The following is a 57,671-nucleotide window of genomic DNA, read 5'->3' on the forward strand; positions in this document are numbered from 1 at the left end:
TTTCCGTTCCGATTTCCTCGGTGCTTTCCAGTTCCAGCACCACTTTCGCGGCGCTTTTCCTTTCCGGCGGTTCCGACTCTATCAGACCCTTTCGGTGTCTGATTCCCAGTCAGCGGGAGTTGTCTTCCGGGCTGTTGGGCCCTTCCGACGTCTCAAACCTTAGCGGATCTTTCCCGTGGTTCCCAATCGGGTCCTATTCGGAGCCGACGGAGAGACCGCGAGCCCACGGAATTGAATTCCGGGCGCGCCGAAAATAATCCCGCAGGGAGTGATCTTGCTGTGGTGTGAGTGCCGCTGAGAGCGGCGGACGGCTGCCGGGGAACCGTGACGGCTCGGCGGCAACTCGAAGAACCTTACGGACCGCAGAGGGCCGTGTCAAGCATCGCTGGAGAGGCGAACGAGCGAGGCCGCTTCACGCAGCCGGCCGCGCGCTCAGTCCAGGTCGGTGAGGCGGCCGCCGGCGTCCGGCTGCGCGTGCTCGACGCGGATCAGCAGGCGGGTCAGGAGTTCGCCGAGGGTGTGCCGCTCGTCCGAGTTGAGGTCCTGGAGGAGGTCCTCCTCGAAGACGCTCGCCAGGCGCATGGCGTCGAGCCACTTCTCGCGGCCCACCGGCGTCAGCTCGACGATGACCCGGACGCGGTTGGACTCGTCGCGCTCCCGGGTCACCAGGCCCTCGGCGGTCATGCGGTCGATCCGGTGGGTCATCGCGGCCGGCGTCAGGCCGAGTCGCTTGGCCAGGTCGCCCGGGCCCATCCGGTACGGGGCGCCCGAGAGGACCAGGGCCTTGAGGACCTCCCAGTCCGCGTTGCTGATGCCGAGGTCCGCGGTCTGGCGGCTGTAGGCGACGTTCATGCGGCGGTTGAGCCGGGAGAGCGCGGAGACGACCTTCTCCACCTGGGGGTCGAGGTCCTGGAACTCGCGCTGGTAGGCCGCGATCTGCTCCTCGAGCGTCGGCTCGCCGAGCGCCGGTGCGTTCGTGTCGGAGGACTTGTCGGCCATGTGTGGAGTATCGCATGCACAGGCTTCGCACCTGAAGACCTTGAGTGTGTAGTCTTTAGCTTCGAACTTTAGGTTCGAAGTGTTCAGAGCTAACGACTCGTAGCGAGGCAGGTGACAGTGAGCAAGGCGATGCGGCGGATCCAGGTGGGCAGCGCACTCAGCGCGTTCGGTCTGGGATTCACCGTTCCGTATCTGTACGTCTATGTGGCACAGGTGCGGGGGCTCGGCTCCGTGACCGCGGGGCTGGTCCTCGCGGTGTTCGCGGTGGCCGCCCTCATCGTGCTCCCGTTCGCCGGGCGGGCCATCGTGTCGCGCGGCGCGCTCCCCGTGCTGATCGTTTCGCTGCTGGCGGCCGCGGGCGGCTCACTGGCGCTGGGGCTCGCGGCCGGTACGACCACGGTGCTCCTGTCGGCGGCGCTGCTCGGCGCCGGTCAGGCCGTGATGCAGCCGGCGCTCGCCACACTGGTCGTCGACTGCTCCTCCACCGCCTCCCGCACCCGCGCGTTCGCCACGCAGTTCTTCCTGCAGAACCTCGGTCTGGGCGTCGGTGGTCTGATCGGCGGCCACCTGGTGGACCCGACGCGGCCGGGGTCCTTCACCCTGCTCTTCTCCATCCAGGCGGCGATGTTCGTCCTGCTGACCGTGCTGATGGCGACGACCCGGCTGCCGAAGGCGGCGCTGCCCGAGAACGGCGGTCCCGAGCAGGTGCCGGCGGTCAAGGCCGACTGGCGCGGGCTGATGCGGAACCGGGCCATGCTGTGGCTGTGCGTCCTCGGGTTCGTGCTGTTCTTCGCCTGCTACGGGCAGTTCGAGTCGGGCCTGAGCGCCTACGGCGTGGAGGCCGCGGGCATCTCGACGTCGACGCTGGGGACGGCGCTGGCCGCCAACACGGCGATGATCGTGCTGGCCCAGTTCCTGGTGCTGCGGTTCGTCGAGCGGCGGCGTCGTTCGCGGGTGATCGCGGCCGTGGGCCTGCTGTGGGCGTTCGCCTGGGCGGTCGCCGGGTTCTCGGGTCTGGCCGATGTCAGCCAGGCCGTCGCGACGGTCTCGTTCATCTCGGTGTACGCGCTGTTCGGACTCGGTGAGGCGATGCTGTCGCCGACGCTGGCGCCGCTGGTCGCCGACCTGGCGCCGACCGGGCTGGCGGGTCAGTACAACTCCGCGTTCGCCCTGGTCAAGCAGCTCGCGCTGGCGATCGGCCCGGCCGTGGGCGGGCCGATGGGCGCCGCGCTGCACGGGCCGTACATCGTGCTGATGCTGATCTTCTGCCTCGGCATGGCCTGGCTCGCGATGATGCTGGAGCGGCGTCTGACCGCCGAGCAGAACCACCCGCACGCCGCGCGCACCCGCATCGTGGCGCGGAGCGCGCCCGCCGCGCCGCCCGCCTCCCCGGTGGGGGCGGACGCCTAGGACCTGGCCGGTCCGGAGGGCGACGGCGGGGCCGGGAGGGCGAACTCGCACCAGACCGCCTTGCCGCCGCCCAGTGTGCGGCGGCAGCCCCAGCTGGAGCTGATGGTCGCCACGATGGCGATGCCCCGCCCCGACTCGTCCCCCGGTTCGGCGCGGCGGCGGCGCGGGAGGTGGTCGTCCGCGTCGGTGACCTCCACGATCAGGCGGCGGTCGGTGCGGCGCAGGCGCAGCCGCATCGGGGGAATGCCGTGCTGGAGGGAGTTGGCGACCAGCTCGCTGGCCGCCAGGACCCCCAGGTCGCACAGGTCCGCGGGGAAGCGCCAGCTCGCCAGGACGCCCGAGGTGAAGGCGCGGGCGTGCGGGGCCGCCTCGGCGCCGCCGAGGAGCTCCAGCTCGGCGTTGCGGAAGAGGTCCACCTCCGCGCCGACGCGCTCCGGGTGCTGGAGCACCAGCACGGCCACGTCGTCGTCGTGGTCGGCGGTGACCCCCGCGGAGCGCATCAGCCGGTCGCAGATCACCTGGGGGCTGCCGCCCGCGCCGGCCAGCGCGCGTTCCAGGGCGGTGATGCCCTCGTCGAGGTCCTTGTCGCGCCGCTCGACCAGGCCGTCGGTGTAGAGGACGGCCGTGGAACCGGGGGCGAGCGGGACCGAGGCGGAGCCGTGCACCCAGCCGCCGGCGCCGAGCGGAGGCCCGGTGGGTTCCTCCGTGCGGACGACCTCGCCGCTCGCGTCCCGGACCAAGATCGGCAGGTGGCCCGCCGAGGCGTAGACCAGGCGGCCCTCGTTGGGGTCGTGCACCGCGTAGACGCAGGTGGCGATCTGGTTGGCATCGATCTCGGAGGCCAGGCCGTCCAGCAGCTGCAGCACCTCGTGCGGCGGGAGGTCGAGCCGGGCGTAGGCGCGGACGGCGGTGCGCAGCTGGCCCATCACGGCGGCGGCGCGCACCCCGCGGCCCATGACGTCACCGATGACCAGGGCCGTGCGGCCGCCGCCCAGGGTGATCACGTCGTACCAGTCGCCGCCGACCGCGGCCTCGGTGCCGCCGGGGTGGTAGGTGGCGGCGATGCGCAGGTCGTCGGGCTGTTCGAGTTCCTGCGGGAGCAGGGAGCGCTGGAGGGTCACCGCGGTCTCGCGCTGCCGGCGCTCGCTCGCCCGCAGCCGTTCGGCCGCCTCGGCGTGGTCGGTGACGTCCGCGGCGAAGATCAGGACGCCGCCGTGGCGTTCGCCCTCGACGGCCACGGGGGTGCAGGTGAAGGTGTAGCAGCGGCCGTCGGAGGCCGTGCGGGACTTCAGGGTGCGGGGCCGGGCGCTGCGCAGGACCTGGTCGAGAAGCGGGAGCAGGCCCGTCTCGGCCAGTTCGGGGAGCTCCTCGCGGGCCGGTTCGCCCGGGGTGCGGTCGCCGAAGGCGGTGGCGTAGGCGGCGTTGACGTAGGCGACCCGGTGGTCGGCGCCGTGCACCAGGGCGACCAGGGCGGGAACGCGGTCCAGGACCTCGTGGACGGCGAGGTCGCCGACGGCCGGGGCGCCGGGGTGGTGGCGTCCGCCGGGCTGTTCGGCCCGGGCGGCGGGGACGGAGCCGTCGACCCTCCGGTCCTGGGCGGCGCCGTCGGGTGAGAGACCTGTACCCGCCCGCGCTGCGGCGCGGCGCTGCGTTCCGGGGAGCCGGGCGCTCCAGCGCGTGAAGTTCACGAATCCTTGCCTCGGGTTGTCGTCTCCGGCCTGCTCCGGATTGCTGCCGGGTCGGGCGCGGCCGCCGCGGACGGTGGACCAGTGTGGCAGCCCCGGACCACTCCGGGGCGGTTTGCACCGACATCCGTTGGACGCCTGGCGCGTTTTCGGAGTTCCTGCGTCCGCTCAGGAGGACCCGTTCGGGTCCGTGGAGGGGTCGTCGGGATGCTTCCCACCGGCAGCCCGTTCGAATTCCGCTCGCGGGTGCTCCAGTGAGCCGAGCGAGACGATCTCGCGGGCGAAAAGGCCGGCGAGCGTCCACTCGGCGAGCACCCGCGCCTTGCGGTCGAGGGTCGGCAGGCGGCCCAGGTGGTAGGCGCGGTGCAGCAGCCAGGCGGCGCGTCCGGTGAGCCGCCGGCCGCGGAGCTGGGCGACGCCTTTGCGCAGGCCGAGGGAGGCGACGGCGCCGAGGTGGGCGTGCGCGTAGCTCTCCTGCGGCTCTCCGCGCAGGGCACGGACGAGGTTGTCGGCGAGCACCCGGGCCTGCCGGACCGCGTGCTGGGCGTTGGGGGCCACCGTCGCTCCCGGCGTGGTGGCGGTGAGGTCGGGGACGGCGGCCGCGTCGCCGGCGGCCCAGGCGTGCGGGACCCCCTCGACGGCGAGGTGTTCGGTGCACCGCAGCCGCCCGCGGTCGTCCAGCGGCAGGCCGGTCCCGGCGAGCATCGGGGAGGGGCGCACACCGGTGGTCCACACGAGGGTGCGCGCGGGAAGCCGCGCGCCGTCGTCGAGCACCGCGACCCGGTCGGTGCAGGAACGCAACCGGGTGGACAACCGGACGTCCACGTTGCGGTGGCGCAGCTGGGTGAGGGCGTACCGGGCGAGGCGCTCGTCGACCTCGGGGAGGATCCGGTCGGAGGCCTCCACCAGCACCCAGCGCAGGTCCTCGGGGGCGATGGTGTTGTAGTGGCGGACGGCGTACCGGGCCATGTCCTCCAGTTCGGCGAGCGCCTCCACGCCGGCGTACCCGGCGCCGACGAAGACGAAGGTCAGGGCCGCCTCGCGGACCGCCGGGTCGCGGGTGGAGGCGGCGATGTCGAGCTGCTCCAGGACGTGGTTGCGCAGCCCGATGGCCTCCTCGACGGTCCGGAAGCCGATGCCGTGGTCCGCCAGTCCGGGCACCGGGAGGGTGCGGGAGACCGAGCCGGGCGCGAGGACGATCTCGTCGTAGCCGATCGACTCGCCGCAGGGGGAGGACGGGTTGCGGACGGCGCGTTCCTCGGAGGCGGCCGTGGTGTAGCGGGCGAGGCGGCGCCCGTGCTCGACGCCGGTGACCTCCCCCACGATCACCCGGCAGCCGTCGAGGACCCGGCGCAGCGGCACCACGACATGGCGGGGCGAGATCGATCCGGCGGCCGCCTCGGGGAGGAACGGCTGGTACGTCATGTACGGGTCGGCCGTGATCATGACGATCTCCACGGCGCCGGCCCGGAGCTCGGCGCGCAGGCGGCGCTGCAGCCGCAGGGCCGTGTTCATCCCGACGCAGCCGCCGCCCACCACCAGCACCCGGGTGCGCTCCTTCACCATCACCCTCCCATGACGCACGCCGGTCCGGACTTTGTCCACAGCCTTGGCGATTGATGTGACCGGCGGCGGATTCCGGGGGCGCCCGGGGCGTATCGGGGCGTACGGCCGGAACGCGCAGGTGGGAGGGCACGTGCGGGCCCGTCCGGGGGACGTGTGGGGGGACGGTGCTCCGTGTACTCCGTTCGAGGGTGCCCCCGACCCGGAACGGGGCCCTTCTGAATTGACGTCCGCTCAACTATGTTCGTCTTGCGTCGGGGTGTGGGGGGATGCGCGGTTCGGAACCGCGTCGGGCGGGTTTCACACAGCCGCCCCTTCCCGTGACCCGGCCGTCCACAGGTGGGGAGTCTCCGGGGGGAGACGCATGAACCGGGGGGATCGGACAATGCAGACGCAGGAATCTCACTGGCCTTCCGCTTCCGTCGCGCGGGCGGCTTCGGCGCCCGTCGCCGCGACGGTGGGCGGGACCGGCGGCGGCCTGGCCCACGCGGCCGGCCGAGGGATGCGTACGACGCCGCTGCGCGTGGACGCGCAGCGGAATCTGGAGCACGTGCTGCGGGCCGCCCGCGAGGTGTTCGGGGAGCTCGGTTACGGGGCGCCGATGGAGGATGTCGCCCGGCGTGCCCGGGTGGGCGTCGGCACGGTCTACCGGCGCTTCCCGAGCAAGGACGTGCTGGTGCGGCGGATAGCCGAGGAGGAGACGGCCCGGCTGACCGAGCAGGCGCGGGCCGCGCTGGGGCAGGAGGACGAGCCGTGGTCGGCGCTCTCCCGGTTCCTGCGGACCTCGGTGGCCTCGGGCGCCGGGCGGCTGCTGCCGCCGCAGGTGCTGCGGGTCGGGGTGGCCGACGACGCGCGGGTGCCGCAGCAGCGGTCGGTGCCGGCCGACTCCGGCGAGTCGGGTCTGCCGGACGACGACGCGGGGGCCGCGACGCTGCTCGACGTGGTCGGCCGTCTGGTCGACCGGGCGCGGGCGGCGGGCGAGCTGCGGGCGGACGTGTCGGTGGCGGACGTGCTGCTGGTCATCGCGACCGCCGCGCCGTCCCTGCCGGATCCGGCGCAGCAGGCGGCCGCGTCCTCGCGGCTGCTGGACATCCTGCTGGAGGGACTGCGGTCGCGGTCGTCCTGACGCGGACGCCCGACGCGCGCACGGGTGTGTCGTCCGGGGCCGTTTCCGGAGGGTGAGCCCTGCCGGGAGCGGCCCCGGATTATGCATCGCCGGGTGGCGAGCGGGCCGTTCCGGAGGGGCGAAACCCCACGGAAGAGTGGTCGTTCCGCCGGTCCGCGCCGCAGCGCGTTCCCCCGTGACACGCTGGCCGGACGATGACGGACCGGCGTGCGGGGGCCAGCCGAGATATGGGCGGGAACGAGCGGAACGACCAAGGGGTCGGGGCCGGCGACGGGAGCGGGACCGGTCCTGTCGATGGGGTCGGGCCTGGTCCGGGCAGCGGCCCGGGTCCCGGTCCTGGCAGCGGCCCGGGTCCCGGTCCGGGTAACGGTCCCGGGCAGGCCAGTCGCCCCGGGCAGGCGGGCGGTCCGGGGCGGATTCCCGAGCAGGCGGGGCCCGGCTCCGCCGTGTCGCGCGGTGCCGAGGCGGCCGCCGCGCCGGGACCGGAGTCCTGGCCGATGCCGGCCCAGCGGGCCGGGGGCAGCGCCCGGGAGACGGGCGGGTCCGTCGCCCCCGGGTCCGACGCGGAACTGATCGTGCGGATGCGGGCCGGGGACGACTCCGCGTACGAGGCCCTCTACCGGCGCCACGCCGACGCGGTGCGCCGGTACGCGCGCACCTGCTGCCGGGACGCGCACACCGCCGACGACCTCACCGCCGAGGTCTTCGCCGGCGTGCTCCAGGCGGTGCGCGGCGGCGCGGGTCCGCGACACGCCGTCCGCGCCTACCTGCTGACCGCCGTCCGCCGCACGGCGGCCGGGTGGATCAGGTCGTCGCGACGGGAGCACCTGGTCGACGACTTCGCGGTGTTCGTCGAGCAGTCGACGCGGGAGACCGGCCGGGCGGACGGCGACACCCTGGAACTCGGCGCCGACGTACGGGCGATGCACGAGGCGGAGCGGTCGCTGGCGATGCGGGCGTTCCGCTCGCTGCCGGAGCGGTGGCAGGCGGTGCTCTGGCACACCGAGGTCGAGGACGAGTCCCCCGGCGAGGTGGCCACGCTGTTCGGGCTGGATGCCAACGGCACACGGGTGCTGGCCAGCCGCGCCCGTGAGGGGCTCAAGCAGGCCTACCTCCAGGCGCACGTCAGCGACACGCTCACCACCGACGCCGAGTGCGCCCGGTACGCGGACCGGCTGGGCGCGTACGCCCGCGGCGGGCTGCGCATCCGGGCCGAACGGGGGCTGCGCAAGCACCTGGAGGAGTGCGCGCGCTGCCGGACGGCCGCGGGGCAGATCCAGGACGTGGCGCAGGGCATCCCGGCGGTCGTGCCGGTGGCCGTCATCGGGTGGTTCGCCGCGTCCGGGTACGCCAAGGTGGCCGGGTTCGTCGCGGGCGGCGCCGGGGCCGGTGCGGCGGCCGGCGGGGCAGCGGTGGCGGGCGGCGGTCTCGGCGGGGGCGGCTCCGCGGTGGCGGGCGGCACGGGAGGCGCGGTAGCGGGCGGCGCGGCGGGGGCCGGCGCGGGTGCCGAAGCCGGGGCCGGGGCCGGGGCGGGAGCAGGTACAGGTGCCGGAGCCGGGGCGGGCGCGGGCGCCGCCGGGGGCTCGGGTGGCGGTGCGGGTGGCGCGGTGGGCGAGGGGCTCGGCGCCCCGGCCAAGGCGGGCATCGCGGCGGGTGTGGTGGCGGTGGCCGCCGCGGTGCTGGTCCTGGCGCTGGTGGGCGACGACGGCCCGGCGCCCGGGCGCCCGCCGGTGGCCGGACCGCCGCCGGTCTCCGCGCCGGCCGCGGCTCCCGAGGACGCCCCGCCGCCGAAGGCCCCGGCCCCGCGGCCCGCCGAGCCGGTGAGGCCGGTGGAGGCGGAGCCCGCGCCGAAGCCCTCCGCGGCGGAGTCCCCCGCGCGGCGGCCGGAGCCCTCGCCGACGCCCGAGCCGGAACCCGCACCCGAGCCGGAGCCCTCCGCCGAGGAACCGCCGCCGCTGCCGGACCCGGTGGTGCCGGCCGAGTACCGCTGGAGCGGGTTGCCCTACGGGATCACCGGGGACGGCACCGGGCCGGAGATGCGGCTCGCCGGGAGCACCTGGGTGTGGCAGCGGCGCTCCCTGTCCGTCGGGGGCGTGACGTACGCGGACGGCGTGACGGTCAACGGGCTGTCCTCGGTGGTGATCGACCTCAACCGGTCGTGCACCTCGTACCGGGCGATGGCCGGGATCGACGACATGGCGGCGGGCCTGGGCAGCGCGGTGTTCTCCGTGTACGCGGACGGCGTGCGGCTGTGGCGGTCCGGTGTGCTGCGGGGCGGCGATCCCGCGGTGCCGGTCTCCGTCGACCTGTCGGGCCGCCGCACGGTCCGCCTCGTCGTCGAACCCAGCGACGCCGGTCTCCTCACCCCGGCCGACTGGGCCGACTCCCGTTTCCACTGCGCCTGAACGCCCCGCCGTCGAAGGCCAAGCCCCGTAGGCCGTGCGCCCCGGCACCGAAGGCCAAGCCCCGTAGGCCGTGCGCCCCGGCGCCGAAGGCCAAGCCCCGGGGCCGTGCGCCCTGGGGCCGTGGGCCGTGCGCCGGGGCCGACGGGTCGCGCGTCAGCGGGTCGCGGGACCGAGGGCCCGCTGGCGGGCCGGGGTGAGGCCCGCGGGGGCGGCGCGGCGGCGGGCCGTGCCGGTCCAGCAGGTACCGCGACGGGCGAGGAGACGGCGGAGCCAGAGCTCCAGGGAGACGATGTCCGCGAGCCCCGCCAGGGCCGACGGGTCGCCCTCCACGCCCTCCCGCAACGCGCCCCGCACCACCCTCGCCTCGACCAGCCCCGCCTCCGCCAGGAACGGCGAGGCGAACAGCTCCCCGAGGACGCCGGTGGCCACCCGCAGCCCCGCCCGGTCCGCGGCCGCCGCCGTGGCGTGACTGGGCGCGCCCCAGCCGGGCGGCAGCTTGCCGACGCCCGCGCTCTCCAGCACCGTACGGAGGATCGCCGCCCGCGCCCCGGGCCGCACCCGCAGCGTCTCCGGCAGGGCGCGACCCGCCCGCACCACCTGGTTGTCGAGGAACGGCGCGTGCAGCCGCTGCGCCCGGATCTCGGACGCCTGCTCCAGCACCCGGACGTCCGCCGCGTACCGGGCCAGCGCGGCCCGGGCCCGGAAGTCACCGGGCCGCTGCCCCGGACCGGCGCCCGCGGCGCGCAGCGTCGCCGCCTGGAGACGCCCGGAGACGTCCGCCAGCGCCTCACCGGTGAGCCACCGGGCGGCCGGCCCGGGCGTGGCCCACACCAGGGCGGCCAGGGATGCCTCGACCGCCCCGCCGACGGTGGCCGCGTCGTCGAACCTGCGGTGCCGCAGGCGTTCCGCCAAATCGTTCATGCCGGCGACGTACGAGGTGCGGGCCAGCTTGCGGGCGGCGCCGTAGACCCGGGCCGGGACCAGGACGGAGCCGTCCGCCTTGGCGAGCGCCATGGTCGGCCGGACGAGGTGACGGCGCTTGCGGTCCATCAGCAGGTCGGCCAGCCGGGCCGGATGGGCGTCCATGACCTGGCGCGCGCCGTGCCCGATGAAGTGGTCGGCGCTGCCCGCCGCGAACCGCGCGCGGTGCCGTCCGGCCGTGACCAGGGAAGGGCCGGGTTCGTCGGTGAGCGGGCCGTCGAGGTCGGCGTAGGGCAGGACCTCCTCGCCGCCCGCCACCACCACGTGCCGCAGCCGCGGGTCGGCGGCCAGGGTGCCGGCCCGCTCCAGTTCGGCCTCGCGGCCGCGGACCGCGAGGTCGTTGAAGGTGACCGCGAGCAGCCGCTCGCCGGCGCCCGCGCCGTGGCCCAGCACGGTGCCGGGCCGGCCGGGGAGCCCGGCGGCGAGCAGGGCGAGGGTCGCGGAGCCGGGGCCGCCGGACAGGTCGGCGCCGATGCCCGGCACCGGCATCCGGTCCGCGCGGCGGTCGGCGGGGCCCATGCCGGGCACCGGCCCGGGGTCTATGCCGTCGCCCGGCATGTGCCGGGGCGCCGCCAGCCGGGTGCGGACCGCCTCCACCAGCGCCTCGCGCAGCGCGTCCACGGCGCTGTGCGGGTCGACGGAGGGCGCGGCCACGGCGAGCGAGGCGACCGGCTCGTACCCGGCGACCTCCCGTGCGCCGGCCCGCAGGATCAGCGCGTGACCCGGCGGGATGCGCCGTACCCCTTCGTACGGTGTGGAGTCCTGCAGCGCGGCCGGGACCTCCGGGGCGGCGAGCAGCGCGGCCAGGTGCCCGAAGTCGAGGTTGGCGCCCACCAGGTCGGCGAGCGGCAGCGCGGCGGTGGCGTAGGCGGTGCCGCCGCGCCAGGGGGTGTGGAAGACGGGCCGGGCGCCGGCCAGGTCGCCGCAGACCGTGGTGCGCCGGTCGACCTGCACGACGACGGTGTAACTGCCGGGCCAGGCGGTCAGGTGGCGCAGCGCCCCGCCGCGGGCGGCGAAGAGCCCGGCGAGCAGCTGGTCGTCGGTGGCTCCGCAGAGGCCCACCACGGCGATCCGGGTGCGGGCGTCGGCGATCAGGACGCGTGTCTCGTCGGGCCGCCAGTCACCCACCGCCCAGAGGGGGTCGAGGCCGCCCCACAGCTGCTGCGCGCCCACCGGCTCGGGGAGCTCGTCCTCGTACGCGTCGGCGACCCGGCCGGGCCGGCCGTCGAGGCCCGGATCGCCGTAATCACCGAACAGGTCGTAGCCGGGCGGCCGTTGGCCTGCGGCGGCACTGCTCCATCCCACCAACCACCGCATCGACGCCTCCACAGGCTGTGGACAACCAGTGCACGAGCGAACCTGTGCACCATGCTGCCACGAAGGGAGTGTCACGGAGGCATGCCGACGCGCCCTCCGTACGCACGACGCCGGCCACCCGGTCGGAGGGCGCCTGACCGGGGCGACTTGAATGCGCCCCCTGACGCGCCCCCGCGGGCCACCCGATGCGCCGCCAAATCCCTGGCGGGAGGCCGGGAAACCCCCCTCCACAGGGGGCATATTTTCAGCCAATTACGCCGCTCGTGCGTGGATTGCAAAGGCCCGTGCACACTCTCCGTACATACGGAGGGGTGACGCACGGTCCGGGAGGCGGGCTGCGCCTCCCGGACCGGTCCGCCGCCCGCGGGGATGTGGCGGCGGTGTCCCCCAGCCCGCTGGATCCAGTACAGCGGGCCGACCCACGCACCACCCATGGAACCCCTCCCCGGGCCGGCGATGCAGAGCGCACGGCCGGGCGCACGGCCACACACCGGGAGCACGTGGACACGGTCCGTACTCCCGCACGGGCAGCAATCTCGCCATAGGGAACTATGCCCCTTAACGCATGGGATTCGGAGAACTACGCTGGGTTTACGAATGCCGCGGGTTTATGCCAACCGCGGCAGCCGTCTCTGCCGAGGGGTGACCATGTCCAGGGAGCAACGCGGGCCGAACGAGAAGCTCGGCGCCGTTCTCGCCCTCGCGGGAATCAGCAACGCGGGGCTGGCACGGCGGGTCAACGACCTGGGGGCGCAGCGCGGCCTGACACTCCGCTACGACAAGACGTCCGTGGCGCGCTGGGTCTCCAAGGGAATGGTGCCGCAGGGCGCGGCGCCCCATCTGATCGCCGCGGCGATCGGCCAGAAGCTGGGCCGGCCGGTCCCGTTGCACGAGATCGGGCTGGCGGACGCAGATCCCACGCCCGAGGTGGGACTGGCCTTCCCGCGCGACGTGGGGCAGGCCGTCAAGTCCGCCACCGAGCTCTACCGTCTCGACCTGGCCGGCCGCCGGGCGGGCTCGGGCGGCATCTGGCAGTCCCTGGCGGGCTCCTTCGCGGTGTCCGCGTACGCCACGCCCGCCTCGCGGTGGCTCATATCCCCGGCCGACACCTCGGTGGCGCGCGAGGCCGCGGCCGTGGAGGGCTCCGGCGCGCCGCTGAAGGTCGGCCACAGCGACGTCCGCAAGCTGCGGGAGGCGGCGGAGGACGCGCGGCGGTGGGACTCCAAGTACGGCGGCGGGGACTGGCGGTCCTCCATGGTCCCCGAGTGCCTGCGGGTCGAGGCGGCGCCGCTGCTGCTGGGCTCGTACTCCGACGACGTGGGGCGGGCCCTCTTCGGCGCCAGCGCGGAGCTGACCCGGCTGGCCGGCTGGATGGCCTTCGACACCGGGCAGCAGGAGGCCGCCCAGCGCTACTACATCCAGGCGCTGCGGCTGGCGCGGGCGGCGGCGGACGTGCCGCTGGGCGGGTACGTGCTGGCGTCCATGTCCCTCCAGGCCACCTACCGGGGCTTCGGCGACGAGGGCGTCGACCTGGCCCAGGCGGCCGTGGAGCGCAACCGGGGGCTGGCCACGGCCCGCACGATGAGCTTCTTCCGCCTGGTCGAGGCGCGGGCCCACGCCAGGGCGGGCGACGCGGCGGCGGCGGGGACGGCGCTGAAGGCCTCCGAGAGCTGGCTGGAGCGGTCCCGCGAGGGGGACAACGACCCGAGCTGGCTCGGCTTCTACGGCTACGACCGGTTCTGCGCCGACGCAGCGGAGTGCTACCGGGACCTCAAGGCGCCGGGGCAGGTACGGCGGTTCACCGAGCAGGCGCTGTCCCAGCCGACGGAGGAGTACGTGCGGTCGCACGGGCTGCGGCTGGTGGTGTCGGCGGTGGCCGAGCTGGAGTCGGGGAACCTGGACGCCGCGTGCGAGCAGGGGGTGCGGGCGGTGGAGGTCGCCGGGCGGATCTCGTCCGCGCGGACGACGGAGTACGTGCGGGATCTGCTCACGCGGCTCGAGCCGTACGGGGACGAGCCGCGGGTCGTCGAGTTACGCGAACGGGCCCGCCCCCTCCTCGGCACCCCGGCCTGACGTCACGCCCTCCGCGGGCAAGGCGCGCCCGCGCGACGGCGGGGTGGGCTCGCGCGGCGAACCGCGCGGGACGGCGGAGGCGGCAGGCCCGCGCGGTGGGTCGTCGGTGAGGGTGGTGTCGTCGGCGAGGGTGGTGTCGTCGGCGAGGGTGGTGCGGGGTGCCGGGGGTGGGCGGCCCGTAAACTCGGGGCATTGTGTCTGACGACCTGAACTCCCACCGTCGCCCCCCGCGAACCCCCCGGTTCCCGGACGGACCGCAGCCCGACCCGGCCGGCTCCCACTTCGAGCGGCGCATCCGCAGCTTCCAGCCCCGCCGCAGCCGTGTCACCACCGGCCAGGCCGACGCCATCGACCGCCTCTGGCCCCTGTGGGGCCTGGACATCGACGGCCGCCGCACCCTCGACCTCACCGACCTGTTCGGCAACGGCCACCCCGTCGTGCTGGAGATCGGCTTCGGCATGGGCGAGGCGACCGCCCAGATGGCCGCCGACGACCCGTCGACCAACATCCTCGCGGTGGACGTCCACACCCCGGGCCAGGGCAACCTGCTCGGCCTCGCCGAGAAGGGCGGACTGACCAACGTCCGCGTGGCCAACGGCGACGCGATCATCCTGCTCCGCGAGATGCTCACGCCCGACGCGCTGTCCGGGCTCCGCGTCTACTTCCCGGACCCCTGGCCCAAGAAGCGGCACCACAAGCGGCGGCTGGTCCAGCCCGAGTTCCTGGACCTCGCCGCCACCCGGATGCGCCCGGGCGCCGTGCTGCACTGCGCCACGGACTGGGAGCCGTACGCCGAGCAGATGCTCGAGGTGCTGACCGCGCACCCCCGCTTCGCGAACACCCGGCCCGACGGCGGATTCGCCCCCCGCCCGGAGTTCCGCCCGCTCACCCGGTTCGAGGGGCAGGGGCTGGACAAGGGGCACGTCGTCCGCGACCTGCTGTTCCGCCGCGTCTGACGCGGCGACCGCCGGAGCCGGGGCGACCGCCGGAGCCGGGGCGACCGCCGACGCCGGGACAACCGCCGGCGCCGCGGCAACAGAGCGGGCCCCGGCAACAGCGCGGGCCGCGGCCACCGCGGCGCCGGGTCAGGCGGAGGCCTCGTCCAGGCGCGCCAGTTCCGCCTCGCTGAGCCGGAGGTTCGCCACCGCCGTGAGGTCCGGCAGCTGCTGCGCCGTGCGCGCGGAGGCGATCGGCGCCACCACCGTCGGCCGGGAGGCCAGCCAGGCCAGCGCGACCGTGGCCACCGCAGCGCCGTGCGCCCCGGCGATCGCGTCGAGCGCGTCCAGCACCCGTCGGCCCCGCTCGCTCTCCAGGTGCTTGCCCGCACCCGCCGCACGCGGGCTGTCCACCGCGGCCCCGGGGCGGTACTTGCCGGTCAGGAACCCGGACGCCAGCGCGTAGTAGGGGACGGCGGCCAGCCCCGCCCGCTCGGCGACGTCCCGCAGCGGACCTTCGTAGGTGTCCCGGGAGACCAGGTTGTAGTGCGGCTGGAGCGCCACGTAGCGGGCGTAGCCCTCGCGCTCGGAGAAGTCCAGCGACTCCTGGAGCCGCTCGGCGCTGATGTTGGACGCGGCGATCGCCCGCACCTTGCCCTCGCGGACGAGCTGGTCGAGGGCGAGCAGGATCTCCTCGACCGGCGTGTCGGGCTGGTCGTAGTGCGTGTAGTAGAGGTCGATGTGGTCGGTGCCCAGTCGCCGCAGCGAGGCCTCCGCAGCCGCCTTGATGGTGGCGGCCGACAGGCCGCGGTACTGCGGGTGCTGGCTGACCTTGGTGGCGACGACCACCTCGGAGCGGTTGCCCCGGGCCTTCAGCCACCGGCCGATGACGGTCTCCGACTCGCCGCCCTCGTTGCCGTCGGCCCAGGCGGAGTAGGAGTCGGCGGTGTCGACGAAGTTGCCGCCGGCCTCGGTGTACGCGTCGAGGACGGCGAAGGACTCCCGTTCGTCGGCGGTCCAGCCGAAGACGTTGCCGCCGAGGGCGAGCGGGAAGACCTCGAGTCCGGACGTGCCCAGCTTGCGCAGTTCAGTCATGTCCGTGGACAACGCGCCCGCCCGGCGGGTCATTCCGGCCCTCCGACACTCCGTCAGAACACCGTCGTGACACCGCCGGGCGGGCGGGGAAGGTCAGAGGTTGACGCCCCGGTCGGCCAGCCAGGCCCTCGGGTCCACGCCGTCCCCGCCACCGGGGTGCACCTCGAGGTGCAGGTGCGGGCCGGTGACGTTGCCGGTCGCGCCCACGCGGCCGATGACGTCACCGGTGGTGACCTTCTGGCCGACGCTCACGTTGATCGAGGACTGGTGGCAGTACCAGATCTCGGTGCCGTCCTCGAGGGTGAGGACGGTCCGGTAGCCGTACGAGCCGGACCAGCCGGCCTCGGTGACGGTGCCCGAGTGGACGGCCTTCAGCAGGGTGCCGGTGGGGGCCGCCAGGTCGAGACCGGTGTGGTAGCCGGACGACCACATGGAGCCGGCCTGCATGTAGGTGGAGGTGACCGTGTAGGACGCGGCGGGCGCGACGTACTGGGTGGCCAGCTTGGCGAGACGCTCGGCCTCGGCCTTGGCCTTGGCCTCCTGCTCGGCCTTCTCGGCGGCGGCCTCGCGGGCCTCGGCCTCGGCCTTCTCCTTGGCGGCCTTCTCGGCGGCGGCCCGGGTGGCGGCCTCCTGGGCCTCCTGCTCGGCCTGCGCGTCGGCCTCCTCCTGCTGCTGGGCGGCCTGGGCCATGATGCGGGCGCGCAGGGCCTCGCCGGCGTCGCCGGAGGACGCGGTCTCGGCGGGGGCGACGCCCATCTCACCAAGGACGCTGGGCGCGTCGTCGGCCACGGTTTCGCCCTCGGACCCGCCGGGAAGCAGGGAGGTGACCGGGTCGAGCGACGGCATGTTCGGCATGGTGATCTGCACGGGAGCCTTGCCGGGGGCGGCGGTGGCCATGCCCCCCGCGCCGACGGCGGCGATCACGCCCACGCCGAGGACGGTCGAACTCCGCGCGAGACCGCGCTGCTTGGTTACCCGGTGGCGGCCTCTCTGGACGGATCCCTCGCTGGGGTTCCACTCCTCGTGGGAAGCCTGGTCGGCGAAGGCGGTGGCGGGGCCGTACGCGTCGACAGCTTCACGCCGGCTCGGCACGAAAGCCAGATCAGGGGCAGGGCGGTTGGACGCCACGGGGGCGTTCTCCTTTCCTTCCGTTCGCCTACCGGGTTAGCTGACGGGTTCGGAGCGGGAAGGTCTCCTACGCGCGTATACAGCGATACGCCCGATTCACCCCAAAAATGGTTCCCCGGTTCCCTTGCGGGATTCGGCAGAGCGCACGGAGCCGTCGCTTGTGACGGCTGGGACAGCCGCGCGCTGCGTTATCGAACGTTAATAGAAGCGGTGGCTCAATTCCAAGCCGTTCCTTCACATCACCCGACGCTTTGGCCCGAACCTATGGATACCGAACAGGGCGAAACGGACATGGCTTCGATCACACGTCACCGACCGGATTGGCTTGATCACCACGCACCCCGCAGGCCCCACCCGACCCGCCCGTAACCCGTTCCAGCCCGTCCCGGCCCGCTCCGGCGCGCCCACGGCCCCGTCCCTCCGGGTCAGCCGCAGCGCACGGCGAGCAGCGCCATGTCGTCCTCCACGTCGCCCCCCGCGTGCAGGGCCACGTCCTCGGTCAGGAAGCCCAGCAACTCCTCCGGTTCGCGGAACACCCTGCCGTTCAGCCGCTCGACCGGGTCGTAGAACACGCCGTCGGCGTCCCGGGCCTCGGTCAGGCCGTCCGTGTAGAAGAGGACGATGCTGCCCGGGCGCACCTCCACCGGGGACCCCGACCGGGCCGGGCCGACCAGCTCGCCGAGGGCGAGCGGCCCGCCGTGCTCCCCCACCTCGAGGTACCGCGGCTCGGTCCCGGCTTCCAGCAGCAGCGGCGGCGGGTGGCCGTGGTTGACCACCTGCACCGTCCGGCCGTCGCGGGTGAACTGGGCGAAGACCGCCGTGACGAAGCCCTCGGCCTTCTCCAGCTCCACCCCCCGGCGCTCCCGCTCCCGCATCACCGCCTGGTCCATCCGGTGGCCGCACTCCTCGATGGTGGGGGCCCGCTCCGCCACCTCGCGGAAGACGCCGACCACCACCGCCACGGCCGCGACGGCGGTCATCCCCTTGCCCCGCACGTCGCCCAGCATCAGCCGCACGCCGTAGGGGGTGTCCTGCACGGCGTAGAGATCCCCGCCGAGGTTCGCCTCCTGCTGGGCGGCCTCGTACCGGGAGGCGACGTGCAGCGCGCCGAACCGCGTCTGCGGCTGCGGCATCACCGCCCGCTGCGCGGTCTCGGCCATCTCCCGGGCGGAGGCGAGCCGTACGTCCCCCCGGCGGACGACGGTGTTCACCACGCCGGCCAGGGCGGACACGATGACGACGGTGAGCAGCTCGGTGGCGAACTGGGCCGCCGAGAGCGCGTCGCGCAACAGCAGCACCGTCACCGTGCAGACCACCGACAGCAGCCCGATCACCAGGGTGGCGCGCAGCGTGTAGAGGGGGGCGGCGATCAGCGGCGCGGCGGCGAAGAACGGCACCGGGGTCACGTCCGGCGGGGTGACCCGGTCGTAGGCCAGGCCGAACAGCAGCGTGAGGAACGGCAGCACGCGCAGGAACATCCGCGCGTGGTGCACCCACCGCCGGTGGCGTCCGACGGCGGGGGGTTCGACCGCCGGGTCCACCGGTCCGCCTCGCCGCAGCATGCCCTCCATGGTTCCGCTCCCGGCCGGAACCGGCGACCGCTGGGCCTCCGCCCGGCTGAAGCGGCGCCCAGCGGACGGGCAGACGTGCGGACGTGCAGACGCAAACACTCAGGGCCGGAATCCTGAAAGGATTCCGGCCCTGAGCCTTCAGTAGCGGGGACAGGATTTGAACCTGCGACCTCTGGGTTATGAGCCCAGCGAGCTACCGAGCTGCTCCACCCCGCGTCGTTGTGTCTTTACTGTACGACATACCTGCGGGGAAAAGCGAATCGGTTCACGCCGACCCGCCGAGCAGGTGCCGGTTGGGCGCCTTCGCGCGCTCCGCGAGCTCGGGGTAAGCGGTCAGCAGCACCACCTCGGCCCCGCCCGCGGCCAGCACCCCGCTGCCGTCCGCACCGGGGACGAAGGTGTCGGGCTCGCGCCAGGCGGTGACCACGCGGCGCACCCCGGCGTCCAGGATCAGCCGGGCGCACGGCGCCGGGCGGGAGGCCCGGCGGGCACAGGGCTCCAGGCTGCTGTAGACGGTGGCCGCGGGAAGCCGCGGGTCGGCGGGGTCGATCTTGGCCAGCGCGGCCTCCTCCGCGTGCACCACCGGGTCGCCGCCCTCCCGGGAGTGGCCCCGGGCCAGCTCGGTCCCGTCCTCGGCCACCACCACGGCCCCGACGCTGAACGCGGTCGTGGACGGCGGGCACTCCTCGGCCAGGTCGCAGGCGACGGCGAGCCAGTGGCGGTCGGCGGCCGAGGCGAGCGGGCCGGCGCCCGGGGCCACGGGCCGGTAGCGGGCCAGCACCATGTCACCCACCGGCCGGGTCTCCTCCAGCCGCAGCCGGCCGGGCGGGTAGGCGCCGGGCCCGAACAGCCGGGGCGCGGCGGGGTCCCCGACCAGCAGCGGGGCGACGGCGAGCTGGAGCTCGTCGGCGAGGCCCTGCCGCAGCAGCTGGGTGTGGACGCTGCCGCCGCCCTCCACCATCAGCCGCCGCACCCCGTACGCGGCGTGGAGGTGCTCCAGGACGGCCCGCCAGTCGAGTTCCGGCCCCACCGGCACCACATCCACCAGGTCCACCACGTCCGCGCCGTCCGCTCCGTCCGCGTCGTCGATCCGGCCACGCAGCGCCTCCTGCGCCCGCGGTGCGCCCCTCCCGGTGGTGTAGACGGCCTTGCGGCCACCGGTCCGCCAGAAGTGGGCCGTGGGGTCGAGTTCACCCGATCCGGTCACCAGGACCTTCAGCGGAAACTCCGGCCGCCCGGCGGCGACGCGCGCGGCACGGCGCTCCGGCGAGCGGATCACCAGCCGGGGGTCGTCGGCCCGCAGGGTGCCGGCGCCGATCAGGATGGCGTCGCTCGCCGCCCGGACCTCGTCCACCCGGTCGAAGTCCTCGGGGCCGGACAGCAGGAGCCGTTCCGGCCCGGCGTCGTCGAGGTGGCCGTCGAGCGAGACGGCGGCGGAGAGCAGGACGTAGGGGTGCGGCATGGGGCGGCTCCGGGACGCACGGCGGCGCATGGTCCGGCCGGGTTCGGCCGGGCGCATGCGCCGCGTCAGGAGTAGGCCCTGTGGGACTCGAACCCACAACCAATGGATTAAAAGTCCACTGCTCTGCCAATTGAGCTAAGGGCCCAGGGTGATGTTGCTCCCCCGAGCATAGCGGGAGGGCGCCTCCGGTCCGAGCGGGTATCCGCGGCCGACGGCGCGCGGGAAGCGCGGAGGGCCCGCACGACCGGGGTCGTGCGGGCCCTCACAGGCGGTGTGCGCGGGCGCGTCAGCCGTTGCGCTTCCAGCGCGGCTTGTCGTCCCGGCGGCCGAAGGAGCCACCGCGGTGGTCGTCACGACGGTCGTCGCGGCGGCCGAAGGGACGGTCCGAGGCGCCACCGGAGCGGAAGCCCGGGCGGTCGTCGCGGCGGTCGCGGTTGAACGGACGGTCGTTGCCGCGGAAGCCACCGCGGTCGTCACGGCGCTCGACGGGACGGCCGCCACGGTCGTCACGGTTGAACGGACGGTCACCCCGGTCGTTGCCACGGAAGCCACCGCGGTCACCGCGGTCGTCGCGACGCTCGAAGGAACGGCCGCCACGGTCGTCACGGTTGAACGGACGGTCACCCCGGTCGTTGCCACGGAACCCGCCACGGTCACCCCGGTCGTCCCGGCGGAAGCCGCCACGGTCGCCGCGGTCATCCCGGCGCTCGAAGGAACGGCCACCACGGTCACCCCGGTCGTCCCGGCGGAAGCCGCCACGGTCGCCGCGGTCGTCGCGACGCTCGAAGGAACGGCCGCCACGGTCGTCACGGTTGAACGGACGGTCACCCCGGTCGTTGCCACGGAAGCCACCACGGTCACCACGGTCACCACGGTCGTCGCGACGCTCGAAGGAACGGCCACCACGGTCGTCACGGTTGAACGGACGGTCACCCCGGTCGTTGCCGCGGAACCCGCCACGGTCGCCACGGTCACCGCGGTCGTCGCGACGCTCGCCGCGCTCCTCGCGGCGCTGCGGCCGCTCCTCGCGCTCGGTGCGGTCGACGTGCTGGGCCGTGGGCTGCTCCGGCACGGAGACGGCGGCGGCCTCGGCGGCCTCCGCGGCCTCACGGACGACGGCGGCCTCGGCCAGCGCGGCCTCCGGGTCGTCGCCCCGCTCACGGGCGGCGCGGGCGGTGAGGCGGTCGGCCTCGTCGCGCAGCTCGGCGGCGCGGCGCTGCAGGCGCTCCAGCTCCTTGGTGAGCTGGGCGACCTCGCGCTCGGCCTGGACGGCGGCACCGGCCGCCGACTCCGCCTGCAGTTCGGTCATCGACCGGGCGCCGGTGATCTCGGCGACCTCGGGCTCGAAGGCCGTGCCGCTCTGGATGATGTGACGCCCGGCGTCGATGCCCGCGTCCTCCATCAGGCGGAAGATCTGGCGACGCTGGTGCGGCAGCGACAGCGAGACCACGGTGCCGGTGCGGCCGGCCCGGGCGGTGCGGCCCGCGCGGTGCAGGTAGTCCTTGTGGTCGCCGGCCGGGTCCACGTTGAGGACCAGGTCGATGCCGTCGACGTGGATGCCGCGGGCGGCGACGTCGGTGGCGACCAGGACGTTGACGTACCCGTCCTTGAAGTCGGCGAGGGTGCGGGTGCGCGCGCCCTGGGTCATGCCGCCGTGCAGGGCGTCCGCCTTCACACCGGCGTCGCGCAGCTGCTCGGCGATGCGGTCGGCGCCCAGCTGGGTGCGGACGAAGATGATCGTGCGGCCCTTGCGGGAGGCGATGGCCGCGGTGACCGGAGCCTTGTCCTTCGGCTTCACGATCAGGATGTGGTGCGACATCGTGGTGACGGCGCCCTGGGCGGCGTCGACCTCGTGGCTGACCGGGTTCTCCAGGTAGCGGTCGACCAGGGTCTTGATCTCGTTCTCCATGGTGGCGGAGAAGAGCATCCGCTGGCCGCCGGCCGGGATCTGGTCGAGCAGCTCGGTGACCTCGGGCATGAAGCCCAGGTCGGACATCTGGTCGGCCTCGTCGAGGACCGCGACCTCGACGTCGCCCAGCGAGCAGGCGCCGCGGCCGATGATGTCGCGCAGCCGGCCCGGGGTGGCGACGAGGATGTCGACGCCGCGCTCGAGGGCGTAGATCTGGTTGCCCATCGAGGTGCCGCCGCAGACGACCTTCATCTTGAGGCCGAGCACGTCGCCGTAGGGCTGCAGGGCGTCGGCCACCTGCATGGCCAGCTCACGGGTCGGCGTGAGGATGACGGCGCGGGGGCGCTTCTTCTCCGTGCGGCCGCCGGCCAGGCGGGCCAGGGTCGGCAGACCGAAGGAGAGGGTCTTGCCGGAGCCGGTGCGGCCACGGCCGAGGATGTCCTTGCCGGCCAGGGCGTCCGGGATGGTCGCGGCCTGGATCGGGAAGGGCCGGGTGACGCCGTTCTGCGCCAGCTTGCGCACGACGCCCTCGGGCAGACCCAGGTCGGCGAAGGACGGGCCGGTCTCCTCGACGGCCTGCCCCTGCGCGGCCTCGGCGGCCTCGGCGGTGTCCTGGTCGAGGTTCTCGGCGAGGTTGTCGTCGACGTTCTCGCCGAGCTCGGCGGCCGTCTCGTTCTCGGAGACGACGAACTGATCAGTACTGGAAATGGACATGCGTAAGCGAAACCTTCCGGAGTCTCGTCGGCACGCGCCCGTCAACTCCGTGTTTCGCGAGAAACCGCCTCGATGCGGTCAGCCACGGCAAGGGAGAGAACGCGCCACACGGCGCGCTCTTCGTCGCTGCGCCGGGCAAATGGGATCAAACGATCTCCCACCATACGCACCTCGTGCCCCCCGGCGCAAACGAGAAGGAGGGAAGCGACGCACGCCACATCCCTGGGCCGCTACACGGCCACTCCGGTCGCGGGCGCCTCGGGCGCCGTGGCCGGCGACGGGGGCAGCGCGGAGGAGGGCTGGACCTGCGACGGGTCCGGCGAGGGCGGCGGCGGGGACGGCTGCGGGGGTGCCACGGTGGGCTCCTGGCTGGGCGGCTCCGGGGCGGGTTCGCCCGGCTCGGCCGGACCCGGCTCCTCCGGCTCGTCGACCCCGCCGGGGTCGGTGGCGCCGGGTTCCTCGCTCTCCCCGGGGTGCTCGTCGTCCTTCCGGTCCCCCGGCCGCCGCGGCTTCCCGGACCGGCCGGGGGACCGGTCGTCGCCCGGTTCGGGCCGCGCTCCCTCGTTGGTGACCCGGGGGTCGAAGCCGGAGCCTCCGGTTGTCCCCGCTCCGCCGGCGCTGCTCTCCTCGCCGGCGGTCCCGGAGGTCCGTGCCGGCCGGGACCGTCCGGAATCCTCCCCCGGCAGGTCCACACAACCGGTCACCACGACGGAGACGGCGGCGACCGCGGCGGCGAGACGAACGGGTACGTACACACGGCGCACGGAAGCCACCTCCGAGGGCGGGGGAGAGTCACCCTGCCCAACTGCCGCCGGGCGCAAGAGGACACGCCCGTGCGCCCCCGCGATCCGTCCGGACCGGTCACCCGTAGCCGAGGTCGTGGAGCCGCTCGTCGTCGATGCCGAAGTGGTGGGCGATCTCGTGAACGACCGTCACCTCGGTCTCCGCGACCACGTCCTCCCTGGTGTCGCAGATCCGCAGGGTCGGGTTGCGGTAGATGGTGATCCGGTCCGGCAGCACCCCCGCGTACCACTCCCCCCGCTCGGTCAGCGGTGTCCCCTCGTAGAGCCCGAGCAGGTCGGGATCGTCGGCGGGCGGCTCGTCCTCGACGAACACGGCGACGTTGTCCATCAACCGCGTCAGCTCCGGCGGGATCCGGTCGAGGGCCTCCGCCACCGTTTCCTCGAACTCCTCGCGCGTCATCTCCAGCACACCGCCATTCTGTGCCACAACGCCCCGTCACACACCCGTCCGAAGCCCGCCGCACCACTTCCCGCGCACCGCGTATCCGCTCGGGGACCTGGGCATACGGACCCAATGGCCCGCATCAGCGTCCGACTCCCCGACGTGCCGCGCCGGATACGCGCCCTGCTGGAACGGAGGTCCGCCACCGGCGCCCGGCCCGAGCTCGGCCGTCGCGCGCACCCCGTGGCCAGGGCCGCGGGGCTGGTCGCGGTGGTCCTCGCCGGCGCCTGGCTCGGCCTGCTGACCGTCGGCGCGGTCCGTGCCCCCGTCGGCCCGGTGAACACCACCATGGCCCTGCAGCCGTCGCTCGACGGCAGGACCGAGATCCGGATCCCGCCGCTGGGCGCGCTCACCCTGGACAGCCACACCGCTCCCTTCCGGCTCCAGGTCGACGTCGACCAGCTGGACCCCGAGCGCTCCCGCGACCTGGTCGACCACCCCGAGCGCATCTCCGGCCTCCAGGAAGCCATCACCGAGGACGTCGGCAGCGGCATCCTCACCCTGGCCCTCCGGTCCGGCGTGGCGGTGGTCGTCGGCGCCACGGCGCTGGGGCTGATCGTCTACCGGCGTCCGCGCCGCGCCTTGGCCACCGGCGGCCTGGCACTGGCCCTGCTGGGCGTCTCCGGAGGCACCGCCTGGGCCACCTGGAACCCCAACTCGGTACTGGAGCCCCGCTTCTCCGGCCTGCTCTCCTCGGCCCCCTCGGTCGTCGGCAACGCGCGCAGCATCGTCTCCGACTTCGACGTCTACCAGCAGGAGCTGGCCCGCCTGGTCACCAACGTCACCAAGCTCTACGACGCCACCAGCACCCTGCCGGCCTACCAGCCCGACCCCACCACCATCCGGGTCCTGCACGTCTCCGACATCCACCTGAACCCGGCGAGCTGGGAGATCATCTCCTCGCTGGTCGAGCAGTACGAGATCGACGTGATCGTGGACTCCGGCGACACCATGGACCACGGCACCAAGGCCGAGAACCGCTTCCTGGACCCCATCCCGGACCTGGGCGCCCCCTACATATGGGTCCGCGGCAACCACGACTCCCGCGACACCCAGGCCTACCTCTCCGGCCTGGAGGACGTGCACGTCCTGGACGAGGGCCGGGCCGTGGACGTCGCCGGGCTGCGGTTCGCGGGCATCGGCGACCCGCAGTTCACGCCGGACCGCAGCAAGCCGCAGGGCGGCAAGGCCGCGGCGGAGCGGGCCGGGGTGCAGCTCGCCGCGGAGATCCGCGACCACCGGCGGGCGGGCGAGCCGGTGGACGTCGCCGTGGTCCACGACCCGCAGGCCGCCCGGAAGGTGGACGGGGTGGTGCCGCTGGTGCTCTCCGGCCACATCCACCAGCAGAAGACCAAGCTGCTGAAGCTGGGCACCCGGCTGCGGATCGAGGGTTCGACCGGAGGCGGCGGCCTGCGGGCGCTGGAGGGCGAGGAGCCCGATCCCATCGAGGCGTCCGTCCTCTACCTGGACCGGGACAGCCGCCGGCTGCAGGCCTGGGACGAGATACGGCTGGGCGGCCTCGGCCTCACCACGGCCGAGGTCAGCCGCCACCTGGTGGAGGAGAACCAGCCGGGCGGCGGCTCTCCCTCGCCGTCCGGATCGCCGACCGGATCGCCGTCCGGTTCGCCGTCCGGTTCGCCGTCGGGTTCGCCGTCGGGTTCGCCCTCCGGAAGCCCCGGCGGCGTGCCGTCCGCGCAGCCCTCGCCACGTCGGTCGGAGGGCGGGTCGTAAACGTTTTGGCGATACCCCTCGGCATCACCTATGCTTCTCACGTCCCCGACGCGCTGAGAAGCGCCCAGGCGGGCCGTATAGCCCTCATCGTCTAGCGGCCTAGGACGCCGCCCTTTCAAGGCGGTAGCACGGGTTCGAATCCCGTTGGGGGCACGCAAGATCGTGTGCGACACTGTTAACGCAAGACGCGCACAACGCTTGGTCCTGTGGAGCAGTTTGGAGTGCTCGCCACCCTGTCAAGGTGGAGGCCGCGGGTTCAAATCCCGTCAGGACCGCTGAGGTTTCACGTGAAACCTCGTGGCTGGGTAGCTCAGCTGGTACGAGCGTCCGCCTGAAAAGCGGAAGGTCCCCGGTTCGACCCCGGGCCCAGCCACCAGCAGAAAGACCCCCTTCGGTTTCCGGAGGGGGTCTTTCGCGTCCGGTCTCCACCCCGCCCACGGGCCGTCCGCCGCGTAATGCGCTCGCCACCCCGTTCGGGAAGGTGCGATCCTGGAACGCGTATGTCTACGCAGCCTGCCTCCGCCACCGCCGCGCCCGCCTTCGGCGACATCGCCAACCGCCTGGCCCAGCTCTCCCTGCGGGAGGCGAACCGGCTGGGGCGGCGACTCGAAGGCGCCCGGAAGATCCGCAAGCCCGAGGCCCGGGCCGCCGTGCTGGCCGAGATCGCAGCCGAGGTCGACAAGGCCGAGGCCCGGATGGCCGAGCGCGCCTCCCGGGTGCCGGCCGTCACCTATCCGCCGAACCTTCCGGTCAGCCAGAAGAAGGACGCCATCGCCGAGGCGATCCGCGACCACCAGGTCGTGATCGTCGCCGGTGAGACCGGCTCCGGCAAGACGACCCAGATCCCCAAGATCTGCCTCGAGCTCGGCCGCGGCGTGCGCGGGATGATCGGCCACACGCAGCCCCGCCGGATCGCGGCCCGCACGGTCGCCGAGCGCGTGGCGGAGGAGCTGGACACCCCGCTGGGCGAGGCCGTCGGCTGGAAGGTGCGGTTCACCGACCAGGTGGGCCAGGACACCTTCGTCAAGCTGATGACGGACGGCATCCTGCTGGCCGAGATCCAGACCGACCGGGACCTCCGCGCCTACGACACGATCATCATCGACGAGGCGCACGAGCGGTCCCTCAACATCGACTTCCTGCTGGGTTACCTGGCCCAGCTGCTGCCCCGCCGCCCGGACCTCAAGGTCGTCATCACCTCGGCGACGATCGACCCGGAACGCTTCTCACGGCACTTCGGCGACGCCCCGATCATCGAGGTCAGCGGACGGACGTACCCGGTCGAGGTGCGCTACCGGCCGCTGCTGGAAGAGGACTCCGAGGACGCGGACCGGGACCAGATCACCGCGATCACGGACGCCTGCGAGGAGCTGATGGCGGAGGGGCCGGGCGACATCCTGGTCTTCCTCTCCGGCGAGCGGGAGATCCGCGACACGGCGGACGCACTCTCCAAGAAGCAGTACCGGTCGACCGAGATCCTGCCGCTCTACGCCCGCCTCTCCCACGCGGAGCAGCACCGCGTCTTCCAGCAGCACTCCGGCCGCCGGATCGTGCTCGCCACCAACGTGGCCGAGACCTCGCTGACCGTGCCGGGCATCAAGTACGTGATCGACCCGGGCTTCGCCCGGATCTCGCGCTACAGCCACCGCACGAAGGTGCAGCGGCTGCCCATCGAGCCGGTCTCCCAGGCCAGCGCCAACCAGCGCAAGGGCCGCTGCGGCCGGACCAGCGACGGCATCTGCATCCGGCTGTACTCCGAGGACGACTTCGCGTCCCGCCCGGAGTTCACCGACGCGGAGATCCTGCGCACCAACCTGGCCTCGGTCATCCTCCAGATGACGGCGGCGGGCCTCGGCGACATCGAGAAGTTCCCCTTCATCGACCCGCCGGACCACCGCAACATCCGTGACGGCGTCCAGCTCCTCCAGGAGCTCCACGCGCTCGACCCGACGGAGAAGGACCCGCGCAAGCGCCTCACCCAGCTGGGCCGCAAGCTGGCGCAGCTCCCGGTGGACCCCCGGCTCGCCCGGATGGTGCTGGAGGCGGACCGGAACGGCTGCGTGCGCGAGGTGATGGTGATCGCCTCCGCGCTCTCGATCCAGGACCCGCGCGAACGGCCCTCCGAGAAGCAGGCGCAGGCCGACCAGATGCACGCCCGGTTCAAGGACGAGTCCAGCGACTTCCTGACCTTCCTCAACCTGTGGCGGTACGTCCGGGAGCAGCAGAAGGAGCGCGGCTCCTCGGCGTTCCGCCGCATGTGCAAGCAGGAGTACCTGAACTTCCTGCGGATCCGCGAGTGGCAGGACATCTACAGCCAGCTCCGGTCGGTGGCCCAGCAGATGGGCATACGCCTCAACGAGCAGGACGCGTCCGAGCAGTCCGTCCACGTCTCGCTGCTGGCCGGCCTGCTGAGCCACGTCGGCATGAAGGACGTCAAGGACGCCGCGAAGAGCACGGGCAAGGAGAGCGGCAAGGGCTCCCCCAGGAACGAGTACCTGGGCGCCCGCAACGCCAAGTTCGCGATCTTCCCCGGCTCGGCGCTCTTCAAGAAGCCGCCGCGGTTCGTGATGTCCGCCGAGCTGGTGGAGACCTCCCGGCTCTGGGCGCGGGTCAACGCCCGGATCGAGCCCGAGTGGGTGGAGCCGCTGGCCGAGCACCTGCTGAAGCGCACCTACAGCGAGCCGCACTGGGAGAAGGACCAGGCCGCGGTGATGGCGTACGAGAAGGTGACGCTCTACGGCGTCCCGATCGTCGCCCAGCGGAAGGTGAACTACGGGCGGATCGATCCGGAGGCCTCCCGCGAGCTGTTCATCCGCCACGCGCTGGTGGAGGGCGACTGGCGCACCCACCACAAGTTCTACGCGGACAACCGCAAGCTGCTCACCGAGGTCGAGGAGCTCGAGCACCGGGCCCGTCGCCGGGACATCCTGGTCGACGACGAGACCCTCTTCGACTTCTACGACCAGCGGATCCCCGAGCACGTCGTCTCGGGCGCCCACTTCGACTCGTGGTGGAAGCACAAGCGCCACGAGGAGCCGGACCTGCTCGACTTCGAGCGGTCCATGCTCATCAACGAGAAGGCCGGGACGGTCACCAAGGACGACTACCCGGACTCCTGGCGGCAGGGTGCGCTGAAGTTCCGCGTCACCTACCAGTTCGAGCCCGGCGCGGACGCGGACGGCGTGACCGTGCACATCCCGCTGCAGGTCCTCAACCAGGTCACCGACGAGGGCTTCGACTGGCAGATCCCCGGTCTGCGCGAGGAACTGGTCACCGAGCTGATCCGTTCGCTGCCCAAGCCGATCCGGCGCAACTACGTGCCCGCGCCCAACTTCGCGCAGCGTTTCCTCGGCGTGGCGACGCCCGGCCCGGAGCCGCTGGACGTGGCGATGGCACGGGAGCTGAACCGGATGGTGGGCGTCCGGCTGGAACCCGGGGACTTCGACTGGTCGAAGGTGCCGGACCACCTCACGATCACGTTCCGGATCGTCGACGAGCGGCGGCGGAAACTCGCCGAGGACAAGGACCTCGAGGCGCTGAAGCTGAAGCTGCGCCCGAAGGCCCGGCAGGCCATCTCCAAGGCCGCCGCGGCCACCGCGGAGCGTTCGGGCGGCCCCTCGCTCGAACGGTCGGGGCTGACCGACTGGACGATCGGCACGCTCGTCCGGGTCTTCGAGACCAAGCGGGCCGGCCAGCCGGTGAAGGCCTATCCGGCGCTGGTGGACGACGGCGACACCGTCTCGGTGCGGCTGTTCGACAGCGAAGCGGAACAGGCCGAGGCGATGTGGCGGGGCACCCGGCGGCTCATCGTGCGCAACATCCCGGTCAACCCGGCGAAGTTCGCCCTGGACCGGCTGACCAACGCGCAGAAGCTGGCGCTCTCGGCCAACCCGCACGGCTCGGTGCAGGCGCTCTTCGACGACTGCGCGCTCGCCGCGGCGGACAAGCTGATCGCCGACTTCGGAGGCCCCGTCTGGGACGAGGAGTCGTACCGCAAGCTCTACGACAAGGTGCGGGCCGAGATCGTGGACACCACGGTGCGCGCGGTGGGCCAGGTGCAGCAGGTACTGGCCGCCTGGCAGGCCTGCGAGCGGCGCCTGAAGTCGGTGAAGAGCCCGGCGCTGCTGCCCAACCTCACCGACGTCCGCGCCCAGCTGGACCGCCTGGTGAAGCCGGGCTTCGTGACGGAGGCCGGACTGGCGCGGCTGCCGCACCTGATGCGGTACCTGGTGGCGGCGGACCGCCGGCTCCAGCAGATGGCGGCCAACGTCCAGCGGGACACCACCCGCATGGAGAAGGTCCACGAGATGCAGGACGAGTACGCCTGGCTGCTGGAGCAGATGCCCAAGGGCCGGCCGGTCCCGGCGGAGGTGCGGGAGGTCCGCTGGATGATCGAGGAGCTGCGGGTCAGCTACTTCGCGCACGCCCTGGGGACGGCCTACCCGGTGTCGGACAAGCGGATCGTGAAGACCGTGGACCAGCTCGCACCGTGACGCGAACGGGGCCGCGATTCACGTGACGGCCCCCTCACTCACGGTGAGTTCGACCAGGGGGGCCGCACTCCTGTACAGTCCTTCTCGCAGCGCAACGCAGGAACCCGAAGCGGGAACCTCCGGTGTGAAGCACCTGGTCCTGTGGAGCAGTTTGGAGTGCTCGCCACCCTGTCAAGGTGGAGGCCGCGGGTTCAAATCCCGTCAGGACCGCAGTGTGGAAGGCCCGTCGCCCTTGAGGCGGCGGGCCTTCGTCGTGCCCGTCATCGCCCCCGTCGTGCCCGTCACCCCGTCATCGCCGCCGGAACGTCGGTTCACAGGCCCGCACCCCTCGGTGCGGGCTTCGTCGTGTGCGGGGGCCGGGCCGGGGCATGCGGTGCTCGGCCGGCCGGCATCCGAAAGACCGTCAGAAACCGCCGCAGGGCCTCAGGAGGGCCCGCACCCCACCCGCACCCCGTACGCGCCTCCACGGGCCCCACAAGGCGCCCAGGAGCCGCCCTCGTCCGCCCGGTCGCGCCGTCACCGGCGGCATGGCATCGGCACACCACATATGCCGCAACCGCTCATAGCGCATGGGCCACAGGGACAACAACCCACAGTCGGTGTGAAAGGTGTCACCGAATCAGTTTTTCGATCGGGGGCACTTAACCGCCGTTCACATCATGTCAATTTTATATGTGCAATTGCACTACCCCGAGGGCTCGTTGCGGGCGCTTCGAGGGTCCGGACCGCCGCCCTGGTCTGCGCGGACGGCCGGGGGGTGGAGATCCGCCGAAGGTCCCGCGAAGGGGCCTCGCAGGAGCGTTCAGCCCCTGTCCCGGGGCAAAAAAGATCGCGCTGGACCCGGCGGAGTCCAGCGCGATCGACGACGCGTCAACGTGCAAGGGGAGTCCTGCGGACCCTGCGGTCCGGGACAAGGTCCTGTTGGGGCAGGACCTGCGTCGTGTGGAGCTGTGTGACGGACGCCTCGGGCGGCTGGGGGACCGCCTGACCCGTCCGGCTATTCAGTTGTGGGCACCGATCTGGTCACGGGCCTTCAAATCAAAGGCTGTCAGGCCTCGCTGCGCTGCTGGGGGATGCCCGCCAGCAGGGCGCGGACCTCGGCCTCGCGGTAGCGCCGGTGCCCGCCGAGCGTGCGGATCGACGTGAGCTTGCCGGCCTTCGCCCACCGCGTCACCGTCTTGGGGTCGACGCGGAACATGGTGGCGACCTCAGCCGGGGTCAGCAGCGGCTCGGCATCAGGGGTGCGAGCGGTCATGAGCGGCCTCCTCGGGAGAACCGACGTTCTCGGTTCTTTCCTCTAAATTCTGCACCTTGACCCGCGTTGCCCGAAATGGCGGACGCGAGTCGAGTCGGTTATAGGACGAACGGCTTGTCCTCGGCACTACAACTACACCATCTGTCCAGCCGCGTCGGCCAAACCGATGGAATTGCCCTCCCAGGTGTTCATCAGCGACGGAAGCCGATGGACCGTGCCATAGCGGACAGTCACTCCTCTGTGACGATCAGTCACAGACTCCACAGAGGCCATCAGACCCCCCAAAGGTTCAGCGCCGATGCCCGCCCGAACGGACAGCGGGAGCCCTCCCCGGACTCCTTGTCCTATTTTGGCATGAGGGGTGGCAAGATACGCAAGGGCCGGGTACGTGCACTCCGTCACGCTTAGGGCCGACTGTCCGTTTCGCGTCAGGCGCGAAAGCCGCGGAACGCGCTCCGGCTCCGCACCACCGTACGCGCCGGTGTCAGCTCGCGAGCCCCCGTTGCCGGACCGCCCGCCACCGGACCACCAGGCGTTCGTACGCCTCGCCGGCCGTCTCGCCGTCGCCCTCGCGCAGCGCCTCCAGCGCCTCGGCCGCGTCCGCCGCCGAGTGATCGCCGGCCAGGTCGTCCGCGGGCAGGGCGTGGACCAACCCGCCGTAGTCCAGCTCGACCAGCGAGCGCGGGTGGAACTCCTCCAGCCAGCGGCCCACCCCGACCAGCGCCTCGGTCAGCGCCCCCTCGCCCACGGACTCGCGGACCGTGCGCAGCCCGCGGGCCAGCCGCCGCCGCGCGTCGACCATCCGCGTCCGGTAGCGGAGCACCGGCGCCTCGTCCTCCGTCCCGGCCCGCCACTCGCGCTCCTCGTCGGCCACCAGGACGAACCAGTGGCCGGGAACGTGCCAGGTCGCGCTGCGGATCCAGGGCCGGGCGTCCGGGTTGCGGGTCAGCCAGTGCTCGTAGTCCCGGGCCGCCTCCTCCCGCACGACGGGCGGAAGGACGGCGTCGAGCACGATTGGCGGAAAATCGCCCCCGAAGTCCCGCAGCGCCTGCCATCCCCGCAGCCGGGTGCGCCACGGACACACGCAGACGGCACCGTCCACCTCCGCGACGAACGCGTCCCCGCTCTCGTGCACCGGGACGGGCGTCGGCGGAGTGGCGAGCAGGTCGGTCAGCGCACGCCGCACCTCGTCCTGACAGGTGGTGGGCCGGTCGGTGCGGCGGGCGTACCGCTCCCAGTGGGCGCGCTCCTCACGGGGGAAGGCGGCCAGAGGCTCGTAGACCCGCAGATAGGCGGGGTAGGGCACGATCACCGAGGTCACCTTGGGCACCCCTCCACCCTCCCCGGCGGATTCCGTCCGAAACCCGTCCCACTCGTATCCGAAGCGGGCGGAAAGCAGGGGAAAACGGGCCGGCCCGGACCCCCGGTTACTCCTCGCGAGGATGATCCTGTGTGGGGGCGGCCAGGGTGGCCTTCCAGGCTCTACCCTCGTGCCACGGTTCCCGCCACCCGTACGGGAAACCGCCGTAACCGCCGCTACTCATCCAGGAGTCACCACCGTGACCGAAGTGACCGACGGCGTCCTGCACACCCTGTTCCAGTCGGAGCAAGGGGGGCATGAGCAGGTCGTGCTCTGCCAGGACCGCGCCAGCGGACTGAAGGCCGTGATCGCCATCCACTCCACCGCCCTGGGCCCCGCCCTCGGCGGGACGCGCTTCCACCCCTACGCCACGGAGGCCGAGGCCGTCGCCGACGCCCTCAACCTGGCCCGCGGGATGTCGTACAAGAACGCCATGGCCGGCCTCGAGCACGGGGGCGGCAAGGCCGTGATCATAGGCGACCCGGGCCGGCTCAGGACCGAGGAACTGCTGCTCGCCTACGGCCGGTTCGTGGCCTCGCTGGGCGGCCGGTACGTGACCGCCTGCGACGTCGGCACCTACGTCGCCGACATGGACGTGGTGGCCCGCGAGTGCCCGTGGACCACCGGTCGGTCCCCGGAGAACGGCGGTGCCGGCGACTCCTCGGTCCTCACCTCCTTCGGCGTCTTCCAGGGCATGCGGGCCTCCGCCCAGCACCTGTGGGGCGACCCCACCCTGCGCGGCCGCACGGTCGGCATCGCCGGCGTGGGCAAGGTCGGGCGCCACCTGGTGGAGCACCTGCTGGAGGACGGCGCCGAGGTGATCGTCACGGACGTGCGCGAGGAGGCCGTGCGGGCGCTGCTCGCCGAGCATCCGTCGGTGCGGGTCGCGGCCGACGCCGGCGAACTGGTCCGCACGCCGGGCCTGGACGTCTACGCCCCGTGCGCCCTGGGCGGCGCGCTCGACGACGCCACGGTGGCGGCGCTCACGGCGACGGTGGTGTGCGGCGCGGCCAACAACCAGCTCGCCCACCCCGGCATCGAGAAGGACCTGGCGGACCGGGGCATCCTCTACGCGCCCGACTACGTGGTGAACGCCGGCGGCGTGATCCAGGTGGCCGACGAGCTCCTGGGCTTCGACTTCGACCGGGCCAAGGCCAAGGCGACGAAGATCTTCGACACCACCCTGGAGCTCTTCGCGCGGGCGAAGGCGGACGGCATCCCGCCGGCCGCGGCGGCCGACCGGATCGCCGAGCAGAGGATGGCCGAATCCGGTCGTTCCCGTGCGGTGACCACCGCCGCCTGACGCGGCACCTCTCGCGACACCTGACGCGGCACCTCTCGCGGCAGCGCGCGCGACAGAGGGCCGGCGCGTCAACGTCCCGCCCGATCGTTCCCCCGTCAGAGGGAAGAAACGTGTCGGTGACGGGACGGCGACGCGCCGGTTCCGGGTGAGTGATCGCCTCGGGGTGTCGCTGTTCCGGGGGTTGAAAGGCCAGGACAGGGCGAGACAACTGTCACTTCTTCGGGCGGGTCTTCCGGGCAGATGTGGTTAAAATCGGCATTGACCAGCGGGGACGGGGCACCTCGCGGGTGCTGGGCACACACGCTTGGTGCGGGCGACGTACCGTATGGGCGCGGGCTCAGGTACCGTGGAAGCCCTACGGACCGGTCTCTCTGTGGAGAGTCCGTTCTGGATCATGAACGCGTCAAGACTCTGGGGCCGTCGCGCCCCGTCGTTGAGGGGGTCGAGCCATGGGGCGCGGCCGGGCCAAGGCCAAGCAGACGAAGGTCGCCCGCCAGCTGAAGTACAACAGCGGCGGGACGGATCTCTCGCGCCTGGCCGAGGAGCTGGGCGCATCGACGTCGAATCCGACGCCTAACGGCGAGCGGTTCGAGGACGATGAGCAGGACGACGACCTGTATTCGCGGTACGCCGAGCTCTACGGTGCCGACGACGAGGACGAGGACGAGGAGTCCTCGCACCGTCGCGGTGCCTGACAGCGTTCACCGCTCATACTGATCCGGACCCGGTTCGGGGCTGAGGCCTCGAACCGGGTTCAGTATTGCCCTGGATCGATTGCCTGGTCCTGGGCTGCTTTCGCGTGCTCCCTGACCGGCATCCCCGGCATCGCGGCCCCGGTCGGCCCGGGTCCCCGGCGGGCGCGCCGCCCGCCGGGGTCCGTGGGTCAGTTCGCGTAGTCGCCGACCAGTTCCGCGCCCGTGGCGTGGTCGCCGCGGGCGACGATCTCGCCGGCCACCCAGGAGTCGACACCGCGGTCGGCCAGCGTGGCCAGGGCCACCTCGACCGACTCCTGCGGGACGACGGCCATCATGCCGACGCCCATGTTGAGCGTCTTCTCCAGTTCCAGCCGCTCGACCGAGCCGGTGCGGCCGACCAGGGAGAAGATCGGGTCGGGGGTCCAGGTGGACCGGTCGACCACCGCGTGCAGCTCGTCCGGGACGACCCGGGCCAGGTTGGCGGCGAGCCCGCCGCCGGTGATGTGGCTGAAGGCGTGCACCTCGCAGGTGCGGGTCAGCGCGAGGCAGTCCAGCGAGTAGATCTTGGTCGGCTCCAGCAGCTCCTCGCCGAGGGTCCGGCCCAGTTCCTCCACGTGCGCGTCCAGGGCCATGCCCGCCCGGTCCAGCAGCACGTGGCGGACCAGCGAGTACCCGTTGGAGTGCAGACCGGAGGAGGCCATCGCGATCACCGCGTCGCCCTCCCGGATCAGGTGCGGGCCGAGCAGCGCGTCGGCCTCCACCACGCCGGTGCCGGCACCGGCCACGTCGAAGTCGTCGGCCCCGAGCAGGCCCGGGTGCTCGGCCGTCTCACCGCCGACGAGCGCGCAGCCAGCCAGCACGCAGCCCTCGGCGATGCCCTTGACGATGGCGGCGACCCGCTCCGGGTGGACCTTGCCCACGCAGATGTAGTCGGTCATGAACAGCGGCTCGGCGCCGCACACGACGATGTCGTCCATGACCATCGCGACCAGGTCGTGGCCGATGGTGTCGTAGACGCCCATCTGCCGGGCGATGTCGACCTTGGTACCGACGCCGTCGGTGGCGGAGGCGAGCAGCGGACGCTCGTAGCGCTTGAGGGCCGAGGCGTCGAAGAGGCCGGCGAAGCCGCCGAGCCCGCCGAGCACCTCGGGACGCTGGGTCTTCCTGACCCATTCCTTCATCAGCTCGACTGCGCGGTCGCCCGCCTCGATGTCGACGCCGGCAGCCGCGTAGCTGGCACCTGTCTCAGTGGACATGACTGGGAGCTTTCTGTCGGGTACAGCTGGAGCGCTGCGAGGGATCTTCGAGGGGCGACGGGCCGCCGGGTCCTCGGGGCCCACGGGGGGCGGGAGGACCCGGCGTCGCGCGTCGTCGGACTACGGGCGCCGGATGGCGGCGCTGGCGGCGGTCTCCACCGGCGCGGCCAGCTCCGTCTCGAGCAGCTGCTTGCCGAGCAGCTCGGGGTCGGGCAGGTCCATCGGGTACTCGCCGTCGAAGCAGGCGCGGCAGAGGTTCGGCTTGGCGATGGTGGTCGCCTCGATCATGCCGTCGATGGAGATGTAGGCCAGGGAGTCGGCGCCCAGCGAGGTGCCGATCTCCTCGATGGTCATGCCGTTGGCGATCAGCTCCGCGCGGGTGGCGAAGTCGATGCCGAAGAAGCAGGGCCACTTCACCGGGGGCGAGGAGATCCGGATGTGGACCTCGGCGGCGCCGGCCTCGCGGAGCATCCGGACCAGGGCGCGCTGGGTGTTGCCGCGGACGATCGAGTCGTCCACCACGACCAGGCGCTTGCCCTTGATGACTTCCTTGAGCGGGTTCAGCTTGAGGCGGATGCCGAGCTGACGGATGGTCTGCGAGGGCTGGATGAAGGTCCGGCCGACGTAGGCGTTCTTGACCAGGCCGGCGCCGAACGGGATGCCCGACTCCTCGGCGTAGCCGATCGCCGCGGGCGTGCCGGACTCCGGCGTCGCTATCACCAGGTCGGCCTCGGCGGGCGCCTCCTTGGCGAGGCGGCGGCCCATCTCCACGCGGGAGAGGTACACGTTCCGGCCGGCAATGTCGGTGTCCGGGCGGGCCAGGTACACGTACTCGAAGACGCAGCCCTTGGGCCGGGCGTCGGCGAACCGGGAGGAGCGCAGGCCGTTCTCGTCTATCGCGACGAACTCGCCCGGCTCGATCTCGCGCACGTAGCTGGCGCCGCAGATGTCGAGTGCGGCGGACTCCGAGGCGACCACCCAGCCGCGCTCCAGGCGGCCCAGGACCAGCGGGCGGATGCCCTGCGGGTCACGGGCGGCGTAGAGCGTGTGCTCGTCCATGAAGACGAGGGAGAAGGCGCCGCGGACCTGGGGCAGGATGCGCGCGGCGGCCGCCTCGATGGAGAGCGGCTTGCCGTCGTCGTCCGTCTGGCCGGCCAGGAGGGCCGTGACCAGGTCGGTGTCGTTGGTGGCGGCGGGCGCCGAGCCGTTGTTCCGCTCCGGCATGCGGGCGACGAGCTCGGCGAGCTCGGCGGTGTTCACCAGGTTGCCGTTGTGACCGAGGGCGATGGAGCCCTGTGCGGTCGCCCGGAACGTCGGCTGGGCGTTCTCCCAGACGGAGGCGCCGGTGGTCGAGTAGCGGGCGTGTCCGACCGCGATGTGACCCTGGAGGGAGCTGAGGGAGGTCTCGTCGAAGACCTGGGACACGAGGCCCATGTCCTTGAAGACGAGGATCTGGGAGCCGTTGCTGACCGCGATACCCGCGGATTCCTGGCCCCGATGCTGGAGGGCGTAGAGCCCGAAGTACGTGAGCTTTGCGACCTCTTCACCCGGAGCCCAGACACCGAAGACGCCGCAAGCGTCCTGGGGGCCCTTCTCACCGGGAAGCAGGTCGTGATTGAGTCGACCGTCACCACGTGGCACGTCTCCGAGTGTAGGGGAGAGCCGCCGTTGCGCCGAATGGGGCGATGCGGGGACGGCTTACGTCGACGGCGCGCGCGGCCGTGTGGTGGTGTTGCCGTTTTCGCAGGTCAGCGGGGTTGTACGCCAGGCGGGCGGGGGGCCTGGCGGGGCGCTCGCGGCGTCCGGCGGGGCTTTTCGCGGGACGGCGCGAGTGAGGCGTCGCACACCCGGCGGTCCCACGGACCGGACAGCGGGTCCACGGTCGGTGACGCGGGGTGGCCCCGGCGGGTGTCGCGGTGGGGTCGCGGTGGGCGTCGCAGTAGGTGGCACGGCGGCCGGTCAGCTCAGCACGGGGAGCCACGGGGAGAGGTCCGCGCGTTCGCCGCTCGCGGTGACCGAGGCGGTCTCCCGCGCCTGCGGCCAGGTGAGCCGGCCGGTGGCCAGCCGGAGCCAGGTCAGCGGGTCGGTCTCCACCACGTTGGGCGGCGTCCCCCGGGTGTGCCGCGGGCCCTCGACGCACTGCACCACGGCGAACGGCGGGACGCGGAGCTCGGTGGAGCCGCCCGGGGCGACGTGGGCGAGGGAGTCCGCGAGGACACGGGTGGCCGCGGCGAGGGCCTGGCGGTCCTGCGGCGTCTGCGGGCCGTCCACGGCGGCCAGGGCGGCGTTCAGGTCGTCGGTGTGGACGGCGAGTTCGACGCAGCGGGTGACCAGGTAGTCGGTGAGCGAGAGGGCGCCGGTGCGGGCCGCGACGATGCGGCGCCCGGGGTGATCAGCCAGGTCCTCGGCGAGACGGTCCGCGGTCTCGGCGTAGAGGGCGTTCAGGTCGGGGTGGGCCTCGGCGAGCTCCCGGGCGGACGCGGCGACGCTCCCGGCGTGCTGTGCCGCGGTGCCGGTCCAGGTGGCGGGGATCAGTTCGGCCTTCGGCGGCTCGGGGAGGCCGAGCAGGTGGCTGGTGCTGCCGACGGCGAAGGCGATGTGGGCGGCGAGGTCACGGACCGTCCAGTCGCCCAGGCGCGTGGGCGCGGCGAGCTGTTCCGGCGTCAGGTCGGCCACCGTCCGCCGGACGTTCCCGAACTGGGCCAGGACCGCGGTGCGGGTGCGGAGGGGGTCGTAACTGCGCGCACGCTTCCGTTCCGTAGGCATGCACCGAGCCTATGCCGCCCCCGACCGGCCGACGGCACGGAGCCCCGACCGCCCGTGGCGCGGGCGGGGCCACGACGGGGCGGCACCAGGGAGCGCCGCAGGCCGACGGCGCCGTGCCCCGCGGCAGAGCTGCCGCCCGGAGGTGGACCGGACACTGCGGGACGGACGCCGACGTGCGCCCGCGAGAGACCTGCCGGCCGACCCCGCCGCACAGGCGCGGACCGGGCCGCGGAGGTCGGCAACAGAGGGCCACCACCGGTCGGCGTCGGCGTCGGGGAAGCGCCGCAGGCCGACGACCTCGTGACTCCGCAGAAAACGCCCGTCCCCCACCGCCCCGGACACGTCCGCCGCAGGCGCGAACGGGGCCGCTTGGCCCAGGGGCGGCCGGGAACGCCGCAGGCTCCGCCCGGGCGGTGGCGGGCGGAGCCTGTGGGTGGTGCGTGAGGTCAGGCGAGCAGAGCCTCGATCACGCCCTGGTGCGCGGACCGGAGTTCGGCCAGCGGCAGCGTGAACTCGCCCTGCAGCTCGACCGCGTCGCCGTCGACGACACCGATCCGCGTCGCCGGCAGCCCCCGCGCCCCGCACATGTCCGTGAAGCGGAGCTCCTCCGACCGCGGAACGGACACGACGGCGCGGCCCGCGGACTCGGAGAACAGGAACGTGAACGCGTCCAGGCCGTCCGGGACGACCAGGCGCGCGCCTGTCCCGCCCTCGAGGCAGGACTCGACCACGGCCTGGACCAGGCCGCCGTCGGAGAGGTCGTGGGCGGCGTCGATCATGCCGTCCCGCGAGGCGGAGATCAGGATCTCGCCCAGCAGCCGCTCCCGCTCCAGGTCCACCTTGGGCGGCAGGCCGCCGAGGTGGTCGTGGACGACCTGGGACCAGGCCGAGCCGCCGAACTCCTGCTCCGTGTCGCCGAGCAGGTAGAGCAGCTGGCCCTCCTCGCGGAAGGCGACCGGGGTGCGGCGGGCCACGTCGTCGATCACACCGAGCACGGCGACGACCGGCGTCGGGTGGATCGCGGCGGTGCCCGTCTGGTTGTAGAGCGAGACGTTGCCGCCGGTGACCGGCGTGCCGAGCTGGAGGCAGCCGTCCGCCAGACCGCGCACCGCCTCCGCGAACTGCCACATCACCGCGGGGTCCTCGGGGGAACCGAAGTTGAGGCAGTCCGAGACGGCCAGCGGCTTGGCGCCGGAGGCGGCCACGTTGCGGTAGGCCTCGGCCAGCGCCAACTGCGCGCCCGTGTACGGGTCCAGCTTGGCGTAACGCCCGTTGCCGTCCGTGGCGATGGCGACGCCGAGGCCGGTCTCCTCGTCGACGCGGATCATGCCGGAGTCGCCCTGGGTGCGGGCGAGGACCGTGTTGCCCTGCACCAGGTGGTCGTACTGGTCGGTGATCCACGCCTTGGAGGCCTGGTTCGGGGAGCCGACCAGCCGCAGGACCTGGGCGCGCAGCTCGTCGGAGCTCTCCGGGCGGGGCAGCTTGGCGGCGTCGTCCGCCTGCAGCGCGTCCTGCCAGTCGGGGCGCGCGAAGGGGCGGTTGTAGACCGGGCCCTCGTGGGCGACGGTCCGCGGGTCGACGTCGACGATCTTGCCGCCGTGCCAGTAGATCTCCAGGCGGTCGCCGTCGGTGACCTCACCGATGACGGTGGCGATGACGTCCCACTTCTCGCAGATCTCGAGGAAGCGGTCCACCTTCTCCGGCTCGACCACGGCGCACATGCGCTCCTGCGACTCGCTCATGAGGATCTCCTCGGGCGAGAGCGTGGAGTCGCGCAGCGGCACGTCGTCGAGCTCGACGCGCATGCCGCCGGAGCCGTTGGAGGCGAGCTCGGAGGTGGCGCAGGACAGACCGGCCGCACCGAGGTCCTGGATGCCGACGACCAGCTTCTCCTGGAAGGCCTCCAGGGTGCACTCGATGAGGAGCTTCTCCTGGAACGGGTCGCCGACCTGGACGGCCGGACGCTTCGACGGCTTGGCGTCGTCGAAGGTCTCGGAGGCCAGGATCGACGCGCCGCCGATGCCGTCGCCGCCGGTGCGGGCGCCGTAGAGGATGACCTTGTTGCCGGCGCCGGACGCCTTGGCCAGGTGGATGTCCTCGTGCCGCATCACGCCGATGGCACCGGCGTTGACCAGCGGGTTGCCCTGGTAGCAGGAGTCGAAGACGACCTCGCCGCCGATGTTGGGCAGGCCCAGGCAGTTGCCGTAGCCGCTGATGCCCGCGACCACGCCGGGCAGCACGCGCCGGGTGTCGGGGTGGTCGGCGGCGCCGAAGCGCAGCGGGTCGACCACGGCGACCGGGCGGGCGCCCATCGCGATGATGTCGCGCACGATGCCGCCGACGCCGGTCGCGGCGCCCTGGTAGGGCTCCACGTACGACGGGTGGTTGTGCGACTCGACCTTGAAGGTGACCGCGTAGCCCTGGCCGACGTCGACGACGCCGGCGTTCTCGCCGATGCCGACCAGCATCGCCTCGGACTCGGGGGCCTTCTCGCCGAACTGGCGCAGGTGGACCTTGGAGGACTTGTAGGAGCAGTGCTCGGACCACATCACCGAGTACATGGCGAGCTCGGCGCCGGTCGGGCGGCGGCCGAGGATCTCGCGGATCCGGGCGTACTCGTCCTTGCTCAGGCCGAGTTCGGCCCAGGGCTGCTCCACGTCGGGGGTCTCGGCCGCGTGCTCGACCGTGTCCAGAGGGGTGCGGCTCATGCGCTGACCAGCTTCTTGATGATCGAGGTGAAGAACGGCAGACCGTCGGTGCCGCCGCCGGTGAGGGACTCGACGGCGTGCTCCGGGTGCGGCATCAGGCCGACGACGTTGCCCGCCTCGTTGGTGATGCCGGCGATGTTCCGCAGCGAGCCGTTGGGGTTGCCGTAGCCGTCCGCGGCGGGGCCGTCGGTCAGGTAGCGGAACGCGACCCGGCCCTCGGCCTCCAGCTTGTCGAGCGTGTACTCGTCCGCGGTGTAGCGGCCGTCGGCGTTCTTCAGCGGGATGAGGATCTCCTGGCCCGCCGCGTAGTCCGAGGTCCAGGCGGTGTCCGCGTTCTCCACGCGCAGCTTCTGGTCACGGCAGATGAAGTGCAGGTGGTTGTTGCGCAGCATCGCGCCGGGCAGCAGGTGCGTCTCGGCGAGGATCTGGAAGCCGTTGCAGATGCCGAGGACCGGGAGGCCGGCCTTCGCCTGCTCGATGAGCGTCTCCATCACCGGCGAGAAGCGGGAGATGGCGCCGGCCCGCAGGTAGTCGCCGTAGGAGAAGCCGCCCGGCAGGACGACCGCGTCGACCTGCTTGAGGTCCTTGTCCTTGTGCCAGAGGGCGACGGGCTCGGCCCCGGCGATCCGGATCGCGCGCTGCGCGTCACGGTCGTCCAGGCTCCCGGGGAAAGTGACGACGCCGATACGGGTGGTCACTTCGCCGCCTCCGCGACTTCCTCCACCTTGACGGTGAAGTCCTCGATCACCGTGTTGGCGAGGAAGGATTCGGCGAGCTCGTGGATACGGGCGAGGACCGCGTCGTCGACGGGGCCCTCGACCTCGAGCTCGAAACGCTTTCCCTGACGGACGTCGGAGATGCCCTCGAAACCGAGGCGCGGCAGCGCGCGCTGGACCGCCTGGCCCTGGGGGTCGAGGATCTCCGGCTTGAGCATGACGTCGACTACGACGCGTGCCACTGGCACTCCCGATGTGTGGTGCTGAGCAGGTTCCTTCAGACTACCCGGACAAAATTTCTACGCGGGTAGATTAGTAGGAAACTACGTGTTACGGGTCACTTTGCGAGGCGCCGCTTCCGCGATCTTCCGGGTTTCTTCCGGGTTTTGCGGCAGTGATGGTCAAGCCACGGAAAAATCCCGGGAAGAATCTCCTGGATACCGGGCGGCGTCGCGTGAAAGGATTTCTCCGCCCTTCCCCTTTACCCGAGAAACCCTGTACAAGTAATTGCCGGCCGGAAAAACGCCGGCCGCGACGGCCCGGACGGCCCCGATGATCCACTTCGCGTGCCGGAGGACGTTCCGGCACGTCATACCGTTCGGGCGGCATCCGGGAACCCGACGGGGCCCGCAGGAAAGGACCGATATTCATGGCGCAGCGTGTCCTGGTCACCCTCTCCGACGACATCGACGGCACCGAGGCGGCGGAAACGATCGCTTTCGGCCTCGACGGCCGGACGTACGAGATCGACCTGAACGAATCCAACGCCGGGAAGCTGCGCGCCGCGCTGGCCCCCTTCGTGGAGGCGGGCCGCAAGCGGGCCCGGTCCGGGAAGGTCTACCGGCAGACCGAGGTCGCGCCCGACCCGGCGGCCGTCCGCGCCTGGGCCCAGGCCCACAGCATGGAGGTGCCGGCCCGCGGCCGGATCCCCAAGCGGGTCTACGAGGCCTTCGCCGCCGCCCGTTCCTGACGGTCCGTCCTGACGGTCCGTGGGTCCCCGCCGCGCCTGCGGCGGGAACCGACTTGCGCTGCACCCCGGGTGATCAGTTAGAGTCTGAGCACGCCGAGGGGCGAGGCCGGAAGGCCGGAACCCCGAACCGTGCGGGTGTAGTTCAGTAGTAGAACACCCCCCTTCCAGGGGGGAGGCGCAGTGTGCGATCCCTGTCACCCGCTCTCACCGGTCCGCTTGGTACGGAGCATCCCTCCGTATCCGGTAGGCTGGGACACGCGCCGATCGGTGAAAGCCGGTCGGAGGCATTGCGGACGTAGCTCAGTTGGTAGAGCGCAACCTTGCCAAGGTTGAGGTCGCGAGTTCGAGCCTCGTCGTCCGCTCCAGCTTCGAAGGCCCCGGTCATCCGACCGGGGCCTTCGGCATTTCTCCGGCACGGAATCCTCCGGCACGGAACGCGGCGGGGGCCGCCGCACCGCGGCTGACATTTGTCATGGGAGCCGATGACAGCGCGCACTGCCGGAAGGCCTCGCCCGCCGACAGGCTGAATCCATGGACATCAGCATGCAGGAGCAGGTGATCGAGGTCACCGGCCTCCGCCGCGTCTACCGGGGCGGCTACGAGGCGGTGCGGGGGATCTCCTTCTCGGTGGGCCGCGGCGAGATCTTCGCGCTGCTCGGCACCAACGGGGCGGGCAAGACTTCGACGGTGGAACTGCTGGAGGGCATGGACCGCCCGGCCGGCGGACGGGTGCGGATCCTCGGGCACGACCCGTACACCGAGCGCGCCGCGGTGCGTCCGCGGACCGGGGTGATGCTCCAGGAGGGCGGTTTCCCGTCGGAGCTGACCGTGGCGGAGACGGCCAGGATGTGGGCCGGCTGCACCAGCGGCGCCCGCCCGGAGTCCGAGGTACTGGGGCTGGTCGGTCTGCGGGGACGGACCGACGTGAAGGTCAAGCAGCTCTCCGGGGGCGAGCGCCGGCGCCTGGACCTGGCGCTGGCGCTGCTGGGCGACCCCGAGGTGCTCTTCCTGGACGAGCCCACCACCGGCCTCGACGCCGAGGGCCGCCGCGAGACCTGGGAACTGGTCCGCGCGCTGCGCGACCGGGGCACCACCGTGCTGCTGACGACGCACTACCTCGAGGAGGCCGAGGACCTCGCCGACCGGCTGGCGATCCTGCACGACGGCGTCATCGCCGCCTCCGGGACGCCCGCCGAGGTGACCGCCGCCCGGCCCTCCCTGATCTCCTTCGAGCTGCCGACGGGGCTCCTGCCGGCCGACCTGCCGCCGCTGGCCCCCATGGGCGTCGTGGACCACGGCATCGAGGGCGGGCTGCTGCGGCTGCACACCCGCGAGCTGCAGCGGACCGCGACCGAGCTGCTGACCTGGGCCGCCCGGGAGGGCGTGGAGCTGCGCCGGCTCGACGCGCGGTCCGCCTCGCTGGAGGAGGCCTTCCTCGACATCGCCCGCGAGGCCGGCGGCCGCCGGGGCGCGGACACCGACGCCGGCGGCGACGCCGACGGCGACCGGCACGGCACGGCAGAGCGCGTCCTCGGACGAGGCGGCGCGCGCGAGACGGAGAAGACCGCATGAGCACTCCCACGACCGCCACCCGTGTCCCGCGCGGGGGCGCGACCACGCCCTCGGGCCGCCTGTGGGCCCTGACCCGGGCCGAGTTCACCCTGCTGCTCCGCAACCGCAGCGCCGTGATCACGGGTCTGGTGCTTCCGCTGCTGCTGCCGGTCAGCGTCCAGCAGGGCATGCGGGAGATCGACCTGGCCGCCTACGGACTCAGCGTCGGCGTGATGATGGTGACCGCCGGCATCGGCTTCTCGATGCTCTTCGCGGTCTACGCCACCCTGGTCTCCGCCTACGTCGCGCGCCGCGAGGAGCTGGTGCTCAAGCGGCTGCGGACCGGCGAGGCCTCCGACACGGAGATCCTCGGCGGCGCCGCCGTCCCCGTACTGACCGTCAGCGTGGTGCAGTCGCTGCTGCTGGGTGTGGCCTGTGCGGTGCTGCTGGACGTCGGGATGCCGCGCTCGCCGCACCTGGTGGTGCTGGGCGTGGTGCTGGGCATCCTGCTGTGCGCGGTGCTGGGCGCGGCGACGGCGGGGCTCACCCGGACGGTGGAGAGCAGCCAGGTCACCTCGCTGCCGTTCCTGTTCCTCACCATGTTCACGTCCGGCATGGCCTTCCCGACCGGGATGCTGCCCGACACGATGGCGGCGGTCTTCGACGCGCTGCCGCTGTCCCCCGCGATCCGCCTGATCCGCGAGGGCTGGCTCGGCACCCTGTCGGCCGGTGAGACGCTGACCGCCGTCGGCACCGTGCTGGTGTGGATCGTGCTGGGGGCGTTCGCTGTGCGACGGTGGTTCCGCTGGGAGCCGCGGCACTGACCGGCGGCAGCGCCCGGCGGGGCCCCGGACGGCCGGACGGCCGGGGGTGTGGCGGGTGACGGAGGAGGGCGACGGCGTGCGGCAGTGGTGGAGGCGCAAGAGCACCACGGCGAAGGTGGAGACCTACACCCGGTGGTCGTTCCACAGCTTCGCCGTGGCCGAGGCCGTGGCGACCGTGCCGCTGCTGGCGCCGCTGGGGTTCCCCGAGGCGGTGCCGGTCGTCCTGGCCGTCCTCGCCCACGCGGCACTGTGCGCCCTGACCGCCTCGCGCGCACTGGACTGGGCCCGGGGGAACCGTGGCCGGCCGCGGGGGCTGCTGTACGCCCTCGGCCTCCTCACCGCGGGTGTCGCGGCGGCGGCGCTGCTGGTGGCGGACAGGTCGGCCGACGGGCAGGTCCAGCAGGCGGCCGGCTCGGTGTACGCGATGGTGCTGGCCGTCGGCAGCGGCATCCTGGCGCTGGGCGTCCGCAAGCCCACCGTGTACCTGGTGGCCGTCGGCGGGGCCGGCGCCGCGGTGGGCGCGCTGGCGCTGGTCGCCGGGGCCGATCCGCTCGCCGCTCTCGTGGCCGCCGCGATCACCGTGCTGGTCACCGGCTTCATGTGCTTCGTCACCGCCCTCACCGTCTGGCTGCTCGACACCGTCTACGAGCTGGACGAGGCGCGGGAGAACCGGGCCCGATTGGCCGTCGCCGAGGAACGGCTGCGGTTCGGACGGGACCTGCACGACGTGCTGGGGCGCAACCTGGCGGTGATCGCGCTCAAGGCGGAGCTGGCCGTGGAGCTGGCGCGGCGCGGACGGCCGGAGGCGGTGGACCAGATGACCGAGGTGGAACGGATCGCGCAGGAATCGCAGCGTGAGGTACGGGCGGTGGTGCGCGGCTACCGCCGGGCGGACCTGGGCACCGAGATCACCGGCGCCCGGGGTGTGCTGGAGGCGGCGGGCATCCATTGCGAGGTGTCCGTCGAGGACATGGACCTGCCCGACGAGACCCAGTCGGTACTGGCCTGGGTGGTGCGGGAGGCGACGACCAACGTGCTGCGGCACGGGAACGCCCAGTGGTGTGCGGTGACCGCCGGGACGGACGGCGGGAAGGTGGTGCTGGTGGTGGAGAACGACGGCGTCGAGGACGTCCGGGACACGGGCGGCTCGGGCCTGGCCGGGCTGCGGGAGCGGCTGGCCGCGGTGGACGGGACGCTGACGGCGGGCAGCGACGGGGAGACGTTCCGCCTGGTGGCGACGGTCCCGCCGGGGTCCACGGACCATCCGGATCCCGCGGGCTACCCGGGCTCCGCGGACAGGCCGGAGGGGTCGGACGGGTCGGCCGGTCCGGGCGGTCCGGGCGGTCCGGGCGGTCCGGGCGGTCCGGGCGGTCCGGGCGGGTGGCGGGACCCCTCGGAGGGCGCCGCGTGAGCGCTCCGGTACGGCTGCTGCTCGCCGACGACGAGCACCTGATCCGCGGCGCGCTGGCCGCGCTGCTCGCCCTGGAGGACGACCTGGTGGTCGTCGCCGAGGCCGCCACCGGGCCGGAGGCGCTGGCCATGGCCCGGGCGCACCGGCCGGACGTGGCCGTCCTGGACCTGCGGATGCCGGGGGCGGACGGTGTGAAGGTCGCCACAGCCCTGCGGACCGAACTGCCGGAGTGCAAGGTGCTGGTGGTGACCAGCCACGGGCAGCCCGGACACCTCAAGCGGGCGCTGGCGGCGGGGGTGCGCGGGTTCGTGCCCAAGACGGTCAGCGCGCGGCGCATGGCCGAGATCATCCGCACCGTGCACGCCGGCAACCGCTACGTGGACCCGGAGTTGGCGGCCGACGCGATCAGCGCGGGCGACTCGCCGCTGACCGCACGGGAGGCCGAGGTGCTGGACCTGGCGTCGGACGGCGCCCCGGTCGCGGAGATCGCGGAGCGGGCCGGGCTCTCCCCCGGGACGGTCCGGAACTACCTCTCCTCGGCCGTCTCCAAGCTGGGGGCCGAGAACCGTCACACGGCGGCGCGTACCGCTCGCGAGCGAGGTTGGGTATAGTTGCTCTCGCGCCACGGCGCAAGGCGGACGTAGCTCAGTTGGTAGAGCGCAACCTTGCCAAGGTTGAGGTCGCGAGTTCGAGCCTCGTCGTCCGCTCCAGTTCCGAAGGCCCCGGTCGTCCGACCGGGGCCTTCGGCGTGTCCGCCCGCCTCAGCTCCAGGTGAGGCCGGTCAGGCGCTCGTAGGCCTCGATGTACTTGGCGCGGGTGGCGTCGACGACCTCCTGCGGGAGGGCCGGCGGCGGCTGCTCGCTCCGGCGGTCCCAGCCGGAGGCGTCCGAGGTCAGCCAGTCGCGGACGAACTGCTTGTCGAACGACGGCTGGGCCTGCCCCGGCTGCCAGACGTCGGCCGGCCAGAAGCGCGAGGAGTCGGGGGTCAGCACCTCGTCCGCGATGATCAGCTCGTCGCCGTGGAAGCCGAACTCGAACTTGGTGTCGGCCAGGATGATGCCGCGGTCACGGGCGACGTCCCGGGCGCGGCCGTAGACGGCCAGGGTGGTCTGCCGCAGCCGCGCGGCCACCTCGGCGCCGACCTTGCGGGCGACCTCCTCGTAGGAGACGTTCTCGTCGTGCTCGCCGACCTCGGCCTTGGTGGCCGGGGTGAAGATCGGGGCGGGCAGTTCGGAGCCGTCCACCAGGCCCTCGGGGAGGGCGAGGCCGCAGACCGTGCGGGACTCCTTGTACTCGGCCAGGCCGGAGCCGGCCAGGTAGCCGCGGGCCACGCACTCGACCGGGACCATCTCGAGGTTCTTGCAGACCAGGGTGCGGCCGCGCCAGTCCTCGGGGGCGCCGGCGGGCAGCTCCGCGCCGATGACGTGGTTGGGCACCAGGTCGGCGAGCTGGTCGAACCACCACAGGGAGAGCTGGGTGAGCACCCGGCCCTTGTCCGGGATCTCGGTGGGGAGCACCCAGTCGTAGGCGGAGATGCGGTCGCTGGCGACCATCACGAGGTCGCCCGCCTCGTTGCGGTACAGATCGCGCACCTTGCCGGTGTGCAGATGCACCAGACCCGGCACCTCTACGGGCTCGGGCTTTTCGACGAATCCGGACACGGTTCCTCCCCGTGGCTTGGTCCAATGCCCCGATTCTCCCGTACCGGGAGAACCGAGGCAGACCGGGGGTGCGCGGGGTGGTGCGGGGTGGTGCCGAGGTGCTGCGGGGGGCTCGTGGGGGTGCCGCGGGGTGCCGCGGGGGTACCGGGGCGCCCCGCGGGGCCCGTTCAGTCGCGTTTGCAGATGCGGTCGAGGAGGTTGGCGGTCGCCTTCTGGATCCGCGGGTCGACGTGACCGGGCCGGTCGAGGGCCGGGGACCAGGCGAACGTCCCGGAGGCGAAGACCAGCGCGCCGGACGGCGCCCGGTACAGCGACGTCTCCTGGTGGCGCTTGACGCCCGCGGAGTCCCGGTACGGCGAGTGGGCCAGCAGGATGCGTTCGTCGTGGTCGGGCAGGGGGGTGCGCGGGAAGTAGCGGTCGGCCTCGCCGGCGACCAGGCCGGGGATCTCCTCGCCGTCCACGGCCCCGGTGCCGTCCCACAGCCAGTGGCCGGCGTTGCGGACGATCATCGGCCCGGGTTCGGGCACCCGGCCGCCATACTGGATGCCGAGCAGTTCCTGCTCCGGCCGGTCGGCCTCCCGCCAGAGCACGGGCCGGCCCGGCCCCTGGCGCTTCCGGCAGGTCAGCAGCCGGTCCGGGTCGCCGGAGGCGGAGGGACCGAGCTCCACCTGCCAGTACAGGGTGTTGGCGGAGAGGAAGACCAGCGAGGTGCCCTGGTCGCGGGCGAGCTCCACGGTGCGGCGCATCGGCTTCGACCAGTACTCGTCGTGTCCGGGGAAGACCAGGCCCCGGTAGCGGCCCGGGTCGACCCGGCCGGCGTGCAGGTCGCGGGCGTCGGCGTAGGAGAGGTCGTAGCCGTAGCGCTCCGCCCAGCGGACGAAGTCGTAGGCGTGGCCCACGTGCAGGGGCAGGCCCGCCCCGGCGTAGGGGCGGTCGAAGGAGACCGTGGTGGCGGCCTGGGACTCGCCGAGCAGGCTGCCCTCGTCGTCCCAGGCGTGGTAGAGGCTGGCGCCGGTCCGGCCGTCCTCCGGGTACAGGTTGTATGCCTGCCAGGTGATGTCGGGCAGCAGGAGCAGCAGGTCCGCGGGACGGTTGTCGCGGACCGTGAACGGGATGTGCGAGCGGTGGCCGTCGGCGGTGGTGAGCACCGCGACGTACGCGCCGAGCTGCCAGTCGGCGGGGACGGTCAGCCGCCAGGACAGCCACCAGTGGTGGCAGGAGACCGTGCGGTCGGCGACCAGCGGCGGCAGCTGGACCAGCCCGGGCAGCCGGGGGCTGCTCGTCACCTTGGCGGCGCCGTGACCGTCGTAGTGCCCGATCCGGTAGACGTCGACGCCGAACTGCTGGGGCGGCTCGACGGTGATCCGGAAGTCGATCGACTCGCCGGGCGCGACGGCGCCGGGCGAGGCGAAGCCCTTGATCTGCCGGTGCACGTCGTCGGCGGCGCGGGGGCCGCCGGAGCGCGGGCCCGGCTCGTCCACGTACCAGGGCACGACCTGGCCGGTGTCGCCGAAGTACGTCTCACCGCCGCGCAGCCACGGTAAGGGTCCCTGGCCGAACGGATCCGACACGCCGTGCGCCAACGCTCCCGACTCCCAGCGGCGGATCCGCTCAGGGTCCATGTACCGCTTCCCTCCCTCGAGTTGCGCGTGGTCCGGCCGAGTTGTTCGTGGCCCGGCCGAGTCGTTCGTGGCCCGGCGTCCGTTCCCCTGCCGGTGGCGCCGTTCCTCGTGGACCGCTCCCCCGGGCGGGGGCGGCACGGTCATCTCCGCCGGGTCACACCAGCCGTACCGGCTTCTCCGCTCGGACGCCCAGGTCGCTCAGCCAGGCGCGCAGGGGCACGGGGTCCCCGTCCTCGACCAGGCTCAGCACTCTCGGGCCCAGGTCGGCGACGCGCCGGCCGCGCACCAGGAGGGCGGGGCCGTCCAGCCAGTCCAGGCCCGGGGACGCGCCCGCCGTGTCGACGGCCGCGCAGCAGACCATCGCGGTGACGTGGTCGGCGAGCAGGTCGCGGCCGGAGCGGGGCGGCGGGGGCGGGAGCAGCGGGAGGCGTCCGTCGTCCCACCAGGTCGAGCCGGCGCCGGGCCCTCCGGCCGCCGCGGCGGGCCCGTGGTCCGTCCCCCGCGCCACCGCGGCCTCCTCGCGGGCCAGCTCGGCGGTGATCCCCGCGGCGAGGGCGGCGGCGAGGGCGTTGTCGCGGAGGGGGTCGGGGTCGGGGTCGTCGGGGTCGAAGCCGAGGTCGAGGTCGAGGTCCGGGTCGGTCAGGGGGGTGGTGACGGCGTCCGGGTCGGTGTCGGCGGTTGCGGCGGTGGCGGTGGTGGCTGTGTAGGAGGCGGGTGGCGTCTCGCCGTGCGGGTTCGGGCCTGCGGGCGCCTGGTCCGGGCTCGGGGCAGCGTGGTCCGGGCTCGCGGGCGCGTGGTCCGCGCTCGGGGCAGCGTCGTTCGGACTCGCGGGCGCCTGGTCCGGGCGCGGGGCAGCGTGCTCCAGGGCCGCGGACGCCTGCTCCGGGCTCGGGGCAGCGTGCTCCGAGGCCGCGGGCGCCTGGTCCACGCTCGGGCCAGCGTCGTTCGGACTCGCGGGCGCCTGGTCCGCGCTCGGGGCAGCGTGCTCCGAGGCCACGGGCGCCTGGTCCGGGCTCGGGGCAGCGTGATCTGGGGCTGCGGACGCATGGTCCGGGCTCGGGGCAGCGTGGTCCGGGCGGGGGGCGGCGTCGTTCGGGCTCGGGGGCGCGTGGGTGTCCGCGGCGGGGGTCGGGTGGGGTGGCGCGGGCTGGGGGCGGGGCTCGGTCGGCGGGGGTTCCGCGCCGTCCTCCGTGGCGTCGGCGGCGGGGGCCAGGTGGTCCAGGACCCGGGCGAGGGTGCGGTCACCGGGGGCCTGGTGCGGGCCCAGCCCGTCCAGGACCCGGTGCAGGCGGTCCGCCTCGGTGCGCCAGGTGCGGTCCACCACCTCCTCCGGGTACTCCTGCCACTCCACCGGCGCCCACTGCCCGCCGGCCCCCGCGGGGGCCCCGTGGAAGAGGCGGGCGGCGAGCAGCGAGGTCGCCTCGTCGACGGCCCCCGGTTCCTCCAGCAGGTCGCAGGCCGGGCGTTCGCCGAGCCGGGAGGCGAAGCCCTCCGCCAGCCGGTCGCGGCGGGACAGTTCGGTGAGCGCGGCGACGACGCCGACGTCCAGCCGCGACGGCCACCGCCGCATCCGCCAGGCTGGCAGCGCCACCCGGGTCAGCAACCGGTCCCAGCCCGCGTACGCCAGCCCGACCTGCTCCTGGGCGACGATCCGCAGCCCGTGGTCCACAGCCTGTGCGCGCTCGGCGGCCGCCGCGGCCACCCCGCGCTCCATCTCCGCCGCGTGCGGCGCGCAGCCGCGCAGCATCAGCCGCACGACCCGGGCCACGCCGGCCAGCACCAGCCGGACCGCCCCGCGCCGCTGCGGGTCGACGGCCACGGCCATCGCCGCGTCCAGACCGCGCACGAACCGCCGCGCCGCGGCTATGTCCGGGTGGGCCGAGGGACCGGTGCCGGCCACCACCGGCGCGAGCACGGCGCGCAGTTCGCCCACCCGCATCCACCACAGGAACGGGGAGCCGATCACCAGCACGGGAGCCGTCCGGTCACGCCGGTGCGGATCGGCCAGACGCCGCAGCAGGGACGTCGGGCGGCCGGACCCGGCCTCGTGGGACGGATGCGAGCGGTCCTCCAGCCAGCTGTCGCAGTCGGGGGTCAGCTCTATGGACGACGGCGCCGGGACGCCCAGCCGGTCGGCGAGGTCCCGGACCAGCCGGTAGAGGTCGGGAGCGGAAGGCTCGGGGATCGGCACCGTCGGACTGGTGGCCGGGCGGGAGCGGGCGACGACCAGCGCGACCGCCGCGGCCGCCGAGAGCACCAGCACGGCCACGACGCCGGTCACCAGACGGGCGTAGTCCCAGAACTGCCCGGTCAGCCGCCCGGTGGCGCCGCCCGTGAGCAGCACCACGGCCAGCCCGGCGGGCAGCAGCGCGGCCGCCAGGGCCCAGCCCCGGACCCGCAGCACCGCGAGCGCCCTGGACCGCGCGCCGAGAGCCCCGGCCTCCATGCCCGTACCGGTCACGACCGGACCTCACCCCCTCCGCGTCCGTCGTCCGTCCGTCGTCTGTCCGCTTCCCATGCCCCCACTGTGGCACCGGGCGCGGACATCGCAATGCCTGTGGGCCAAGTGCCGGAACGCTCGCGGGGCACACTAGTTGGGCTCCGGACCCCAGTCAGCCATACCGGCCATCGCTCACTCGATGGAATGGCTTTGGGGAAAGGTGGATGACGCAGCGCAAAGATCAGGCCCCGGATTTCCGGCCCTCAAGGGGCGGGAGATCCGGGGCCTGTCGTGTGCCGCGCGGCGGGGCGGCGCAGGACCGCGGGGTGGCCGGTCAGGCGCCGGTGGCGGCCTTCGCGGCGATGTCCGTGCGGTGCTGGGAGCCGTCGAGGTTGATGCGGGCCACGGCGGTGTAGGCGCGGTCGCGGGCCTCGGTGAGGTCGGAGCCGGTCGCGGTGACCGACAGCACCCGCCCGCCCGCGCTGACCACCGCGTCGCCCTCACGGCGGGTGCCGGCGTGCAGCACGTACGCGTGCGGGGCGTCCTTCTCGGCGACCTCGTCCAGACCGGTGATGGGGTCACCGGTACGGGGGGAGCCGGGGTAGTTGTGCGAGGCGACGACCACGGTGACCGCGGCCTCCTCGCTCCAGCGCAGCGGCTCCAGGTCGCCCAGGTTCTCCGTGGCGGCGGCCATCAGGAGCCCGGCCAGCGGGGTCCGCAGGCGGGCCAGGACCACCTGGGTCTCGGGGTCGCCGAAGCGGGCGTTGAACTCGATCACCCGCACACCGCGGGAGGTGATCGCCAGACCGGCGTACAGCAGGCCGGAGAACGGGGTGCCGCGGCGGCGCATCTCGTCCACGGTGGGCTGCAGGACGGAGGCCATGACCTCGTCCACCAGCGCCGGGTCGGCCCAGGGGAGCGGCGAGTAGGCGCCCATGCCGCCGGTGTTGGGGCCCTCGTCGTTGTTGAGCGCGCGCTTGAAGTCCTGGGCGGGCTGGAGCGGGACGACGGTGGTGCCGTCGGTGACGGCGAAGAGGGAGACCTCGGGGCCGTCCAGGTACTCCTCGATCACCACGCGCTCGCAGGCGGCGGCGTGCTCCTTGGCGGCCTCCAGGTCGTCGGTCACGACGACGCCCTTGCCGGCGGCGAGGCCGTCGTCCTTGACGACGTAGGGGGCGCCGAACGCGTCCAGCGCCGCGGCGGCCTCCTCCGCGGTGGTGCACACGTAGGACCGCGCGGTGGGCACGCCGGCGGCGGCCATCACGTCCTTGGCGAAGGCCTTGGAGCCCTCGAGCTGCGCGGCCTCACCGGAGGGGCCGAAGACCGGGACGCCCGCCGCGCGTACGGCGTCGGCGACGCCCGCGACCAGCGGGGCCTCCGGGCCGACGACGACCAGATCGGCCTCCAGCTCACGGGCGAGCCCGGTGACGGCGTCGCCGTCGGTGGCGTCGACCGGGTGCAGCTCCGCCACCTCGGCGATTCCTGCGTTGCCGGGGGCGCAGTGCAGCGCGGTGACGGCGGGATCGAGGGACAGGGAGCGGCACAGGGCGTGTTCGCGGGCACCGCTGCCGATGACGAGGACCTTCACGTGCTCAGCCTAACGGGCGAACCGGCCGCCCCTTGTAGGCCCCGCCCAGCGGAGGCGACGCGAGGCGTTGGAGCTTCCTCCAGTCCCCCGGGCCTCGACCGGACGGCACACGGCAGGGCCCGGCCCGTGACCTGCGGTCTAGCCGTCGCTACCCGTCGCCTGCGGTCCACCCGTCCTGCGGTCCGGTCATGGCCTGCGGTCCGGTCGTGGCCCGCCGTCCGGCCATGGCTGCGGTCGGTCTGCTCCTGGCCGCGGTCTAGTCGTGAACGACCTCTTCGACCACCGTCGCGCCGAGTTCCCGGACGATGAGCTCGTGTCCCGAGAGGGCGGACTCGTCGAGGTCGGGGTCGTCCGGAGCCGGCATGTCGTCCTCCGGCGCCACGACTCTCCGCGGCTCCGGTGCGGGCGGCGGGGCCTGCTGCTGCGAGGGCGCGGAGGGGCGGTCCTGGCGCTGGGCGGGCGCCGGGACCTGCTGCTGCGGAGGCGCCGCGGCGGGCGCCTGCTGCGGGGGCGCCGGGCGCTGGTACGCCGTCGCCCCGCCGCCCGCGCCGCCGTTGGGGCCGCCGCCGAGGCCACCGCTGTGACCGCCCCCGCCGAAACCACCGCCGCCTCCGGACGGGGGCGCGGAGCCGCCGCTCGGGTCGACCACGGCGTCGATCTTCCACTGGACGTTGAACTCCTCGGCCAGCGCCGCCCGGAGCACGTCCTCGCTGCCGCTGCTCGCGAAGTTGTCGCGGGCGCCGACGTTGACGAAGCCGATCTGCAGGGTGGTGCCGTCGAAGCCCGCCACGTGCGCGTTCTGGCTGAGCAGGATCCAGGTGAACCGGCGGCGGTTCTTCACCACCTCGAGGATGTTGGGCCACAGGTTGCGCGGGTCCAGCCCGCCCGAGGGAGCCGCCTGGACCGGCGCGGGAGCGGCCGGAGCCTGGGCCGGGGCCGGGGTGTGGGCCGGAGCCGGGGCGGCCGGGCGCGCCGCGGGAGCGCCACCGCCGCCCGTGGGCGCGGCGGTGGGCCAGCCGCCGGGGCGACGTCCGCCACCGGCCGGGGCCGCGGTCGGCCACGCGCCGGGCGCGGCGGGAGCCGGAGCCGCCGCCGGGGCCGGCTCCGGTGCGGGAGCGGGCGCGGGAGCAGAAGGAGCGGGGGCGGAAGCGGGTGCCGCGGCGGGCGGCTGCTGCGCCGCCGGAGCGGCCGGTGCGGGCGCGGCGGCCGCTGCGGGGGGCGGCGTCGGTGCGGCGACCGGCGCCGGGGGCTGTCCGGTCGGCGGAACGGCACCGCCGGGACGGACCGCGGCCCGGGCCGCGACGGGCCCGTGGGCGTCCGGTCCCGGGGCGTACCCCATGGCCGGGCCTCCGGCTCCGGCCGAGAAGTTGACCCCGCGCTCGATCCGGTCGAGGCGGGCCATCAGCGACCGCTCGTCCCCGTACGCGGCCGGCAGCAGTACCCGTGCGCAGATCAGCTCGAGCTGGAGCCGCGGCGAGGCGGCGCCCCGCATCTCGGCGAGGCCCTCGTTGACGATGTCCGCCGCACGGCTCAGCTCGGCCGGGCCGAAGACGGAGGCCTGGGCCTGCATCCGCTCCAGCACGTCGGCCGGGGCGTCGATCAGCCCCTTGTCCGCCGCGTCCGGCACCGCGGCCAGGATCACCAGGTCGCGCAGTCGCTCCAGCAGGTCCGCGACGAAGCGCCGCGGGTCGTTGCCGCCCTCGATGACCCGATCGACGACCTCGAAGGCCGCCGCCCCGTCCCCGGTGGCGAAGGCCTCGACCACGGAGTCCAGCAGCGAGCCGTCGGTGTACCCGAGGAGCGCGGTGGCCATGGCGTACGTCACGCCGGCCTCGCCGGCGCCCGCGAGGAGCTGGTCCATCACGGACATGGAGTCACGGACGGAACCGGCGCCCGCGCGCACGACCAGCGGGAGCACGCCCTCCTCGACCGGGATCTCCTCCTTGCCGCACACCTCGCCCAGGTACTCGCGCAGCGTGCCGGGCGGGACCAGGCGGAAGGGGTAGTGGTGCGTCCGCGAGCGGATGGTGCCGATGACCTTCTCGGGCTCCGTGGTCGCGAAGATGAACTTGAGGTGCTCCGGGGGCTCCTCGACCACCTTCAGCAGGGCGTTGAAGCCCTGCGGGGTGACCATGTGCGCCTCGTCGATGATGTAGATCTTGTAGCGGCTGGACGCGGGGCCGAAGAAGGCCTTCTCGCGCAGCTCACGGGCGTCGTCCACACCACCGTGCGAGGCGGCGTCGATCTCGATGACGTCGATGGAGCCCGGGCCGTTGCGCGCCAGGTCGCGGCAGGACTGGCACTCGCCGCACGGCGTCGGCGTGGGGCCCTGTTCGCAGTTCAGGCAGCGGGCCAGGATGCGGGCGCTGGTCGTCTTGCCACAGCCGCGCGGACCGCTGAACAGGTACGCGTGATTGACCCGGTTGTTCCGCAGCGCCTGCTGCAGCGGGTCGGTGACATGCTCCTGCCCGATGACCTCGGCGAAGGACTCGGGGCGGTAGCGGCGGTACAGCGCGAGAGACGACACGCCTACGAGGTTATAGGCGTGGACCGACATACCGGAGTGCCTGTGGACAGCCCCACAGAGGAGGGCGGCGGAGCCCCGCGAACGACAGCGCCCCCCACGCACCCGCCAGAGCCGACCTACCCTTGCTGCCTTCCGGCCCTGGGGGAGTTCAGTCAGATAGCGCCACGTGAGGGGCTCCGCACAGAGTACCTGATCCGGGCGGTGAGAACGAGTTCGCGACCACCCTCGGGAGTCATGTAATGTTCTTCCCGGAGGATTCGCCTAGAGGCCTAGGGCGCACGCTTGGAAAGCGTGTTGGGGGCAACCCCTCACGAGTTCGAATCTCGTATCCTCCGCCAGTGCCTCACCGGGCACGATGTTGAAGGGCCCCACCGTTCGCGGTGGGGCCCTTCGACGTGCGTGGTCTCAGTTCTGGTCTCAGTTGGCCGGACAGGCAACCACGCGGACAGGAGGGACGCCCCCGGGCCGAAGGTCGGTGCCCTACTCCACCCCCACGCCATCTGCCCCATGCCGCGGGATCCCTCCATTACTCCGGATCGTGGGACCTCTCGCAGATAGGCTCCCTCCGGAACTGACACACAGGTGCCCTTGAACACGGATGAGCGCCGACACCCGGCCCCGAAGGAAGCAGGAACTGGCATGACGACGGTGCACGACGTCCTGAGGATGATCCGCCAGACGTCGAAGGACAACCACGAGCGCGGGACGCGCTTCGAGCAGCTCATGGTGAAGTTCTTGCGCACCGATCCGCAGTGGAACAAGCAGTTCAGCCAGGTCTGGCTGTGGGCCGACTGGCCAGGCGCTGCAGCGAACAAGAAGGACACCGGAATCGACCTGGTGGCCCAGGACCGGGAAACGGGCGGCTTCTGCGCCATCCAGTGCAAGTTCTACGAGCCTGCACATACAGTCCAAAAGGCGGACATAGATTCCTTCTTGGCCGCGTCGGGCAAGGGCGGGTTCACCCGCCGCATGATCATCTCCACGACCGAGAAGTGGGGCAAGAACGCCGAGGACACTATGGTCGGCCAGCAGCCGCCCGTGACCCGCCTCGGCCTGTCCGACATCGCCGCAAGCCCAATCATCTGGTACCCGCCGAAGACCGGGGTGGCCTTCGACGTCGACCTCGAGCTGCACAAGAAGAAGTCGCTTCGGGCGCACCAGCGCGAGGCGATCAAA

General features: G+C 73.2%; 39 protein-coding genes, 10 tRNA genes, 1 other RNA gene and 1 riboswitch (1 of these 51 running past the window's edge). Of the genes, 23 read left to right on the forward strand and 27 right to left on the reverse strand.

Annotation, left to right across the window (positions count from 1 at the left end):
- Positions 1-432: 432 nt before the first annotated feature.
- Complete coding sequence (locus tag ACWD3O_RS00005; protein ID WP_451414353.1) at positions 433-999, reverse strand: MarR family winged helix-turn-helix transcriptional regulator; 567 nt, start codon at positions 997-999, stop codon at positions 433-435.
- Positions 1,000-1,116: 117 nt separating this feature from the next.
- Between ACWD3O_RS00005 and ACWD3O_RS00010 the strand changes: the two genes are divergently transcribed.
- Positions 1,117-2,409 carry an MFS transporter gene (locus ACWD3O_RS00010; protein ID WP_451414354.1) on the forward strand — a complete coding sequence of 431 codons (1,293 nt, stop codon included), beginning with the start codon at positions 1,117-1,119 and terminating at the stop codon, positions 2,407-2,409.
- Here ACWD3O_RS00010 and ACWD3O_RS00015 read toward each other — a convergent pair.
- Positions 2,406-4,097: an ATP-binding SpoIIE family protein phosphatase gene (locus ACWD3O_RS00015; protein ID WP_451414355.1), complete on the reverse strand. Its 1,692-nt coding sequence runs from the start codon at positions 4,095-4,097 to the stop codon at positions 2,406-2,408. The two genes, ACWD3O_RS00010 and ACWD3O_RS00015, sit on opposite strands and share 4 nt — an antisense overlap.
- 165 nt (positions 4,098-4,262) lie before the next feature.
- Positions 4,263-5,660 (reverse strand): NAD(P)/FAD-dependent oxidoreductase, encoded by a 1,398-nt coding sequence (locus ACWD3O_RS00020; RefSeq protein WP_451414356.1) that lies wholly within the window; start codon positions 5,658-5,660, stop codon positions 4,263-4,265.
- Between the two features lie 382 nt (positions 5,661-6,042).
- Here ACWD3O_RS00020 and ACWD3O_RS00025 point away from each other — a divergent pair, with 382 nt between their 5' ends.
- Both ACWD3O_RS00025 and ACWD3O_RS00030 read left to right on the forward strand, forming a co-directional pair.
- Positions 6,043-6,783 (forward strand): TetR/AcrR family transcriptional regulator, encoded by a 741-nt coding sequence (locus tag ACWD3O_RS00025; RefSeq protein ID WP_451412986.1) that lies wholly within the window; start codon positions 6,043-6,045, stop codon positions 6,781-6,783.
- Positions 6,784-7,010: 227 nt separating this feature from the next.
- Positions 7,011-9,188, forward strand: a complete 2,178-nt coding sequence (locus tag ACWD3O_RS00030) for a sigma-70 family RNA polymerase sigma factor (protein WP_451414632.1) — start codon at positions 7,011-7,013, stop codon at positions 9,186-9,188.
- Positions 9,189-9,341: 153 nt separating this feature from the next.
- Here the strand turns inward: ACWD3O_RS00030 and ACWD3O_RS00035 are convergent, their stop codons facing one another.
- Positions 9,342-11,486 carry an asparagine synthase-related protein gene (locus ACWD3O_RS00035; RefSeq protein ID WP_451414357.1) on the reverse strand — a complete coding sequence of 715 codons (2,145 nt, stop codon included), beginning with the start codon at positions 11,484-11,486 and terminating at the stop codon, positions 9,342-9,344.
- Positions 11,487-12,134: 648 nt separating this feature from the next.
- On the opposite strand from ACWD3O_RS00035, the gene ACWD3O_RS00040 reads away from it, so the two are divergent.
- On the forward strand, positions 12,135-13,559 hold the full coding sequence (locus ACWD3O_RS00040) for an MFS transporter (RefSeq protein ID WP_451412988.1): 1,425 nt from the start codon (positions 12,135-12,137) through the stop codon (positions 13,557-13,559).
- Positions 13,560-13,753: 194 nt separating this feature from the next.
- On the forward strand, positions 13,754-14,515 hold the full coding sequence (gene trmB / locus ACWD3O_RS00045) for a tRNA (guanosine(46)-N7)-methyltransferase TrmB (protein WP_451414358.1): 762 nt from the start codon (positions 13,754-13,756) through the stop codon (positions 14,513-14,515).
- Between the two features lie 129 nt (positions 14,516-14,644).
- Here trmB and ACWD3O_RS00050 read toward each other — a convergent pair whose 3' ends face one another.
- The 9 genes from ACWD3O_RS00050 to ACWD3O_RS00090 all read right to left on the reverse strand — a co-directional run bounded on the left by ACWD3O_RS00050 (position 14,645) and on the right by ACWD3O_RS00090 (position 23,585).
- Positions 14,645-15,589, reverse strand: coding sequence for an aldo/keto reductase (locus ACWD3O_RS00050; protein WP_451414359.1), 945 nt, complete (start codon positions 15,587-15,589; stop codon positions 14,645-14,647).
- A gap of 93 nt (positions 15,590-15,682) precedes the next feature.
- Positions 15,683-16,717 (reverse strand): M23 family metallopeptidase, encoded by a 1,035-nt coding sequence (locus tag ACWD3O_RS00055; protein ID WP_451414360.1) that lies wholly within the window; start codon positions 16,715-16,717, stop codon positions 15,683-15,685.
- 10 nt (positions 16,718-16,727) lie between these two features.
- Positions 16,728-16,866: riboswitch (cyclic di-AMP (ydaO/yuaA leader) on the reverse strand.
- A 276-nt stretch (positions 16,867-17,142) separates the two neighbouring features.
- Positions 17,143-18,279: a PP2C family protein-serine/threonine phosphatase gene (locus ACWD3O_RS00060; RefSeq protein ID WP_451414361.1), complete on the reverse strand. Its 1,137-nt coding sequence runs from the start codon at positions 18,277-18,279 to the stop codon at positions 17,143-17,145.
- 151 nt (positions 18,280-18,430) lie between these two features.
- Positions 18,431-18,504, reverse strand: a tRNA-Met gene (locus tag ACWD3O_RS00065).
- 49 nt (positions 18,505-18,553) lie between these two features.
- The gene (locus tag ACWD3O_RS00070) at positions 18,554-19,750 is read right to left on the reverse strand and encodes a dihydrofolate reductase family protein (RefSeq protein WP_451414362.1); all 1,197 of its coding nucleotides are present in this window, start codon (positions 19,748-19,750) and stop codon (positions 18,554-18,556) included.
- Between the two features lie 72 nt (positions 19,751-19,822).
- A tRNA-Lys gene (locus tag ACWD3O_RS00075) sits at positions 19,823-19,895 on the reverse strand.
- Positions 19,896-20,036: 141 nt separating this feature from the next.
- Complete coding sequence (locus ACWD3O_RS00080; RefSeq protein ID WP_451414363.1) at positions 20,037-22,373, reverse strand: DEAD/DEAH box helicase; 2,337 nt, start codon at positions 22,371-22,373, stop codon at positions 20,037-20,039.
- 230 nt (positions 22,374-22,603) lie between these two features.
- Complete coding sequence (locus ACWD3O_RS00085) at positions 22,604-23,128, reverse strand: hypothetical protein (protein WP_451412995.1); 525 nt, start codon at positions 23,126-23,128, stop codon at positions 22,604-22,606.
- A gap of 106 nt (positions 23,129-23,234) precedes the next feature.
- Positions 23,235-23,585: a metallopeptidase family protein gene (locus ACWD3O_RS00090; protein ID WP_451412996.1), complete on the reverse strand. Its 351-nt coding sequence runs from the start codon at positions 23,583-23,585 to the stop codon at positions 23,235-23,237.
- Positions 23,586-23,690: 105 nt separating this feature from the next.
- Between ACWD3O_RS00090 and ACWD3O_RS00095 the strand changes: the two genes are divergently transcribed.
- The 6 genes from ACWD3O_RS00095 (at position 23,691) to ACWD3O_RS00120 (ending at position 30,052) form a co-directional block, all read left to right on the forward strand.
- Positions 23,691-25,349: a metallophosphoesterase family protein gene (locus ACWD3O_RS00095; protein ID WP_451414364.1), complete on the forward strand. Its 1,659-nt coding sequence runs from the start codon at positions 23,691-23,693 to the stop codon at positions 25,347-25,349.
- 80 nt (positions 25,350-25,429) lie between these two features.
- A tRNA-Glu gene (locus ACWD3O_RS00100) sits at positions 25,430-25,502 on the forward strand.
- A gap of 47 nt (positions 25,503-25,549) precedes the next feature.
- Positions 25,550-25,624, forward strand: a tRNA-Asp gene (locus ACWD3O_RS00105).
- A 24-nt stretch (positions 25,625-25,648) separates the two neighbouring features.
- Positions 25,649-25,725 (forward strand) — tRNA-Phe (locus ACWD3O_RS00110).
- A gap of 124 nt (positions 25,726-25,849) precedes the next feature.
- The gene (gene hrpA, locus ACWD3O_RS00115) at positions 25,850-29,842 is read left to right on the forward strand and encodes an ATP-dependent RNA helicase HrpA (protein WP_451414365.1); all 3,993 of its coding nucleotides are present in this window, start codon (positions 25,850-25,852) and stop codon (positions 29,840-29,842) included.
- Positions 29,843-29,977: 135 nt separating this feature from the next.
- A tRNA-Asp gene (locus tag ACWD3O_RS00120) sits at positions 29,978-30,052 on the forward strand.
- A gap of 838 nt (positions 30,053-30,890) precedes the next feature.
- Here ACWD3O_RS00120 and bldC read toward each other — a convergent pair.
- Together bldC and ACWD3O_RS00130 are read right to left on the reverse strand one after the other, a co-directional pair.
- Positions 30,891-31,097 carry a developmental transcriptional regulator BldC gene (gene bldC, locus ACWD3O_RS00125; RefSeq protein WP_003949541.1) on the reverse strand — a complete coding sequence of 69 codons (207 nt, stop codon included), beginning with the start codon at positions 31,095-31,097 and terminating at the stop codon, positions 30,891-30,893.
- Between the two features lie 484 nt (positions 31,098-31,581).
- Positions 31,582-32,427, reverse strand: a complete 846-nt coding sequence (locus tag ACWD3O_RS00130; RefSeq protein ID WP_451412999.1) for a hypothetical protein — start codon at positions 32,425-32,427, stop codon at positions 31,582-31,584.
- A 229-nt stretch (positions 32,428-32,656) separates the two neighbouring features.
- Here ACWD3O_RS00130 and ACWD3O_RS00135 point away from each other — a divergent pair, with 229 nt between their 5' ends.
- Both ACWD3O_RS00135 and ACWD3O_RS00140 read left to right on the forward strand, forming a co-directional pair.
- On the forward strand, positions 32,657-33,760 hold the full coding sequence (locus ACWD3O_RS00135; protein WP_451413000.1) for a Leu/Phe/Val dehydrogenase: 1,104 nt from the start codon (positions 32,657-32,659) through the stop codon (positions 33,758-33,760).
- A gap of 449 nt (positions 33,761-34,209) precedes the next feature.
- Positions 34,210-34,455 carry a DUF3073 domain-containing protein gene (locus ACWD3O_RS00140; protein WP_108956261.1) on the forward strand — a complete coding sequence of 82 codons (246 nt, stop codon included), beginning with the start codon at positions 34,210-34,212 and terminating at the stop codon, positions 34,453-34,455.
- Between the two features lie 188 nt (positions 34,456-34,643).
- Here the strand turns inward: ACWD3O_RS00140 and purM are convergent, their stop codons facing one another.
- The 6 genes from purM to purS all read right to left on the reverse strand — a co-directional run bounded on the left by purM (position 34,644) and on the right by purS (position 42,143).
- Positions 34,644-35,711 (reverse strand): phosphoribosylformylglycinamidine cyclo-ligase, encoded by a 1,068-nt coding sequence (purM, locus tag ACWD3O_RS00145; RefSeq protein ID WP_451413001.1) that lies wholly within the window; start codon positions 35,709-35,711, stop codon positions 34,644-34,646.
- Positions 35,712-35,831: 120 nt separating this feature from the next.
- Positions 35,832-37,352, reverse strand: coding sequence for an amidophosphoribosyltransferase (gene purF, locus ACWD3O_RS00150; protein WP_451413002.1), 1,521 nt, complete (start codon positions 37,350-37,352; stop codon positions 35,832-35,834).
- A gap of 318 nt (positions 37,353-37,670) precedes the next feature.
- The gene (locus ACWD3O_RS00155) at positions 37,671-38,477 is read right to left on the reverse strand and encodes a sterol carrier family protein (RefSeq protein ID WP_451414366.1); all 807 of its coding nucleotides are present in this window, start codon (positions 38,475-38,477) and stop codon (positions 37,671-37,673) included.
- A gap of 446 nt (positions 38,478-38,923) precedes the next feature.
- Positions 38,924-41,185 carry a phosphoribosylformylglycinamidine synthase subunit PurL gene (purL, locus tag ACWD3O_RS00160; RefSeq protein WP_451413004.1) on the reverse strand — a complete coding sequence of 754 codons (2,262 nt, stop codon included), beginning with the start codon at positions 41,183-41,185 and terminating at the stop codon, positions 38,924-38,926.
- Complete coding sequence (gene purQ / locus ACWD3O_RS00165; protein WP_451414367.1) at positions 41,182-41,883, reverse strand: phosphoribosylformylglycinamidine synthase subunit PurQ; 702 nt, start codon at positions 41,881-41,883, stop codon at positions 41,182-41,184. Before purQ ends, purL begins: the two co-directional genes overlap by 4 nt.
- The gene (gene purS, locus ACWD3O_RS00170; RefSeq protein ID WP_451413006.1) at positions 41,880-42,143 is read right to left on the reverse strand and encodes a phosphoribosylformylglycinamidine synthase subunit PurS; all 264 of its coding nucleotides are present in this window, start codon (positions 42,141-42,143) and stop codon (positions 41,880-41,882) included. The genes purQ and purS overlap by 4 nt, the downstream gene beginning before the upstream one ends.
- Positions 42,144-42,550: 407 nt before the next feature.
- On the opposite strand from purS, the gene ACWD3O_RS00175 reads away from it, so the two are divergent.
- From ACWD3O_RS00175 to ACWD3O_RS00210, 8 genes are all read left to right on the forward strand, one after another.
- Positions 42,551-42,871 (forward strand): histone-like nucleoid-structuring protein Lsr2, encoded by a 321-nt coding sequence (locus tag ACWD3O_RS00175; RefSeq protein ID WP_356132310.1) that lies wholly within the window; start codon positions 42,551-42,553, stop codon positions 42,869-42,871.
- Between the two features lie 131 nt (positions 42,872-43,002).
- Positions 43,003-43,074 (forward strand) — tRNA-Gly (locus ACWD3O_RS00180).
- A gap of 86 nt (positions 43,075-43,160) precedes the next feature.
- Positions 43,161-43,236 (forward strand) — tRNA-Gly (locus ACWD3O_RS00185).
- 166 nt (positions 43,237-43,402) lie between these two features.
- The gene (locus ACWD3O_RS00190; protein ID WP_451414368.1) at positions 43,403-44,443 is read left to right on the forward strand and encodes an ABC transporter ATP-binding protein; all 1,041 of its coding nucleotides are present in this window, start codon (positions 43,403-43,405) and stop codon (positions 44,441-44,443) included.
- Positions 44,440-45,246, forward strand: a complete 807-nt coding sequence (locus tag ACWD3O_RS00195) for an ABC transporter permease (protein WP_451414369.1) — start codon at positions 44,440-44,442, stop codon at positions 45,244-45,246. Before ACWD3O_RS00190 ends, ACWD3O_RS00195 begins: the two co-directional genes overlap by 4 nt.
- A gap of 55 nt (positions 45,247-45,301) precedes the next feature.
- Positions 45,302-46,657 carry a sensor histidine kinase gene (locus ACWD3O_RS00200; protein ID WP_451414370.1) on the forward strand — a complete coding sequence of 452 codons (1,356 nt, stop codon included), beginning with the start codon at positions 45,302-45,304 and terminating at the stop codon, positions 46,655-46,657.
- Positions 46,654-47,268, forward strand: coding sequence for a response regulator transcription factor (locus ACWD3O_RS00205; protein ID WP_451413010.1), 615 nt, complete (start codon positions 46,654-46,656; stop codon positions 47,266-47,268). Before ACWD3O_RS00200 ends, ACWD3O_RS00205 begins: the two co-directional genes overlap by 4 nt.
- A 23-nt stretch (positions 47,269-47,291) precedes the next feature.
- Positions 47,292-47,367, forward strand: a tRNA-Gly gene (locus tag ACWD3O_RS00210).
- Positions 47,368-47,418: 51 nt separating this feature from the next.
- Here ACWD3O_RS00210 and ACWD3O_RS00215 read toward each other — a convergent pair.
- The 6 genes from ACWD3O_RS00215 to ffs form a co-directional block, all read right to left on the reverse strand.
- Complete coding sequence (locus ACWD3O_RS00215; RefSeq protein ID WP_451414371.1) at positions 47,419-48,318, reverse strand: phosphoribosylaminoimidazolesuccinocarboxamide synthase; 900 nt, start codon at positions 48,316-48,318, stop codon at positions 47,419-47,421.
- Between the two features lie 167 nt (positions 48,319-48,485).
- Positions 48,486-49,940, reverse strand: a complete 1,455-nt coding sequence (locus tag ACWD3O_RS00220; protein ID WP_451414372.1) for a N,N-dimethylformamidase beta subunit family domain-containing protein — start codon at positions 49,938-49,940, stop codon at positions 48,486-48,488.
- A gap of 154 nt (positions 49,941-50,094) precedes the next feature.
- Positions 50,095-52,386, reverse strand: coding sequence for a hypothetical protein (locus ACWD3O_RS00225; protein ID WP_451414633.1), 2,292 nt, complete (start codon positions 52,384-52,386; stop codon positions 50,095-50,097).
- A gap of 328 nt (positions 52,387-52,714) precedes the next feature.
- Positions 52,715-53,968 (reverse strand): phosphoribosylamine--glycine ligase, encoded by a 1,254-nt coding sequence (gene purD, locus ACWD3O_RS00230; RefSeq protein ID WP_451413014.1) that lies wholly within the window; start codon positions 53,966-53,968, stop codon positions 52,715-52,717.
- 256 nt (positions 53,969-54,224) lie between these two features.
- Positions 54,225-56,495 carry a DNA polymerase III subunit gamma and tau gene (locus ACWD3O_RS00235; RefSeq protein ID WP_451414373.1) on the reverse strand — a complete coding sequence of 757 codons (2,271 nt, stop codon included), beginning with the start codon at positions 56,493-56,495 and terminating at the stop codon, positions 54,225-54,227.
- Between the two features lie 80 nt (positions 56,496-56,575).
- Positions 56,576-56,674, reverse strand: an RNA gene (gene ffs / locus ACWD3O_RS00240) — signal recognition particle sRNA small type.
- Positions 56,675-56,745: 71 nt separating this feature from the next.
- Here ffs and ACWD3O_RS00245 point away from each other — a divergent pair.
- A tRNA-Ser gene (locus ACWD3O_RS00245) sits at positions 56,746-56,833 on the forward strand.
- Between the two features lie 301 nt (positions 56,834-57,134).
- Positions 57,135-57,671 carry the 5' portion of a DEAD/DEAH box helicase gene (locus ACWD3O_RS00250; protein ID WP_451414374.1) on the forward strand. The gene runs 4,356 nt beyond the window's last position, so 537 of the gene's 4,893 nt are visible here — the first part of the coding sequence; the start codon lies at positions 57,135-57,137; its stop codon lies beyond the right edge, outside the window.

It is taken from the genome of Streptomyces sp. NPDC002640 (assembly GCF_053592575.1).

Coding starts and splice junctions, on each gene's coding strand:
- ACWD3O_RS00005 (WP_451414353.1), bottom strand. CDS start 999: ATGGCCGACAAGTCCTCCGACACGAACGCACCGGCGCTCGGCGAGCCG.
- ACWD3O_RS00020 (WP_451414356.1), bottom strand. CDS start 5,660: ATGGTGAAGGAGCGCACCCGGGTGCTGGTGGTGGGCGGCGGCTGCGTC.
- ACWD3O_RS00025 (WP_451412986.1), top strand. CDS start 6,043: ATGCAGACGCAGGAATCTCACTGGCCTTCCGCTTCCGTCGCGCGGGCG.
- ACWD3O_RS00030 (WP_451414632.1), top strand. CDS start 7,011: ATGGGCGGGAACGAGCGGAACGACCAAGGGGTCGGGGCCGGCGACGGG.
- ACWD3O_RS00035 (WP_451414357.1), bottom strand. CDS start 11,486: ATGCGGTGGTTGGTGGGATGGAGCAGTGCCGCCGCAGGCCAACGGCCG.
- ACWD3O_RS00040 (WP_451412988.1), top strand. CDS start 12,135: ATGTCCAGGGAGCAACGCGGGCCGAACGAGAAGCTCGGCGCCGTTCTC.
- ACWD3O_RS00050 (WP_451414359.1), bottom strand. CDS start 15,589: ATGACTGAACTGCGCAAGCTGGGCACGTCCGGACTCGAGGTCTTCCCG.
- ACWD3O_RS00060 (WP_451414361.1), bottom strand. CDS start 18,279: ATGCTGCGGCGAGGCGGACCGGTGGACCCGGCGGTCGAACCCCCCGCC.
- ACWD3O_RS00070 (WP_451414362.1), bottom strand. CDS start 19,750: ATGCCGCACCCCTACGTCCTGCTCTCCGCCGCCGTCTCGCTCGACGGC.
- ACWD3O_RS00080 (WP_451414363.1), bottom strand. CDS start 22,373: ATGTCCATTTCCAGTACTGATCAGTTCGTCGTCTCCGAGAACGAGACG.
- ACWD3O_RS00095 (WP_451414364.1), top strand. CDS start 23,691: ATGGCCCGCATCAGCGTCCGACTCCCCGACGTGCCGCGCCGGATACGC.
- hrpA (WP_451414365.1), top strand. CDS start 25,850: ATGTCTACGCAGCCTGCCTCCGCCACCGCCGCGCCCGCCTTCGGCGAC.
- bldC (WP_003949541.1), bottom strand. CDS start 31,097: ATGACCGCTCGCACCCCTGATGCCGAGCCGCTGCTGACCCCGGCTGAG.
- ACWD3O_RS00140 (WP_108956261.1), top strand. CDS start 34,210: ATGGGGCGCGGCCGGGCCAAGGCCAAGCAGACGAAGGTCGCCCGCCAG.
- purM (WP_451413001.1), bottom strand. CDS start 35,711: ATGTCCACTGAGACAGGTGCCAGCTACGCGGCTGCCGGCGTCGACATC.
- ACWD3O_RS00155 (WP_451414366.1), bottom strand. CDS start 38,477: ATGCCTACGGAACGGAAGCGTGCGCGCAGTTACGACCCCCTCCGCACC.
- purL (WP_451413004.1), bottom strand. CDS start 41,185: ATGAGCCGCACCCCTCTGGACACGGTCGAGCACGCGGCCGAGACCCCC.
- ACWD3O_RS00175 (WP_356132310.1), top strand. CDS start 42,551: ATGGCGCAGCGTGTCCTGGTCACCCTCTCCGACGACATCGACGGCACC.
- ACWD3O_RS00190 (WP_451414368.1), top strand. CDS start 43,403: ATGGACATCAGCATGCAGGAGCAGGTGATCGAGGTCACCGGCCTCCGC.
- ACWD3O_RS00195 (WP_451414369.1), top strand. CDS start 44,440: ATGAGCACTCCCACGACCGCCACCCGTGTCCCGCGCGGGGGCGCGACC.
- ACWD3O_RS00220 (WP_451414372.1), bottom strand. CDS start 49,940: ATGGACCCTGAGCGGATCCGCCGCTGGGAGTCGGGAGCGTTGGCGCAC.
- ACWD3O_RS00225 (WP_451414633.1), bottom strand. CDS start 52,386: ATGGAGGCCGGGGCTCTCGGCGCGCGGTCCAGGGCGCTCGCGGTGCTG.